This is a genomic window from Streptomyces albireticuli (assembly GCF_002192455.1).
Lineage (GTDB): Bacteria > Actinomycetota > Actinomycetes > Streptomycetales > Streptomycetaceae > Streptomyces > Streptomyces albireticuli_B.
The window spans coordinates 1-56,319 of the sequence record NZ_CP021744.1 but is presented as its reverse complement, the minus strand read 5'-3'; the positions used below and the strand labels follow the sequence as shown (position 1 = coordinate 56,319).

Sequence of the window (56,319 nt, the reverse complement as noted above, 5' to 3'; positions counted from 1 at the left end):
CCCGGGACGTGGGGTACGTCCGGGGCGGCTCCCTCAGGCCAAGGGCCGGGCCCCTCAGGCGAGGGGCCCGGCCCTTTTTCCGTCCGGTGGCCGGTCAGACGCGGTCGGCCGCGATCAGGACGTACTGGAAGGAGCCGTCCTTGTACGAGTTGATGAACGCCTCCTCGATGCCGGTGACCAGCGAAGACGTGGCCCGCAGCTCCCAGTAGGGCAGGGCCGCGGGCGTCAGGTCGATGACGGCCTGCGGTACGAGACGGTTGTCGGCCATGGCGCGCAGGTACTCCCGGCGGGAGTGGATGTTGCACTCGAAGTGCGCGTTGATCTGGGAGATCCGCTTGGAGGGCTGGCCGTAACGCGGGTTCCAGCAACCGGTGATGGTCACGTAGCGGCCGCCGACCGCGAGGATGCGGGAGTGCTCGGCGAAGAGGTCGTGCAGGTCGACGTACATGCTCGACTCGTTGTTCCACGAGGCCGCGGCCTGCCCGGTCTCGAAGGGCGTGCTGAGCATGTTGCACACGCGGGCGTGGACGTGGTCCTCGATGCCCAGTTCGCCGGCGCGCCGGTTGGCGAAGTCGGCCTGCTTGGCCGACAGGGTGACGCCCTCGACGTGGCAGCCGAAGCGCTGGTGAGCCATGACCATCGAACCGCCGCGGCCGCAGCCGGCGTCCACGAGGGTGTCCTCGCGCTGGATCGCGCCGAGGTGGTCCAGGAGGAGCTCGGCCTGCGCCGACTCCAGGCGGTGGAGCTCGGCGATCAGTTTCTTCTCGTACTCGCTGTCCTCGCTGTCCCCGAGGGCGGCCCGGTCGATGTCGCCGATGCCGTAGTGGTGGTGGTAGAGGCCGTCGACATCGCCGAGCCGCAGGTTCACGGGCCTGGCCTCGTGGTCCCAGTAACGGGCGATGTCCCCCTGATAGGGCGTCGCCGGGGCGGGGATGAACACGGGGGCGGCGGGAGCGACGTGGTTGGTGCTGGTCACGGATACGTACCGTCCTTACCAGAAATCGGGCAGGCTGTAGCGATAGGTGTTGGTCTGGTGCCAGTAGTGGTTGCCGTCGACCCACACGGCCACTCCCCGCAGGAAGCGCAGCACGCTCGGGACGGGGCAGGCCGCGGCCAGCGCGGCGGCCTCGGCTTCGAAGTCGCGCATGAGGCTGTTGTGGACCTCGACCGCCTTCAGGTAGGCATCCCGCTCGGAGAGGCCCTCCCGTTCGGCGATCACCACGGGCAGGTTCAAGTGACGGCCGGGACTGGCGAGTTCCTTGGTGTAGGAGTACAGGTCGTTGACGATGGTGGTGGCGTTCCCGGCGAGCGCGATGACCCGCTGCATGTCGGGCTGAGCGTGCAGGTCGGCGGGGAGTTCGTAGCCGCCGACGGTGTCGGTGATGGTGGGGCAGGGGCGGAAGTTGTTGAACTGCCGCATCGCCAGGTACTCCCACACCTCGGGCATGTACTCCGTCTGGGCCCAGGCCGCCTCGGCGAGGTACCCCATGTGCAGACGGGCCATGTCGTGCCGGAACCGGTCGGCCTGGGACGGGCTGGACTGACGGAGCAGGTACTCCATGGCGGAGCGGTAGGCACGCCGCGGCGCGTCCGCGTGGAGCGACTGCGCCCACTGCGGCTGGTACTCCTGCGTGGTGTGGAGGGCGTCGAGGGCGGTGTGCGCCAGCAGCAGGCGTCCGCCGAGGCCGATGGGCGAGCCGCCGTGGTCCTCGCAGTAGCAGTCGTCGACCGCGTTCTCGGCGACCATCAGCCGGGTGGCGAGCATCAGGTGGTCGACGGTGGGAGCGTCCGGGTGGCAGGCCACCATGTAGCGCCCGACGGAGAAGCCGTCGAACTGGTCCTCCCACTCCTCGGGGTACAGCTCGACCTCGTCCAGCGCCCAGGCCTTGATCCGGCGGCTGACCTCCTCCACCCGTACGGGGTCGGGCTCGGCGACCGGGTGGTGGTAGAGGCCCGGGATCGGATTGCCCGCCTTTGGCGTCTCTGCCGCCTCCGGCGCCTCGGGCACGGGCGGCGCGGGCTCCTCGCGCCGGGCCAGGTGCAGGCCCGCCGTGCCCAGACCGCTGGGCCCGCGCAGGATCCGTTCCAGCACAGGGCTAGGCCGCCCCACCGCCGCGGTGCTCTCCCGTACCTGCTCGGAGGCCGGTACGTCACCCGGGCCGTCCTCGGGCGCGGCCACGGCCTCCGCGCCGGGGGCGGCGAGGAAGGGCAGGACGGTCAGGGAAGGCGGGCCGGGCGGCCGGGCGCCGTCGGCGGCCGGCAGGCTCGACGGCGGAGGGGAAGGCCTGGGATCGGGCATCCGTAGCTCCTTGACTCCTCGGTGACGCGGGGTGATCCCGGGCACGCCCGGTCGGGCGGGCGCGGCCGGGCTGTCATGGCCGTCGCGCAGGTCCTCGGGGCGGACTCACCGTGGCGGCAGGGCGGCCGCGGACGGCCGGCGCCCCCGGGCCGGGCGGCCCGGGCGGCTCCAGCCGCGCGTTCGGACCGGTGCCAACGCTCACAGGTGTGCTCTCCTTCGTAGGGGCGGCGATCGGCGTAAGTACGCGTCACTGGCGAAAGAGGATAAAAGCGGGTGAATGCCCGGCAATCCGTCCAGATCCTGGCTGGGGAACAGTAACGGCCCTACGCCCAGCAGCCCCTGAAAAACCATAAATATTACCCCGATGCAGTGACCTTGCCCCGCCCGGCGTTTGCCCGGGCGACCCACGGCATTCGCACCTGTTCGAAAGCGCGCCCTACGGGTGAACCGGGCTGGCCCCGGGAACGCCCGGCAGCTGTTCTCCAGGATCAACGGACGGTATGCCTCCCTGCCCCGGTGCGACAGAGGCCAGGGGACGGCCGGGAGACGGAGCAGCTCCTGTCGCCGCCTGGGGGTTCATCCCGCGCTGACCGTGCCGTGCAACGGCCGGCCCCGAGCACCCCGGGCATCGGTAGAACGACCGATGCGCCGGAAAGATCTTGGAACCTACCTTGGCCGCATGCGCTCACCCAACACACCCAAGCCGATCAAGACCGGCGACACCCTCGAGATCACACGCACCCTGGCCCGCGCCTTCGCGGACGACCCGATGATGCTGTGGCTCTTCCCCGACGAGGAAGGGCGCGCGGACCGTCTCGCCCAGTGGTTCGACGTCATGCTCACGCACAAGTACGCCCCCCTCGGCCACTGCGAACGCACCGACGCCGCAGCCGCCTTCTGGACACCGCCCGGCACCGTCGAGCAGCACCCCGACGAGGAGACGCTGGCCCGCATCAACGGGCTGCTGGGCGAGAACATGGCCCGGCTGGGAGAAATGCTGGAACTGGTCGGCAAGGAAACCCCCCAGGAACCCCACTGGTACCTCGCGGTGCTCGGCGCCGACCCGGCGGCCCAGGGCAACGGCCATGGCGCCGCCCTCCTCCTCTCGGGCCTGGCCAAGGCGGACGCGGCCGGACTGCCCACCCACCTCGAATCGTCGAAGGAGACCAACATCGGCTTCTACGAGCGGTTCGGGTTCACCGTGCGCGGCGAGATCCACGTCCCCGGGGGCGGCCCGACCCTGTGGTCGATGTGGCGGGAGGCACGCTGACCACGTGATGCCGCACCTCGCGCCGGCGGCCCCCGCCACCTCGGCCGGGAGGCTCCAGCCCCTCTCCCCGGCCGGTCACCGGCGAGCCCCTTGTTCGCCCCAGTGATCAACGTCGTCGTGCTCGTCCATGTACCTTTCGGACCGCGCGGGCCGCTCGTGCGGCCCTGCCACGCGCTCCGCTGCCCCGAAACGGACCGCCCTACCGGTCACCGGGGCGCGCTCACCGGCCACGCTGGACACCAACGTGGACAGGGAGTGTCCTAGATGCCCGTTCCCCTTGCCCTGTCACCGGTTTGGGCGGCACCCTCGGCCCAGGACATAGCCCGGCACAAAAACCCTTGGCGCCCGGTACACCCGCCCTCCTAGAGTGAGCGGCGTCCAGGTGCGAAGACGGGACCTACTTCGACTCTCAATCGGGAGGCCGCGGGTTCGAATCCCGCCACCGGCACACAGGCCGGTGTAGCTCAGGGGACAGAGCACCTTGTCGGTTCCGTCGCTGTGAACTCTGGACACATAAGCTTCACGCACCTCCCGGTGCGCGGGCCACGGCTACTTCGATGTGTTCGAATCCATGCCGTGGCCACTTTGAACTCGGGAGGCGCGGCACCGGGGCGTCCGGTGCGCAGGTGACGGTTACTTCCTGGAACGGCCGGTCGCGGGTTCGAATCCCGTCCCAGCTACGGCTGGTGTAGCTCAGTCAGGCAGAGCAGCTGTCTGTACCGTCGCCGACCCTTGTGATCTCGGACGCCCCTGTGCCGTGCTTCCCCGGACGAATTCGGGGGAATTCACCATGGCACGCTTCAACACCCGGGCCCCCAAGGCGGCCGGGCCCGTCTCGCCCGTGACCACGGCCGGGCGCACCCGCACCCACCTCGGCGGCAAGGGGCACACGCGCGACGACCGCTCCGAGCTGTTCCTGCTCGCGGTCGCCAACTTCGTCTCCCAGCAGACCTACCACGAGAGCGGCACCGGCCGTGACGACCGGTTCGCGGCGCTCGTGCGCAAGCTCGCCGTCGAGGATCCGGCCTGGACCGCCGGCCTCCTGGCGTGGCTGCGCGGCGACGGCCGGATGCGCACCGCCTCCCTCGTCGGCGCCGCCGAATACGTCAAGGCCCGCCTCGACGCCGGCACCACCGAAGGCCCCGCCAACCGCCAGGTCGTCGACTCCGTACTGCGCCGCGCGGACGAGCCCGGCGAGATGCTGGCCTACTGGACCTCCGCCTACGGCCGGAACGTACCCAAGCCCGTCAAGCGCGGCATCGCCGACGCCGTCAAGCGCCTGTACACCGGCCGCAACCTCCTGAAGTACGACACCACCTCCAAGGGCTACCGCTTCGGCGACGTCCTCAACCTCGTCCACCTCACCCCCGACCCGGACAAGCCGTGGCAGGGACCGCTGTTCCAGTACGCCCTGGACCGCCGCCACAACCCGGACACCGCCACCCCGCCCGCCGCCGACCGCACCCTCACCGCGCACCGCGCGCTGATGACCATGCCCGTGGCGGAGCGGCGGGCCGTGGTCACCGGCGCCGGCGGCGCCGAGCGGCTCGCCGCGGCGGGCATGACCTGGGAGGCGCTGGCCGGGTGGCTGCAAGGCCCGATGGACGCGGCGGCCTGGGAAGCCGTCATCCCCTCCATGGGCACCATGGCCCTGGTCCGCAACCTGCGGAACTTCGACGAGGCCGGAGTGTCCGACCAGGCGGCCCAGCAGGTGGCCGCCCGGATCGCCGACCCCGAGGAGGTCGCCCGCTCCCGGCAGTTCCCCTTCCGCTACCTGGCCGCCTACCAGCACGCCCCCTCGCTGCGCTGGGCCTACCCGCTGGAGCGGGCCCTGGCCCACTCGCTGGAGAACGTGCCCCGCCTGCCCGGCCGGACCCTGGTCCTGGTCGACCGCTCGGGCTCCATGTGGTCACCGCTGTCCGACCGTTCCCAGCTCAACCGCGCGGACGCCGCCGCCATCTTCGGCACGGCCGTCGCGATGCGCGCCGCCGACGCCGACCTCGTCGAGTTCGGCACCACCAGCGCCCCCGTGACCTACCGCGCGGGCGAGTCCGTCCTGAAGGTGCTCGAGCGGTTCGGGAGCCTCGGCGGCACCGACACCACCGAGGCGGTACGCCGGCACTACCGCGGCCACGACCGGGTCCTGATCGTCACCGACGAACAGGCCTCCTACCACCGCGCGGGCGACCCGACCGAGCAGGTCCCGGCCCGCATCCCGGTCTACACCTGGAACCTGGCCGGCTACCGCCCCGGCCACGGCCCGTCGGGATCCGCCGACCGGCACACCTTCGGCGGCCTCACCGACGCGGCGTTCCGCATGGTGCCGCTGCTGGAAAGCGGCCGGGACGCCCACTGGCCCTGGGAGGACTGAGCGTGGGAACCGGCGGCCCCCGCGATCCGGCTACAGCGGGCGGTACAGACCCTCCGGCCACAGCCGGGCGGCACAGACCTCACCACGACCCCCGCGACCTGGTTTCCCCCCTGCGCCGGATGCCGGGCCGCGGCGGCGAAAGGCGTCTGGCGGACCGGCGCGCTCGAACGGAGGCGGGCCCGGTCCGTCGCGGCGGTGCCGTGCCCCACGCCCTCGCCGCGCACCCGTCGTGACGGGTACGCCCGCTCACCGGGCCGGGGCTTTGCCCGGCTGGTCGTGGGTCGAGCAGTGGATGCCGCCGCCACCGGCGGCGATGGTGTCGATGGTCACCGGCACGACGTCACGGCCGGGGAAGTGTTCCTTGAGGATCCCGCGGGCCCGGTCGTCGGCGCGTTTGTCGCCGAACTCCGGCATGAACACGGCGTCGTTGGCCACGTAGAAGTTGGCGTACGTGGAGACGAAGTCGTCCCCGGTGCCGGTGATCCGGCCGGGGTCGGGCTGCGGCAGGTCGATGACCTCCAGGCGTTTCCCGCGGGCGTCGGTGGCCTTGGCCAGGACGGACCTGGCCTGGTCGGCGGAGCGTGACCAGACGTCGGCGGGGGAGCCGGGGAACGCCTTGTCCAGCAGCACCACACCGGGTGCGGTGAACCGTACGAGGCTGTCGACGTGCGCGTCGGTGATGTCCTGGCCGCGCACTCCGGCGAGCCAGATCACCTTCTTGACGCCCAGGGCCCGCTTGAGCTCGGTCTCGACCGTCTCCCGGCTCTTGCCGGGGTTGCGGTTGTCGTTGACGACCGAGCTCTCGGTGACCAGCAGGGTGCCCTGGCCGTCGGTCTCGAAGCTGCCGCCCTCGGCGACGAGCGGGGCGGTGCTGCGCGGGATCTTGTACTTCGGCAGCAGGGCGCGCCCGACCGCGGCGTCGCTGTCGTGTTTCTTCTGCTTGTTTCCCCAGCCGTTGAAGTTGAAGTCGACGCCCACGACCTGGCCGGACTCCTCGACGAAGACGGGGACGGTGTCGCGGGCCCACAGGTCGTCCACCGGGAGCGGGATCACCTCCACCTGGGAGCCGCAGGCCCGCTGGGCGGCGTCCTGCTGGCCGGGCCGGGCGAGCATCACGACGTGCTCGTACTCCGCGACGGCCCGGGCCACCCGTGCGATGTCCTCCCGCACATAGCCCAGGTCCAGGCTCCAGACCCGCCGCAGGGCGGGCCAGGACATGAAAGTACGCGCGTGGCTCTCCCACTCGGCCGGGAACCGGCGGCCGGCACCCGGCGGGGAGGCCGGGCGGGCGGAAGCGGCGGGGCCGGACCGCGGCGGGTCCTGCGACCGGCAGGCCGCCAGGGCCCCGGCGGCGAGCGCGCCGGCACCGGCGAAGGCGCGCAGGGCGGTACGGCGGGACAGGAAGTGGGGGGACAAGGCGACTCCAGTGCCGAGGCGAACAGTGAAGGTTCCGTGCCGCGTGGCCGCTCGGCCGCGGCTCGCGCAGGGCGACAGCCCCGTTACCGAGAGCGGCGGAGAGGGGGTCCGCCGGCGCTCCCGGCATTTCCTGACTGAAATTTCAGTCAGGAATGGAAGGTAACATGAGGTGCGAGCAGTGGCGTGGCCCGTGAAACCGAACCCCCGGAAGTGAGTGCATGTCCCGTCGTCGTACCGTCATCCTGGAGGCCGCCGCCCGAGCCGTCGCCCAGCGCGGCATCAGGGGCCTGCGCGTGGAGGAACTCGCCGAGGACGCCGGCGTGTCGACCTCGCTGATCTACTACCACTTCCAGGACCGGGCCGGCCTGCTCACGCACACCCTGGAGTTCATCAGCACCCGCGCCGAGCAGTACACCGAACCCGCCACGGACCCCGAGACCGACCCCCGCGGCCACCTCGAGGAGATGCTGCTGCTGGAACTCCAGGACACCCCGGTCGTCATCGAGAACAGCACCGCCTGGGGCGAGCTCCGCGCCACCGCCGTCTTCCAGCCCGAACTCCGCGAACACCTGCACACCGCCACCGCGCGCTGGACCGACTACGCGGCCGACCTCATCGACCGCGCCCAGCGGCACGGCAGCGTCCCGCCCGGGACCTCCGCGGAAGACGCGGCCGACCGCCTCACCGCCCTCGTCGAGGGCCTCAGCAAACGCTGGCTCAGCGGCACCCTCCCCCTGGACCGCGCCCGGGAACTCCTGCGCGGCGCCCTCACCGCCGAACTCGGACCCCGCCCGTGAACCGGCCGTAGCCCCTCGGCCGACCGGCTCCGGCAGCCCGCCCTCCCGCTGGCCGGTATCGCCGCCAACTCCCCTTACGCCGCAGGTGGTTGAGAGAGGAAGGTGTCCACAGCGGCGGCGAACTCATCGGGAGCGTCGCGCTGCACGACGTGCCCGGCCGGAAGTTCGACCAGCTGCGCCTGACCGGCCCGGCGGGCGACCATTTCCCGGGCATGGTCCTGCGCCAGCACAACGCTGTCCGTTCCCCGGACCAGCAGCGTCGGACAGGTCACCGACTCCCAGTCGCTCCAGTGGTCACCCGTGAGGGCCTTGTGGGACAGCACCGTGTGAGCGATGTCGAACGAGAACCCCCAGCCGTCGTCGAACCGGCGGAAGGAACACTCGAGATAGGGCGCCGTCGGGCCGATGGCCGCGACCAGTTCCTGACGGGACCGCGCACGGCGAGGCAACCGCGCGGCCAGCGACCAGTCGGCGTCCACCACGGCGCCGACGTCCTCGACGACCAGAGCGGTGACCCGGCCCGCGTGCCGGGCGGCGTACTGATAGGCGTTCACACCGCCCAGGGAATGACCGAGAACCGCCACCGGACCAAGTCCCAGATGGTGATGGAAAGCCGCGATGTCAGCGACGTAATCGGCCCGGTGATAGCTCTGGGCGCGGTCGGACTCACCATGCCCACGCTGGTCCAGAGCGATCACTCGCCACCGCGGCGCCAGCGCCTCGGCCAGCGGAGCGAACACCGACGCCTCGTTGTAATGCCCGTGAAACGCCAGCACCGGAAGCCCCGGACCGCCGAAGTCCAGGAACGACAACCGCCGCTGATCAACTGTGAAGAACTCACGCATAACGCGCATGCTAGCTCCGGCACGCAGACGCCGACCGGCCCTGCGGCCACTGGGCACGGTACGGGCCGGCAGGGCGGCTCGCCTGCGGGGCGGGCCGGGCGAGGACGGCCGTCGCGCCGAGGGCGAGCGAGGCGCCGGCGGTGCCCAGCACCACTCGCCCCGGAAAAGGAGGCGTGCTGTCTGCGGCAGAGGTGACACCATGCGGTGGCATGGCAGATGACAGCACCGGTACGTTTCAGGCGGGCCAAACGGGACTCATCGTCAGGATCCCGGAGGCGGAGCCGGCCGTCCGCGGGTGGCGTGAACGCCACGCCCCCTCCGCCCGGGCCGGGGTTCCCGCACATGTCACCGTGCTCTTCCCGTTCCTCGACGAGAGCCGGACAGATCCGCGCGTCCGCTCCGCCCTCGCAGAGGTGCTGGGAAGTCACCGGGCCTTTGACCTGCGGTTCGAGAGATGCGGACGGCTCCCGGGGGTGCTGTATCTCGTACCCGACCCCGACACGCGGTTGCGGCATCTCACGGAAGCGATCGCTGATCGTTGGCCTGAGGCCCCGCCATACGGTGGCCGGTTCGCCGAGATCGTTCCTCACCTGACCATCGCTCAAGGCCAGGAAGACGCCGTCCTGGAGAAGATCGAGGCCGACCTCGCCGACAAGCTCCCCTTCGTCTCCCGCGTCTCGTCGGTGGAGCTCATGGTGTACGACGGCACGACGTGGCATGAACGGGCGTCGTTCGCGCTCGGAGCATGAACAGGGGCACACCGGACCCGCGACCGGCGTGGACGCCGTCCCCGCCGGCGACGTCTACCGGCTGGACGGCAACGAGAACCTCACCCGCCGGCACGACGGCCCCGGCCTCCTGGAATGCGGCCCCGACGACTGCCTCGTGGCAGGCATGCCACGGCCCGGCACCGTACTCCGGCCCGGCGCCGTCCCCGCCTGGCTCGCGGCGCCCCGGCCACTCACCACCGCCGACGGCAAGAATCTCACCCCCTACGGCCGCCGTCTGGCCGACGCCGTACGACGCCTCCCCCGCGCCACCCCGGTCGCGACCCCGTAGCGGCCCGCCACACCACCGCACGTACCGCCAGGGATGAGCGCGCACGGTACGGCGCAACGCCGGGTGCGGTGCCTCATGCGACCGGCCGGCGGGTCGCAAGGGGCGAGGAGGAGTTCGCCGGTCTCCAGCCCGGGGAACCGCTTGCCGACGCTGCGATCATTGCCGCATGGCCGACGCGCGACTTCCCGCAGGGTGGACCCTTCAGCAGATCCGTGACGTGTCCGGTGACCGGGAGGCCGTCCCGCTTCACACCGGCCGGACCGTCAGGTGGTACGACTCCCCAGAGGCTGCCGGCGAGGTGATACGCCCCGCGATCGTCCTGGGGTTCCACACCTTGTGCCTGGTGCAGTCCGCCGACGACACGGACTGGTACATGGGCAGCCTCAACGATGACGGCAGCATCATCTGCTGGTCGAACTACGGCGAAAACCTATTCGAGGCGTTGCGTGGTTTGTGATGCCCGGCCGCGGGCGACCCGGTCCGCCCCGGACCTGGACGACGAGGACGGGAAGTACGGCCTGTCAGTGGCACAGGGAACACACCCGGCAGGCCGGCCTCATGCCACCGCACCGGCAGTACGGAGCGCCGCAGCCGATCACCGAGGCCGGCCACCGCCACGACCGCGCGGGGGAGACCACCGCCTACGGGAGAAGACGCACGCCCGGTTCCTCCGCCGCGCTCAGCCCTGATGGGACGGTGCCTGGGGCGCCGTCCCATCAGGTGCGGGGCACGAGCCAACGTGGTCCCGCGGGGCCCTGTCCGGTTGTGGTTGGAGCCAGTAGCGAGCCAGGGGCGCGCGCCTTTTGGGGAGGCGCTGGGCGGATCGTCGCAGGAGGGACACGGCGCCAGCAAGCGGGAGTGTGCCAAGGTCGGGTGAAAGCCGGGCCGGAGCGAACCGGAATTTCCCCCACCGGTGGCTGCCGGCGCCGGAACGACTGGTCGGCACGGATCCGCGGGCAAGACCGCCCCCTGGCTTTGGCCAACGCTTCAGGGGCACTTGCCAATTCACGGGCTTGCGGCATCAGGTGACAACCCTGAATCAACGAGGCCGACGCGGTGTGGGCAGGGCCGGAACACTGGCACGATCTGGTCCACCGCGACGGGCGGAGCCAACCGCCCGCGGTACCCCGGTTGGAGCCAGTTGAGTCAGGGCATCCCGCTGCCCTCGAAGAAAGATGCGGGGTGCCCGCGAGCAAGGAGCGGACCGTGTTAACCACACCTCTGCCGGTGACGCACGACAGCACCACCACCCCCAGGGCGATGGGCGCGGCGGACGCCGCCGTCGTCACCGCGATCACCCTCTCGGCCACCCTCCTGGCCGTCACGGGCATGACGGTCACCGACGTACTGATGCTGACCGGCGGCATCGCCGTGATCGCGGTAGCGGCCGTCAGGCTCACCACCGCGGCCCGCCTGGCCCCCCGCGCCCTCCAGCGCGCCGGCAAGGCCCTGCTGGCGCCACCCTCCACCGAGCAGCGGTGAGCGGCGGCACCACGGTGCCGCGCAAGGGACGGCCCATGAAACCCCTGCCCGACCACCGGCTCGGCCGACTGGCCGGCGCGCTGCGCCAAGCACGGCTGCGCAAAGGGATGAGCCGCGAACAGGCCGCAGCGCTCATCCACGTGTCCGTCTCCACCATCCAGCGCGCCGAGGCGGGCCGGACCCGCCCCACCTGGCCGGTGACCCACGCCCTCACCGACGCCCTGGGGGCGGACCTCACCGAGGCGGAGATCCTGTGGAAGAGGGCAGGCGGCCCCCCACGCGGCACCACGCCCACGCAGGCACCGAGGCTGAGCCTCGTACGGAACGCGGCGGACCTGGCGGCCGTCCTGGTACGCGCCTACGAGGAGGACGGGCGGCCCTCGCTGCGGACGATGGAGAAGCGGGCACAGCGAACCGCCTCCCAGTTCGGCCGCATGGGCCGGATGACGGCCTGGCGCGTCATCCACCGCACCTACCTGCCGCGGTCGGCCGGGCAGTTGCAGGCGTTCCTCACCGCCTGCAAGATCCCACCGCACGACTTCTGGCAATGGACACTCGCCTTCGCACGGGTCCAGGCCCACGAGGAGTCGGTGAAGAGGAACAGACCCCGCTCCGGCACCTCCACCCCGACCCCGGAGCGCCTCCGGCTCACCGCGGAAGCGGCCAAGGCGGACATGCGGCGCGCCGGCCTCATCCCCCTGGACCCCTACCCCGGAGCGCAGAACCCCTGGGCCGCCGAGTGCGCGAAGTGCGGCTCGCTCAGCCGCTTCCGCTTCAGCGCGGTACGCAAAGGCCGTGGCTGCCGCGTCTGCGCGACAGGACAGGAGGCCGCCTAGCCCGGACCCTGCCCCGGCAGCCGCTGTCGTTGTTCCGGAGACCGGCCGGCGCTCGGAGACCGGCAGAGGCCCGGGCGAAGAGGACGTGCACGACTGCCGGCAGAGCAACAGCGTGCGGAGGGCGTATGGGGAGCGTACGGGTGAGGGTGTGACACACCACGCATCAGTGCGCCGGCTGCCGGACGTTCGCCCGATCACCATACGGACAGACACCTTCCGGATCTCTGGCGCGGGTGACGCCCCGACCGCCCGGGATCAGGCGCCCGCCGCGGTGACGCACTTCCACAGGGAAGGCCCAGCCATGAACCGGTTCCACCGCGCCTTAGGGCGTGTCCGACAAGGCGTACAGCTCCCGCCGCAAACCCCGCTGTCTGCGGCGTCGGCAGATCAAGCACACTGTCCCGGAGCCGGAGAATCAGCGGGCCGACCGACGACGCCGTGGAAGCGAGGGCGGTCGGCCCACCGGGTTCGACAAGTCGGTCTGCAAGCGCCGGAATGAAGTAGAGCGACTGATCAGTAAGCTGAAAACGAACCGGGCTGTGGCGACACGCTTCGATAAGCGGGCTTACGTTTTCCACGGCACCGTGACGGTCGCTTCCCTCCGCCTCCGGCTACGTCGGTAACCTGCGGTTCAGCCGTTCATGAAACGGGACTCGGTGCGACGGGGAGGCCGCGGAGAAGCGTACGTCCGCGAGAGTGGGCAGCGGTGGTTCAGCGGCACAGGGCCGATGCCACGGTCTTCTGGAGGTGTTCCACGGCTTCGTTGGTCGTGATCTCCAGGGTCATCGTGACGCTCGCGGCGCGGCCGTCGTCGGTGGCCGCGGTCCAAGTCCCGTAGCCGGGGATGGTGCCGCTGTGGGCCCAGGCGACGCGCTTGCGGCCTTGGTCGTCGTTGCACGGCAGCGGCATCGTGATGATTCCCAGCCCGGCGTTGTGGTCCGGGTCGTTCTCCCTCATCCGCACGGTGGTGCGCATCGCGTCGAGCTGGGGCTTGTCGAGGAGACGGCCGCCCAGCAGCGCGGAAAAGAAGGCGTTCAGGTCGGAGTTGGTGGAGACCATCGCGCCTGCCGCCCAGGACGCGGAGGGGTCGATCTCGGTGACATCGCGTACAGCGCCGGGCTGGTCCTGGCGGTAGCCCTGGGGGTGGCGCTCCCGGATGGTCGTCTCACCGGGGGCGGGGAAATACGTATGGCGCAGCCCGACGCGCTGGATGACGCGCCTGGTGACCTCCTCGGCGAAGGGCCGTCCGGTGACCTTCTCCACGATCAGCCCGGCCAGCAGGTAGTTCGTGCTGCTGTATCTCCACTTCCCCTTCGCTCCCGGTGTGAAGGCGGCTTCGTGCCGGAGGGCGATGTCCAGGGCGGTGCGGGGTGAGACGTAGCGGCGTTCCAGGATGTCGCTGGTGACGTCCTCTTCGTAGTCGGGAAGTCCGCTGGTGTGCTGAAGGAGCTGACGCACCGTGATCTGGTGTCCGTCGATCCCCTTCCCGCGCACGAGCCCCGGCAGGTGCTTTTCCACCTTGTCGTCCAGGCCGATCTTGCCTTCGCCGACCAGTTGCAGCACGACCACCGCAGTGAACGTCTTGCTCACGCTACCGATCCGCACCTGGCCGTCCCGGGGCACCTTCGCGTGCGTGTCACGGTCCCCTTCCCCCTCGGTATAGGAGCGGACGCGCCCGGCACCATCCCGCACGCTCGCCAGCGCGCCTGGCGCGCCGTCGGAGTGCACCAGTGTCTCCAGTCCCTGTCGCACAGGGTCTGGACCCGCGGCGGTTGCGGGTACCGCCACCCCGGCGGTGACGGCGGTGGCCAAGGCAAGGGCGGTGAGCGCGAGGCGTTTACGCACGGAGGTTCCTCCAGAACATCATCGACGGACCTTGGAAACAAGATCAACTCTGCTGTGCGCGGCCACCGTTGCCTATCAGTAATCCCCCTGACCGAACCCCTGGTTCACCCCTGAGAGACCGCCCGCCCGCAACCGGCACCACATGAGGACCCCATATCGATTCACGACTCACCGGACACGCCCTAGCCGTCCAGGGGCGGCTCAGCACGAGGCGCCGGGTGGGAGAGCCCGGGGCCTCCTCGTGAATTCCCACCCACGCCTTCGAACCGTGGGGTCGATGTGTCAGATGCCTCGGCGGCGTCGGACGACGGCGCACGCCGAGAGGCTCCTGATCCGGGAGCGAGACCGACCGGACTTCACCGTCATCGCCGCCGGCACCTGCCACCAGGCCCACCCCGCACAGGCCGCCCGAGAGACCGCAACGCTGCCGAGCCGCACCTCGCCCCAGTACCGCGGAACCGCGGCATGCAGTATCCGCGCCCCACCGAATGCGCCCGCGTGCGCACCCCCGCGCTTCCACCGGGCGCGATCCGGCGCTTGTCAACGCGGTCGTTGTTCGCTGGAATGCGCCTGACGGGGACGCCGCACACCGACTACCGCGACGTGAGAGGTGTGAGATACCGCGTGATTCACATGACCGAGACCCTGGCCGTCCACACCGTCGAAGGGTTCCTCACCCCCGACGAGAGGCACTCGCTGATCAAGGTGCTGGACGAGCACCTCGAAGCGACCGGCTGGGTCCCCGAGCGGCCCAGCGCCGCCCTCGTACCACCGGACACCGCCCAGGAGATCCTGGAAGCCGGTTTCCGACGGGCCCTTCCGGGCATCCGCCGGGTCTTCCCGTCCGTGGCCGCCTGCACCCCCTGGAACTACCACGACCTGGCACCGGGGGACCGGATCGATCCGCATCTCCACGGCGTGCCCGACCCCGGCGCGCGGCCCCAGCGCGTCGCCCGGGTGGCCTTCCACCTCCAGGAGGCCGCACGCGGCGGCGAGTTCTTCGTCGACACGTGCTCTTCCGACGCCCTGTGGACCGACCGCGCCGCAGGCCCGGGCAGCGCGTTCGCCCCCGGCACGCGCTTCGCGCGCGACATCCCGGACGACGGCGGCACGCACAACGCGTGGCTCGGCGCCGTCCCCCGCACCCGCTGGACCAGCGCCCCGCCCGCCGGGACCGCCGTCGTCTACGGCGCGCAGCTCGTACACGGTGTCCTTCCGGTCGCCGAGGGGCGGCTGCGCAAGCTGATCACCAACCTCCTCGACGGCTGAGCCCCGAGGCGGCGAGGGCGACCGGGCCGCCCTGGTCGCCCTTTGCCCCGGTCACCCGCTGACCGTGCCGGGGACGCGCCCTGCCCGGTCGGCCCCCGGCCGCCCGCGGGGCCGGCGCTTCGGCCGCATGCCCGGACCGCAAGGCGCGGCGGCGCGGCCGGCTCCTGGAGCACGGGCACCACGTCAGCGCGAAGAGGGAAGGGAGATCAGTGACATGAAGACGAGAGGAATCCCCGTCGTCGTCCTCGCCCTGCTCGGAGCACTGGGCCCGGCCGTGCCCGCCACGGCGACGGCGTCCGTGGCACACCGTACGGCCGCCGCGGCGGGGGTGTCCGCCGGGGCGGCCGAGGCCCGGGGCGCGGCTCTGGCCGGCTGCTCCGGCGCCGGCGGGGGCAAGTACAACTGCCGGGTGTGGAAGACCGCTCCGTCCTACGAGTGCACGACCACCGACCAGACCGACTCCTGTACCGGCCGGCCCGTCGGGCGCCTCAACGCCGGCACCAACTACTTCTTCTGCCAGATCTGGGGCGGCTACTACTCCGACGGCCGCTACTACAACCACTACTGGGGGCTGACCGACGACGACAGCGGTCACCGCCGCGTCTGGGTCTCCGTCGTCTATCTCAGCGGCGGAGACAACGACAGCCCCGTCCCCGGCCTGCCCCGGTGCCCCTGAACCGCCCCTCTAGCGGGCCGCCGTCAGCACAGCTTCTGGCTGCCGCCGTCGATCAGGGTGTCCTTCACCCATCCCTGGCGGTCGGTGCCCTTGATCCTCACGTGCGACCAGGTCCCGTCGTCCTGGGTGCGGGTGTAACAGTGGAAGTAGACGGTGGCCCCCTTGTCGATCTGCCCGAGGGCGGCACAGCTCGTATGCGGGCCGACGCGGTACCGCACGCCGCTTTTCGTGACCTTCTCCTTGTCCGCGTCCTTGTTGGACCACGAGTGCGAACAGCTCAGGAGCTCGGCGGTCGGAGCGGCCTGGGTGCCGGTGGCGGGCGTGGCCGTGGCGGAGGGAGCGAGCAGAAGCCCGCCGCCGAGCAGAGCCGCCGCGGCCGTGATTGCTACCGGTCTGGCTATGTTCATGGTGTATTCCTCTCCGTTTGGTGGACCCACGCATGATGTCCGGGCGATAGGTGCGGTGGGAACCTAAATGGACGATGAAAGGTTGTACGCCTTCGTCGGTACTCATCCGCACGGTTTGCGCACGAACCCCGGCGGACCGGCAGGCCACCCGGCGTCGGCTACGGCGTTGTACGCACGGACGGCGACCGACCGGTGCGAAGCCGGGATCATCCGGAGTCATCACGATCATGACGAAACCGCGGCCGCCAGGCTGGCAGGCCACGTTCTGACCGAAACAGGGGCTTACTCACCCGTACCCTCCGGATAGCCGCCGTCCCGGACGACACCGACGCCCGACCCACCGAGCCGAAGCGCGAACAGCAGCCACCCGGCCAGCCCACCGCCGCCCCTCCTCGCCCCCGACCACCAGCCGGCCCTGCTGCGCCCCCGCCCGGGGGCAGGCATGCACGGCAGGCTCGCCCCCTCGCGACCGCGGCATCGGCCAAGCCGTCACCGGCGGCACGGCCACGGCCCCGAGGAGCCGGGACGCCGGTGTCACCGGTGGACGATGAGGCGGACGGCCCACAAGAGTGAGCGGTAGGGAGACGGCAAGGGGTACACGGTTCGGTATGAGCATCGGATCCTGGGCCCTGATCTGCGGCGCGACCCTTTTGCTGGTGGCGGCCGCCGCGGCCGCCGTACTCGTGGCGGTCCGGCTCGTCCGGGCCCGGCGGCTGCTGCGCCAGGTGGGCGTGCCCGAGACGAACAAGCTGGTCTTCTGGGGAGCCCTGCTCTACCTCGTCTCCCCGGTCGACCTCATCCCCGACCCTGTCTACCTGGACGACATCGGCGTCCTGCTCCTGGCCCTGCGCTCACTCCGGGGCGCCGCCCGTCGTGCCGCGGTGACGAGCGGGTCCACGCCACCGCGGTGAGGCTGCCCGAACCGGCAAAAGCCGCGGCACACCCGATCACCTCGTCACCAGCTGGGGCGCGCCAGCCGGGGCAGGGTCACTCCCGCGACGGACGTGCCGGCCACACGGTCGGCCAGGGAGCGGCGAGAGGGGGTGACCACCGGAAGGGCGTTGAGCAGGAAGAGGGCCACGGCCGCGGCCCAGCACACGACGGACAGGAAGAACAGCCCCTCCACGAGCAGGCAGCAGGCCACGGCGTACAGGGCCACGTCGGCTGACGTGGTGACAGCGGCCCGCAGTGCCGCGCGGCGCGGGGTACGGGGCGTGACGCGCAGCCCCGTCAGCGCCTTCCCGAGAGTCCGTCCGGCGAAGGAGAGACAGGCCCACTGGTACAGGAACGTGACGACCGCCAGCAGCACAAAAGCCTGCTGGACATAGCCCACGGCCTTTCTCCACAGCGACTCCCCGAGCCCCTGCGCGGCTACGGTCACGTCACCCTGGGACGTCAGGAACTGCCAGCTGCCCCCGGCGGCCAGCTCGGGCACGTCGGTGAGGAGACCGGAGATCCGCTGGAAGGTGAACACCGCGAGCAGCGCCGCTGCCGCGACCACCAGAGCGAAATCGATGAACCAGGCTATGACACGCCGCGACTTCGGCACAGTTTCCCCCATTGACCCGCGAACTGAATCGACCGGTCACAATAACAGCAGGAGCCCCGGGAGCCGCCGTGCCGTACCGGACATCTCCGCTCGGCCAACTCCCCTTGTGCGTACGGCTGCTGGCTCGTATCCGCACCGGAATCCGGCACCACTGAGCACCGCTGAGCGCGCCGCGCGCACGAAAGCGGAGCCCCGGGAACGGACCGGACCGGGACTCCGGAAACCGTGCTCACTTCTTGGGGGATCAATTCAGCAGCACACTGCCCGGGCACTGAACGGAAGAGGGTCAGTGCCGGCTCGCCCGCTGCGGCGAGCTGTCGGTGCCGCACTGCACCGTCAGGTCGTCCACGCGCACCGTCTTGGCCGCCCCGTACGAGCCGATGACGGCTTCGGCGAACACGTTCGTGTATCCCCACGGGGACCACGTGGCGGTCGAGACGGCTTGGTACCGGCCGTTGGCCGTGAGCCAGGTCGTGGCATCGGCCAGCTTGTTGCCGCGGGCGTCCCAGATCCGCAGGGCGAACTCCAGGTCCTGGAAGGGCCTGGCGTGGACCCGGGCGGAGCAGACGGAGTTCGCCGACGTGCCGTTGATCGCCGCCCATGTGCCTTCGCGTGCCCAGCCCTGGCTGGCGTAGAGCCAGCCGTTGTTCTGTCCGCTGTTGGCGGTTCCGAGGCCGAGCTCGAATCCGGTGTTGCCGTCGCCGCCCGTCTGGCGGTCCCAGAAGTCGAGCTGGCGGCCCTCGAAGCCATTCGTGTGCACCACCGTGCCGGCATGCGCGGGAGCCGAAACCGCCAGGGCCGTCGCCGGTGCCAGGGCCGGCACGAACCATCTGGATAAGCGCCGGGCACGCCAACCGGTGCCGCGTCTGTTCATCGCTGCCTCCAAAGGACGCTTGAACGGCTCAGCGTCGCGCCGGTCAACCGGCGCCGTGCCAATGCCCAACACAGGGGATGGCGGAGCACGATCCCGAGTGCTAGCGCTGTGACCGCACAGGTCCGAGGGGCGGGTGGTCAGGCTGCGGGCCGTAGCGATCTGCCGCCCCGCCCGGTTGCCTTTCTCGCTGCGACCGCCGCGCACCCCGAGGCGGCGGACCGGTGGGCCCGGCTGATGCCCCATCCCCGGCGGGGCGGAGCACGTCCTCAAGGACACCGACACCGACGCCAGGCTGTACACGAACAGCAGCTGCACCTCCACCAGCAGGTTCCTTGGCTCCCGGCAATCGGCCGACTACGCGGCTCCGTTCCCGACCTTCGTCAAGTTCGGCTAGGGGGGTGTCCGACGGGTCGGTGCGGCATGCGGTTGCTGGTGCTATTCGGGGCGCTCGCTGGCAGCTGGGGGTGCGGGGCTGTCAGCGGGGTTGTGGGGGCGCTGCGGGGGGATGGTGTGGCTTTGCTGTTCCAGCAGGGTCGCCTTGGCTTCCATGGGGCCTGCCATGTAGGCGAGGAGGCAGGCGGAGGCGATGAAAGCCATGTGGATGATCGTCCCCCACAGTAGTTCCTGGCGGGAGGTGTGGTGGATGTTGACGAACATCTGTAGCAGGTGGATGGACGAGATGCCCACGATCGCCATGGCGAGTTTGACCTTGAGCACGTTCGAGTTGACGTGCGAGAGCCATTCCGGCTGGTCCTTGTGGCCCTGGAGTCCGATACGGGAGACGAAGGTCTCGTAACCACCGATGATCACCATGATCAGCAGGTTGGCGATCATGACGACGTCGACCAGTTTCAGGACGCCGAGCATCACCATGTTCTCGTCCGAAGCTCCAGTGACCACACCGTGGATGAGGGTGCGGAGCTCGCCGAAGAATTCCCACACGTAGACGGCCTGGGCAGCCACGAGCCCGAAGTACAAGGGGGCCTGGAGCCAGCGGGTGGCGAACAGGGCGTAACCCAGTGACGGTATGGAGCCGTTCGCCGGAGAAGGGGCTGCCTCGTACGTGCCGCGCGTGCGCAATCGCTGCTCCGTCTCGTCGGCAGGCGGTCGCCTATCAGCTCACCACTGCCCCAGCGGTCGGCGGTTACGTGCGGCCGGCGCAGACTTCCCTCGTATAGGGGACCACGGTCTGTCCGGCAGGTCATGAGCGGAGCCAGAGGCGCAGGGCAGCGACGGTCACGGTGCCGTGGAAGATGTACGCCCTCTTGTCGAATCGGGTGGCGACCGCGCGGAAGCCCTTGAGGATGTTGATCGTTCGCTCGACTTCGTTGCGGCGCTTGTAGATCGTCTTGTCGAAGCCGGTGGGCCTGCCGCCCGCGCTGCCGCGGCGCCGGCGGTGGGCCCGCTGGTCCTTGCGTTCGGGGATGGTGGGCTTGATCTGCCGACGCCGCAGGTACCGGCGATTCCGGCGGGACGAGCACGCTTTGTCGCCGCCCAGGTGATCGGGGCGCGAGCGTGGCCACGGACGACAGCAGCCACGGACGACGGCGTCGGTCCGGACGGCAGCTCCGCAGCGGACCGCGACCTCGCCATACCGATCCCCGGCGGCCGGCCCGGCACGCAGGCCCAGCACACCTCCACCGGCACCGGATGATCACAATATGCCGAACACGCCGCCGCCCGCGGAACGGCTGCTTGACTGTTTCGATGGCCATTGAACTGACGCTGTTGTGCCGGGTTTCCTACCGCGACCAGGAAGTCACCGCACCCAGGCTGCGCGGCCTGCTCGCCCTCCTGGCGGGCGAGCCGCGCACGGGACGCAGCACGACGTCCCTGGTGGACGGCCTCTGGACGGACAAGAAGCCGCAGCACCCCGCCAAGGCACTGCAAACGTTGGTCGCGCGTGCCCGCGGCCTCCTCGGCGCCGACCTGATAACCGGCACCACGACCGGCTACCGCCTCGCGCTGGGCGAGGAGCAGGTCGACACCTCCGCCGTCCTGCTCCACGCCGCGGCAAGCGGCGAACGGCTACGGGCCGGGGACCTGACGGAAGCCCTCACGGAGGCCGAGGCGGGCCTGGCACTGTGGAGCACCGACGGCATCCGGTGCGAGCAGGACACCCCCGGCGACCCGGTGTCCGCGCTGCGCGCGGAACGGGCCCCGGCGTACCGGTCGCTCGTACGGACCCGCGCCCTGGCCCTGGCACGCCTCGGCCACCGGGCCGAGGCGACCGAACCCCTCACCGACCTGGCACGGGAGCTACCCCGCGACGAGGAAGTGCTCCTCGAACTGGTGCGCTGCCAAGCGGCCACCGCCGGACCCGCCGCCGCCCTGACCGCATACGACCGCTACCGCCGCACACTGCGCGAAGAACTCGGCGCCGACCCAGGACCCGCCCTACGGGCCCTGCACCAGGAACTGCTGCGGGAAACGGCCCCCACGGTACGCCGCGGCGTACCCAACGACCCCAACCCCCTGCTCGGCCGCGACACCGACACCGCCGCCGTGACACAACTGCTGCGGACCTCCCGGGTCACCTCGATCACCGGACCCGGGGGACTGGGCAAGACCCGCCTCGCACACGCCGTGAGCCGCGAGGCGGAGCAACGGGTGGTGCACCTGGTCGGACTCGCCGGCATCACCAGCGACGCGGACGTGGCCGGCGAGGTCGCCTCCGCCCTCGGAGCCGGCGAACCGCCGCGCCCCCGGACACTCCCGTCCACCGTCCCCGCCGACCTGCTCACCGGCATCGTGGGCGCGCTCGGACCCGGCCCCGCGCTGCTGGTCCTCGACAACTGCGAGCACGTGATCCGCGGCGTCGCGCACCTGGTGCAGGCCCTGGTATCGAGGACCAGCGACCTGCGGGTACTCACCACCAGCAGGGCTCCCTTGGGCATCTCCGCCGAATCGGTGTACCCGCTGCCGGAACTGGACCTGCCGACAACCGTCGAACTGTTCCGGCAGCGCGCCCGCTCCGCCCGCCCCGGCGCCGCACTGCCCACCGGGCCGGTGACCGAACTGTGCCGCCGCCTGGACGGGCTGCCGCTCGCCGCGGAACTGGCGGCGGCACGGATAAGAGTCATGACGGCCGAGGAGATCAGCCACCGGCTCGCGGACCGGTTCGCCCTGCTGCGGAGCACCGCACGCGACGCCCCGCACCGCCACCGCACCCTGCACGCCGTCGTCGACTGGAGCTGGAACCTCCTGGACCCGGCCGCCCAGGCAGCCCTGCGCGCCCTGTCGGTCTACCCCAACGGCTTCACGGCGGACGCCGCCCGGCACCTGCTCGATGACGGCGAACACCCCGACGGCCCCTCCCACGACACCGAAGTCCTGGAGGTACTCACCGACCTGGCCGACCAGTCCCTGCTCAAAGTGGTGGACACACCCTCCGGCGCACGGTTCGCGATGCTGGAGACCATCCGGGAATTCTGCACAGCCCAGCGGACGCGCTCCGGCGAGGACGACCACGTCACCCACCAGTACCTGGCCTGGGCACGCGACTTCGGCACGCGGCATCACGACGCGCTCTTCGGCACCGACCCCTTCGGCGCCTGGGAACGGATCAGAGCCGAACAGGACAACCTCGTCCAGGCCCTGCGGCTCGGCCTCACCCAGGAGGACGGCGCCACCGTCGCGGCCACCACCGCCGTGCTCGCGACCCTGTGGACCACCGAGGCCAACTACACCCGCCTCGTCCCGCTCGCCCAGGACACCGGCCCCCTGCTCTCCCACTTCCGGCCCCGGCCCGACCTCACCGAGGTCACCCGGACCGCCGCGGCCATGTGCGCCACGAGCCTGTTCCTCGGATTCGCCCCCGGAGCGGCACGCACCCTCGCCGCCCTGCGCAAACTGCCCCCGGCCCCGCCGCACACCCTCGTCGGAGCCGTCTCGACCGTCCTGTGCGCCATACCCGAACTCCTGCGCCCCGACCACTCGGTGCTGCACACCCTGTGCGACCGGGACGAGCCACTGCTCGCCGGCGCGGCCAACTGCGCGGCCAGCCTCGTCTGGGAGAACGCCCACGACCCCGACCGCGCACTGTCGGCGGCCCAGCGGATGCTCGACGCCTTCGAAGGACTGCGCATCCCGTGGATCCAGGTCCTGGCTCCCGCCCGGACGGCCAGACTGTGCCTCCGGGCCGAGCAGGGACACCAAGCACTGCACCACCTGCGGTCGGCACTACAGGTCCTTGACGAGCTCGGCGTCCACGGCGACCCGATCGGGATCCGCTGGAGCATGGCACTCGCCCACCTGCACACCGGTGACCTCGACGAGGCCGAGCACTGGGTGGCCCAGGCGATACTGACCCAGCCCCAGGACACACCGGACATCCACTCGCCCGGCCTCGGCGTACGCGCCGAGATCGCACTCGCGCGCGGCGACACCGAAACCGGGCTGCGCCTGTGGCGCCGGGCCGCCGAAGGAGTACGGGCCGGCGCCGCCCCGGTCCTCGACCTCGACCTTGACCTCGAACTGGACCTGGAGCCCTGGGCCCTGGAGGTCCAGGCCGCCGCCGTGACCGCACACGCGCGATACGGCCGCCCCGACCTCGTCGAGGACCTCACCACCACCCTCCGGAACAGGCTCCCGGCCCTTCTGTCACCCCGCACCACCGCGCCGCCCCGGCCGGACAGGGACCTCACGGACCTTCCGCTGTGCGGCGCGCTGCTGCTCGCCCTCGGCATGGCCGACCTCCACCACGGCCCGCGCACCGGCGACGCGCACCGCACCAGGTCGGGAACGCGGCTGGTCGCCCTGGCCGGACGCCTCCGCCACCTGCGCGTCTTCCAGCCGACCATGTCCACCACGCTGTCCCGGCAGGCAGCCGAACACACCGACAGGGCCGCCTACACCGAGGCGGTATCGGCGTACGCCGCCCTGGACGACGACGCACTGCGGGCCGCCGCGCTGACTGTCCTGCGCGAGCGGGACCGCCTCTGAAGCCGCCCTGAAGCCGCTCTGAAACCCACTGACGGCACGCTCTCGTCGGGTTCGCATCGCCGGTCTTCACCGCCCTGACCCATGACCGTATGTCAGGGCGGTGAAAGCAGCCTGGCGCAGAAAACACGGGAAGGCCCTGAAGGGCCAAGATCTGGGGGAGTCCATGAAGGTACGCAACGTAACCGGCGCCATCGGTGCGGCAATCTTCAGCCTGGCGCTCGGAGTGACATTCGCCTCTCCGGCCGCGGCGGCCGACTACGAAAGGGACTCGGCCACGTTCACGACAGTCGACCCCCGCTACACCAGCGACGGGTGGTGGTGGCAGGGCTCCGGCACGATGGGACACAACGGCGGGCTCGGCGCCTTCCAGTCCAAGGGCGACAAGTTCTGGGTCATGGACGGACTGGAAGACGGGCATTCCGTCGCGATGGTATGGGCGAACTACCGAAACGGGAAGGAATACCGCTCGGGGATCTGCGTGAACAGCCACGGCGCCGGTACCTGGTCCTACTGCGACAAGAATTTCTACGAGGACAGCACGCTCTGGGTGAAGACATGCACCTACGAGAGCAAGAAGAAGAAGCTCGTGGACTGCAACCTGCTCGGCAGCGAATTCAGGGTGAGCAACGGCAAGGTCGTCTGAGGGACGGTGAGGCAGCCTCTCCTGGCGGCTGCCTCACCGCCGTAGCAGCCGGGCTCCGGCCCGGTGTCCGGGGGCACGGGGGCACGGGGGCACGGGAGCACGGGAGCACGGGGGCCGGCGGGACCGCCGGGGCCGCCCTGCGGGTCGCGCTCGCGCCCCGGCGCCCGGCCGGCCTGGCCGAGCCCTCGCCACGCCGCCCGCGCATCTGGAGAAGGGCCGGGCGGCGTGCCGGAGGAGCGGCGGCCACGCCGGCGGTGGTGACGTCCAGGACCACGAGGGCCTGGCCGCTGGGGCGCCTCCCGCAGGGTGCCCGGAGTGGCGTCATAGGGCGGAGATGAGTTCCCGGTTGAACTGGGTTACGGTAAAAAAATGACGCAAACCGGTCAGAGGGTTACGTCTCGGCGTGAGCGTGAGCGAATGCCATTCCCGCTCGTAACGGCTGCTTTCTGGTCTGCCTTTGACAGGTTCGTCGTCACCCCGATGCTTTTCGCCATCGCCGCAAGTTTTCACGCCCGGCTCTCCGAGGCCGTCGCCGTGGCCAGCGGCTATTTCCTCGCCTACGGCTGCCTGCAGCCCGTCTGGGGAATGCTCTCGGACCGGTTCGGCCGGGTGTGCGTCCTGCGGGCCGCGCTGGTGGGCTCGGCCATCGGCGGAGCCGTGTCCGTCATGGCCCCCTCGCCGGCAGTCCTGCTGGTAGCGCGCTGCGTCACGGGCGCCTGTTACGGCGGTGTGAACCCCACGGTGGTCACCTACGTCGGCGATACGGTCGCCCCCGCTGCCGTCAAGCAGGTGCTGTCACCGTTCTACGCGGCGGGAGGCGCCGGCACCGCCGCCGGAATCGCGCTCGGCGGCGTCCTCGCGGGCCTGGCCGACTGGCGGCTCGCCTTCGCCCTGCCCATGGCCGCCGCGGCCGTGCTGTTTCTCCTGCTGCTCCGGCTGCCCGAATCCGGTCACGCCCCGTCCGCGAACCCCGCACGCCAGATCGCGACGGTACTGCGCTCCCGCTGGGCTCTGCTGGTGATCGCCGTAGGCTTCCTGATGGGCTGCGTCATCGTCGGCTGTGTGACCTTTCTGCCCTCCATGCTCCAGCGACATGGCAGTTCGGCATCTGTGGCGGGCCTGATCACAGCCGTCTTCGGTCTCGCGGGCCTGGCCTGGGCCCCCGTGTACAACGGCCTCTCCCGCCGCCCTGTGCCCCGCTGGATCCTGATCGCGTTCGGCGGCGTCTTCGCCACCGCTTCCCTGCTCATCGCCGCGACCGGCCCTCACCTTGTCACCGTCGTGATCGCGGCCGTCCTGCTCGGCGGCGGCTGGATCTTCAACAACGTCTCCCTCGCTTCCTGGGCGACAGCGGTCGTACCGGAAGCCCGGGGAACAGCGGTGGCGTTGTACGCCACCGGCATGTTCGTCGGCGGAGGCGTGACACCCATCCTCGCCGCCGGTCCGGCCGAGCGCGGCGACTACCCCATGATCTTTCTGACGGGCGCGTGCGTCGCGGCATTGACGATCACGGTGGCCGGCGCGGGCGACCGGCGGTTCAGCACGCCTGAGGCGCAGACGACGGCACGGGACGGCGCCGAGCCACCGGACTAGGGCGCGCGCCCGGCGGGCCAGCCGCCCGTTCCGCCGGGCAGGCCTCAGGCCCGGCTCCCCGGGGCGCTGTTCGTCGGCCTCGACGCCCCTTCCACCCGTCGAGCTGAACCACCTGCTGTCGGCGCTCCTACAGCCGGACGCGCCAGGTGCGCAGTGCGTTGTAGTACGGCAGGTGGTACGCGAGGTAACCGCTGAGGACCGGGTGCCCTTCCACGTCCACGTACTCGTCCTTCTCCGGGGCGCGGAAGCCGCTGCTGGCGTCCACATCGTGGTGCCACTCCCGCGAGGGCTGCCACTCACCGCGCGACTCCGGCCGCCACGCCAGAGCCTTGGGCCTGAAGTCGATGCCCACCCGGAGACAGAAGGCCCGAATGATTCCTTCCGGGTCGGCCATGAGGTCGTGGGCGTCGATGACCAGAGGCGGCTCACCGGTCTGCCGCCGTACCGCCTCGAACAGCTCGTACTCCGTCTCGAAGCCTATCCGGCGCAGTTTCACCCCGGGATCGATCGCGTAATACGAGGCGATCGTCTCGCGCGGATGCCGGATCAGGAACACGTGCCGGGCATCCCGGGCCAGGAAGCCCGCGTCGGCCAGAACCCCGGGGTAGCGCTCGTCCATGGTGTTCTTGAAGAAGACGGGGCCGCGCCCGGCGAGACCGCGCAGCGCGTCGAGTACTCCCCGCTCCTCCGTGGCCCGCACGCCGCCCACTTCGGAGAATCCGAATTCGGTCAGATAAGCAAAGGGTTCGTGCACGGTGGTGAAGTCACCGCGCTCGATCATCATGCGGAAGAAAGCAGTGGACCGGCAACGCGGCGCACTCCACAGCGCCAGTATTCCCGCGGACTGTTCGGAACCGGGCATGAGGTACCCCCTCGCTGAATCAGCACGGCCGGCCGCGACACCAGGCCGCGCCGAACCCCCGGAAACCCCCGACCTAACCCACCAAAGGGTGGCCGGCAGAACCCGGTCCAAGGGCCCGCCGGGGGGGCGCGGGTAGGTCGGGAACGGCGAGGCGTGGCCACGGAGCCACCGGCGGCCGCCTGGCCCACCCCTGAACACGACGACGGTCTGCACCGACCCCAACGGGCCCGCACAGACCGTCGTCACGCAGGCCCGGATTCACCAGCAGCATCCGGATACCGGGCAGGGCATCCTTTCTCGCGCTACTGGCCTCGGCGGAGTACTCGGGCCGTGGTTACTGCGGCTTGAAGGAGCGAATCTGGTAGCTCCCCTGGAGGTTTCCCTCCCCACCGTTCGGGGTGGAGCCCACCCGCGCCTTGTAGTTGGTCTGCGTGTAGTACTGCACGCGGTGACCGGAGTTGTTCCGCACGGAACGGACGTTCCATCCTTTTTGAATGAACCCGCAGTCGTCCGCGGTGTTGGCCTTCTTGCTCACGGACCACTCACACTTCTCCCCGCCGCCGTTCCAGTCGGAGAAGATGCAGAAATTTCCAGGCGAGCATGGATAGCCCAGTGCGGAGGACTCTCCGCCGGGGGCGGCGACCGCGCTGGGCGCGATGAGAGCGGTGCTGAGAGCGATCACCGACGCCACGGCGAACGGAATGGCACGACGCATAGAACCTTCCCCTTTCCGACACGAACTCCGGGAAATTCCAGAATCCGACCTCAGGCAGCCTGTCATCAGACATGTCAGCGCGGGAGGGCATTTCCTGCCATCTGAAGGACACCGCCGAAATATCGCGCCCCCGGATGATCTCCCGGTGCAGCCCTCAACCCTCGGGCACTTCAGGCCGGCTCAGGATCAACGAAGACGGAATTTCCGCTTTCACTTGATGTCTGCCCAACGCGCCGCGGATTGGTTCCCACCTTGTGAGGGGTGGGGCGGCTGTACGCCAGGCCGGTCGTGAGGACACGCCCCACCGCCGTGACGGGTAGCCGGCCGCCGGTTCCTCGAAACGGGTGAAGCTCCCGGACCGGGCCGCGAGGGAGGCGAAGCGTGGCCTCCTCCGGATCCGGGCCGCTGGGACGCCGCGCCCACCCTGCACGGCACCGTCATGTGGCCGTTGCCGCCCGGCTGCTGACGCTGTGTGCCACACACCCTGTTCTCCCAGATGGACGAGGCGCGCTGTGCGGCTGTGAGGTGTGAGGGAGGCCGTCGGCCCTTCGGCCTGCTGACGAGCGGTCGGGCCGGCGGTGAGGAGAGCCGCGGGATCGGAGTGCCCAGGGCAGTCGTAGGGCCTCGACGAGCGGGACGGGGCCCGCGACCTTGGTGGCCCACAGGTCGAGTCCGTGCAGAGGGCCCAGGACCGCTCCTGGGCCCAGAGGCCGGACGGACTCCAGCAGCCTTCCTCGGGGTGGTCGTACAGAGCCTTGACGTCCGCGAGCGTGCCGGCCCGGACGCGCGGGCTGCCGAAGCCCTCGGCGTCCGGCCTCGACGGGGTGCGGTAGACCAGGCAGTGGGTGTTCGCACCCTGCGGGCCGTGCTCGGACGGCGCCGGGATGCCGACCGGCCGGCCGCCGGGCTCGACCGAGGGGGAGAAGGTGTGGCAGGGCAGCCGCCCCTCGGGTACCAGGGGATCAATCTGATGCTCTCGAGCTGGATCACCGATACTCCGCCTTCCTTTAGCGGAATACGAATAGGGACGGTTGAGTTACGGACGGTGTCCTGAGGAAGCTCGCTCCAGCTCTTCAGACCCACGTCAACGAGCTGCGCTCGCCGCCAGTTATCGGGTAGTCAGAAACCATCCTGCCAAGTCGTTTTCTCGACGATCGCTGGCCCGGAAGAGCATGGTCGTGACAAGCCAAAGGCGCGACAATGGTTGCTATGGCTGACGAATACTGCGAAGTCATGTGTCTCCCAACCTCCCAGTGCGACCCCTGTCGAATGATGCGTTCCAACCTTCCCCGAAGGGTGTACGTCACCAAGGGAGGGAGCGTTTACCACCGGACACCGAACTGCGAGGGGCTTCGGGACGGACAGCGGTACGCGCGGTGGAAGGGACACGACACACATGACGCCGAGTCCGTCCCACGCACCGACGTCCAGGCCCGACTCGGAGCCTGTGAGGTCTGCCGCCCCGATCTCCCACCACCCCAATCCCCCTCAAGGGGAGACTCTCTTTTCCGCTGACCTGGGCCCTGTTGACCGGGGGGACGCCGGCCACCCTTACCGATAAAACCGTCGATGCCGTGCAGGCCGCGCACAGGGCCGACCTTGCCCAGTGGGCGCCCCCGGCTCATGCCGGGCCCCACCCTGGCGCCCGGCACCGGGGCCGGCGGCCGGCCAAGGCGACGACTGATGATCGGAGTACCAGGCCGGCCGAAGGTCCCGGTCCGGCAAGGGGATTGCCGGACGGGACCTTCCGTTCGCTGGTCCCGATCCGACGCTCTCTACAGGGCAGTCCCGGATCGGTTGGTGAACCGCTTAGAAGGGGCCCTTGCTGTCTTTGTCAGCCTTGATGCACGCCGCGAGCTGCTTTTTCATCGCCGCGGCCTCGGCGAACTTCTTCTTGGCGATTTCGGGGTTGCCGAGTCGCTTGTTCTTGTTGGCCAGGTCGGTGAGGTCCTTGATCTTCTTGCGCAACTCCGTCTTGTTGCAGGTGATCGCGGCCCGGGCCGTCACCGCTGCGGCGTCGCCGGAGGTCGCGGCGTGCGCAGGAACGGCCGTGAACAGGAGGCCTCCGGCCAGTGCCGCGGAGGCGGCGAGCGCGGATATACGTCGGCTCATGTCTACCACTCCAGATCTCGGATCACACAGACCCGTAGGGATACGGAATAACAGCGGATAACTGTATATGAAGCGATTCAAGCACCCACATCCCAGGGTCCGTTCGCCCCGAACATCCCGGCCCTGAACAGCATTGCGGGCCCGGCCGCTCACGCCTCATCGCCGTGGACACCCAGGGCCTACCGGGGATGAACCTGGCCGCCCGAGACCCACTAGGCGGAACCGGTGGTGCTGGGCGGCAGGGCCTGCTGGTAGAGCGCCACCAGCACACCGTGCACGGGCTGGTCCTCCGCGTGCTCCTCGGCCTCGTCGACCAGCCGGGTGAGGGTCTCGCCGAGTTCTCTGGCCTTCGCGGGGCTGAGGCGCAGGTGGCGCAGTGTCAGGTGGGTCTCGGCGGGGGAGCGGTCCAGCTCCTGGGCGACCGCGGCGAGCATCGCGGCGGTGCCTGCCGCCTGGGGTTCGGCGACGACCATGCGGCGGGCCGTGCGCTGGTAGTACTGCTCGGTGCCGCCGCGTACCTGGCGGGTCTCGGCGACGTGGACCAGCCCGGCGTCGCGGAGCACTTTGAGGTGGTGGGCCACGTTGCCCTTCTTCGCGTCGAGCTGCGCCGCGAGCTGCCTGATGGTGGCGGGCCGGTGGCCCAGGGCGAAGAGCAACCGCTGGCGCAACGGGTGGGCGAGCGCCGCGAACTGCTCAGGCGCCCCGATCTCCAGAACATCCTCAGGCGGTGGCAGGTGGGAAGGCTGATCACGCATACCGAAAGTGTCTAAACTCTTTGACGCTTTCGCAAGGGCAGTGTTCTACTCCCTGCCATGACGACCCTGACGAACCTTGCGCCCGCCCCTGTCATCGACGAGACGGCCCGGCTGCTGACCGAGCACTACGTTTTCCCCGAGACAGCCGAGCAGCTCGCCGGCCTGCTGCGACGACGCCTGGCCGAGGGCGCCTACGACGTCGACGACGCCGAGGAGCTCGCCCAGCTGGTCACCGCGGACCTCCAGTCCGTCAACGGCGACCGGCACCTGAGACTGAAGCACCACGCCGACCCGGTCCCCCCGAAGCAGGGGGCGGCCACCCGGGACGCCATGCGCCGGGAATTCGACACCTCGCTGGGCGGCGCGCCCCGGGCGCAGTTGCTCGACGGAGGGGTCGCCGTGGTGGAGCTGGCACCGATGCTCTTTCCGCTGGAGTGGGCCGCCGAACCGCTGAGCGCCGCGCTCACCCTGGCCTCCCGCGCCCAGGCGCTGATCGTGGACCTTCGCGCCAACCGGGGCGGCGACCCGGACACGGTCGCCTTCGTCTGCGGCTACCTCCTCGACGAGCGCACCCACCTCAACACCATGTACTGGCGCGGCGGCGAGCGCGGCGAGCAGTCCTGGAGCCTGCCGCACGTTCCCGGCGCGCGCTTCGGCGGCAGCAAGCCGTTGTACGTGCTGTCCAGCAACAGCACCTTCTCTGCCGCCGAGGAGCTGGCGTACGACCTCCAGCAGCTCGGCCGTGCCCTGGTCGTCGGCGAGCGCACCCGAGGCGGCGCCCATCCGTGCGACGGCTGGACCGTGCACCCGCACCTGGAAGTCACCGTCCCCGTCGGCCGCGCCGTCAACCCCGTCTCCGGCACGAACTGGGAGGGCACCGGTGTGCAGCCGGACATCCCTTGCGCCGCTGCCGACTCCCTCGACCGCGCTCACGCGCTGGCCCTCGCCCGACTGGCAGGCTGACCGGTCCAGCTCATGGTCGGCTACGCCATTCTCGGCCCCGCGGCGAAGCCCTCCCGCTCCTCCGGCGTCGCCGCCGACGGCTGGGCGGAGATCAGCGCGGCGCTGGGCGCCGGCGACGACACCGCGGCCCGCCACCACCGCGCCCCGGGGATCAGCCGTGACACTCCGGCACCCGCCTGCCGAGCGTCGTGCCGGGAGCCGGCGTGCGCGAACACGTGGACACCCATGCCCGGGACAACGGTGCCCTGCCCTTTGCGGGACACCCGGACCGGAGCGGGGAATCGAGTGGTCGGTGCCGCGGAGGACCGCAGCTCCGCCAGGGGACGGGACCAGGTGAGAGCTGTCCGTAAACGATCTATTGCCTGGAGTGGCGGGCTTGGCAGAGTCGGGGCCTGTGCCTCGGCCCTTCCAGGTCGGGGGTGTCTCGTCCCTAGGGAGTTGTCGTGGCGCCTGAGCCCTTGTCACAGAGTGAGCGTGTAGAGCGGCTGCGTGTGCGGTTGCAGGGAGGCGCGGCCACGGAGCGGGGGCGGCGGCTGGCGGCGGCGCCGCGGGATTCGGCCTTGCTGTTCGGGGCACTGCTGCGAGGTGCCGCCCGGCTGGATGCGGGCATGGAGCTGACCGACCTGGAAGCGCGGCTGCTGGCGCCGCTGGGGCACATGTTCAGTGAGGAGGAACTCCGCGAGGTGGGGCGGGTGTTCACAGAGGAGTCCTCGGTGCGCCACGCGCCCCAGGTCTTTCCCCAGACGCTGGTGGCGCGTCCGCTGGCCGAGGGGTATTCCACCGCGGACCTGGTGAAGGACCTCCCGCAGATGGAGGACGTCTCCGCACAGCCGAACATCAATGTGGTCGACATCGGCGCCGGCGAGGGGGAGGAGAATCTGGGTGGTGAGGAGTTCGGCCGGGCGGTGGAAGCGGCCGGGTACGGGATCACACTGGTGACGTCCTCGGCGCCGGCCGGGCAGCAGCCCAGCGGGGCCCTGCACGCCCGGATCCTGATGGACAAGTTCCACTGTGTGGACGCCACCAACGGAGAACCCGGCCGCGACGAGATCTACTGGGCGATGAGCTCCGGCGCCGACGGCGGGGACAAGCACGCCCAGCGGACCGGGGAGTACGGCGCCACCAGCACCGGCGACTGGCACACCTTCCGTGCCCACGAACGCACCCTGTTCGACGGCGCCGTCACCACCTCCGTGGGCTGCCACATCGCCTGCTGGGAAGCCGACGACAGCACCAGCGGCTTCTACAACGAGATGGACCGCAAGCTGCGCATCATCTCCGAGGAACTGTGGCAGTTCGCCGCCTTCATCGAGCCCTTCCCGCCCGGCCAGTTCGAGAGCACGGCCGAATGGATCAAGCTCGGCGCCCTCATCGCAGGGCTCATCGCGGACCTCATCGCCTGGCTGCGCAACGACGACGACTTCATCCAGGAACACACCCTCGTCTTCGACCGAACGGCCCTCACCTTGCTGGCCACGCGGCCGGACAAGACCCGCACCCTCGACTTCGTCGGCGACGGCGGCATCTTCCGCCTGTACCTGAAGTGGGGCGGCGCCACCCCCGGCCACACCATCAACATCTTCTCCGGCGGCAAGGGCGTATGGACGCCCCCGGTCCCGGCATGGCCCGGCAGCGCAACCCCGTCCGCGCCCGCCCTGGCCATGCACGACGCCAAGATGTACTGCGCGGTGCGCGGCTTCAACGACCGGATCTTCATCAGCCGCCGCGACAACGCCTCCTGGACACGCTTCACGGAGGTTTCCTGGGGGCAGGCCACGGGATACGCCCCGGCCCTGTGCTCCTTCGACGGAAAGCTCTACCTCGCCCACACCGGCAAGGACGGCTACGCCTACGTCAGCGCTTCCACCGGCGGCACCACCTGGTCCCAGCCCGTACGCGTGGCAGCCGCAGGCACCACCGGCCCCGCCCTGACCGTCCGCAGCAACGCACTGCACTACGCCTTCAGCCGCGGCTCTCAGATGCTCATCACCTTCTCCGGCGACGGCACCGCCTGGCATCCGCCTGCTGCCGTGACCGGCCTCGGTGCGCTCGCCACCGGCCACGCGCCGGCCCTGGCCACCCTCGACAACAAGCTCTACCTGGCCTACCGCGATAGCGGCGGCAGGGTGGGCGTCACCATGAACGACGCCACACGCTGGAACACCCCGGCCTACCTGCGCGGCAGAACCCTCGACGCACCCGCCCTGGCCGTCCGCGGCAACCAGCTGCTCTGCGCCATCCGCGGCTGCGACAGCAACATCTATTACGCCCACTTCGACGGCACCAGCTGGACCGACTACTACCAGGCCCCCACCGTGGTGAGCCTCTCAGGCCCCGCCATCACCGCCCCCAACCCCGACGACCTCTACTTCGCCTACCGCTCCGCCACCCTCTAGCCAGGGCATGCCCGGTGGGCCGCTGCACGGCACCGACCCCGTACGGGGTCGGTGCCGGCCTTCCGGCCCGGCCACTGCCGGTGGCGACGCCGTGCGCGTCTCACTCCCGCCGGGCGCTCGCCGCGCCCGGCGTCGCGCGGCCCCTGATGCCCAGGGTCTCCAGGTAGTCGGCGACACTCGGCAGCCCGACGCAGCACCACGCCGAGGCGTACACGATCCGGCTGACCAGACCGGACACCGCGTGGCCCACGCCGGTGACGGTCGTCCCGCCCCCGCTGGCCCCCACCAGGACCACCGTCCCGTACCCCGCGCCCCGGCGGACCTCCTCCACTGCGGCCCCCACGCCATGGACAACGACGACGACCCGCCGAGCCCCCAGCCCCGGTCGGGATGGCCGCTCTCCACTGGCAGGCTGTCAGGCTGCCGCCTGGCTGATGGCAGCCTGTCCGGAATACAGGCTCCGCGACAGGCCGGAAGCCCCGCAAAAGCCCGCCGTATCCCTCTACCGTGGGGCGGGAGACCCGGGGAGGCAGACGTGGACATCGCGCAGGCAAAACACCGCTCGCCCATCGGAGACGCCGGGCACCAGCCCAACCGACCCGTCCCCCCGGCCCCCACCCCTACCACCCCCGGAGAAGAAGTAACCACCGCCGTGAAGACCTTCCCGGCCGCGCCCGCCGCTCACATCGACCGGCTGCTGACCGACGTCACCGACCTCCTCGACCGGCAACTGCCGCCCGGGTACGCGCGTGCGCTGCGCGCGGTCCCACGGCACCTGTTCCTGCCCGACCGGCTGTGGCTGCGCGACGGCGAAGGCGGCTACCGGCCCTGCGACCGTCCGGCGAACCCGGACGAGTGGCTCACCGCGGCCTACACCGACACCCCGCTGGTCACCCGGTTCACCGACGGACTGCCCTCCTCGTCGGCCTCCATGCCCTCCATGGTGCTGCGCACCCTGCTGCTGGCCGGCATCGGCGACACCACGGGCGGGGCCGGGCCGCGACGGCCGGCGCGCCGCGGAACGCCAGGGTCGGCACTGCCGTGAGCGGAACCCGCCTCACCAGGAAAACCTCCACCGCGCCGTCCCGCCCGGGCGCGAGGGCTGTGACGGAGCACTCCCGCGGCTTCGTGGAGCACACCGCATGGTGGTGAGACGGCAGCCGGAAGAGGGCCGGCGGCTGCAAGGTCCTGGGCCGTGACGATGGTTCAGGTATGACCGGCGGTTCTAACCTTTCGCTAGGAACAGCCGCCTCCGCCGGAGTCACCTCCACCGCCCGAGTGGCCCCCGCAGTCGGAGCCGCCGCCCCCGTCGGAGCCGCCCCCGTCGTGCCCGAAGAGGGCGTCGAAGCCCCCCATACCCTTCTTGGCCTTCTTGCCCTTCTTCGAGTCTTTCCCGGTGTCCTTGGCCTTCTTCTTCCACAGTCCCATCTCTGCCTCCCTTGCCAGGGTCGCCCCGAGGCCCGGCGCACTCGTCCGTCCGCGCAGGGCGTACTGAAGCGCACCAAGGACGCCTGTGAGGGCACACCGCAAGCCCTCGTTCCGCACTGTGGCAGCAACGGCAGCGGCTCTCGCCGTCCCGCAGCCCTGGCCGAACCCTTCCGCCACCTACGCGTCTTCCCGCCGGCCATGTCCTCCGCGCTGTCCCGGCAGACGGCCGAACAAGCCGACAAGGCCGCGCACGACGAGGAGGTACCGGCGTACGCGGCCCTGGACCGGAACGCACTGCGGGCCGCCGCGCAGACGGCGTCGCGAGAGCGGAACCGGCCCTGAAGCCGCGCTGAAGCCGCTCTGAATCTCGCTGACGGCACGCTCTGCGCAGACGTCGCGAGATGTCTCGATCTCACGTGGACAGGTCCCAGGACTACCGACGAGCGGGAGGCGCACCACATGCCACCCGCCCCTTGAACAACATCGCAGGAGGGCGAATCAGATGAACGCCAGGAGATGGGCCTTAGCGGTTTCCGCGCTCACCGCCGCTGTCGCGGTCGGTGTCCCCCCGGCCATCGCACAGGCCGAGAGCCGGCACATAGGCGATCGGTGCACCAGCGACAACTACACGACGTGTGCCGGGTCGGCGTCCTTCATCAAGGAGGGCGACCACATGCTGATCTGGGACAACAAGGCTGACGGGCACTCGGTCGTCGTCACGGGGGAGCGGTCCGACGGGCTGCCGCTGGAGTTGTGGAACCACTCCGGCTCCGAAGGCGACGGGAAGGTCGACCACAACCTGAACCTTCCCGAGAGCGGGTGGATCCGCTACAAGGTCTGCCTGGGGGAGTACGGCTCCAAGAAGGTCATCAAGGACACCTGCTCCGCGAGCAAGCTGGAGAACGCCACCTGACGAGGTGAGGGTGGCCCATAGGGGGAAGCCGTGACCGCCGCGCCGATCGCTCGCTGAGGGCGGCATTGCCGAGGGCCCGCACCCCGGACGGGGGTGCGGGCCCCTGGTGTCTGGTCAGGTGGTGCTGGGCCGCGGGTGGGTCAGCGGGTGATGGGTTGGCGCCAGGCGTAGGGCGGCAGGGCGCCAGTGGCCCCGGTACAGCATCATCCGCTTCCATGTCACGGCGGACGGGGCGCGTTTGCCGTCGGCGCTGCCGCGTGCGGCCGACGCGATCGAGAGGTGGACGGGTTGGCTGGTGAGAACACGGCCGGCCGGGAGCGGCTACGGCTTGGGCTGGCCCAGACCGTCGCTCCGGTGGAGCCACAGGGTCGCGCCCGGATCCACGTAGGGAGCCCGGTTCCGGGTGGTGTCGTGTGCGCACCGCAGGCTGACGGTCGTCGGGCCCGCACTGGAGAAGGCGCCCTGGACAGCGATCGTGGCCGCGTACACCCCGCTGCCCGCGCCTGTGGAGGCGTTGCCGATCATGCTGGTCGCTCCGCCGACGGCGGTCTCGCCCGCGTAGAGGGTGCAGCGGGTGTAGTCGCTCGGTTCCCAGCTGACCAGCGTCGCGTTGGAGGACAGCACCCATGAACCGGCGGGCACCGTCTCCGAGATCACGGTCGTGGGCACCCCGCCCGAGGCGCTGAGAAGCACCCCGGCCGAGGTCTGTCTGACCACGTCCTGCGAGGTCGTGAGGTGCCGCTCGGCCACAACGGATGTGCCGCCCGAGCCCGCCGACGCGGACGAGGCCGTCAGGAGGCAGCCGGCCAGGAGGCCGCCGATGCCCAGCACTGTCATCACCCGGGAAGACTTCTTCATCGTTCCTGTTCCCTTCGCTCGGAACGGGCGCGTGTCGTGCGTACCTTGCACGCCACAGGATCCTGGAGCGGGGAGTGGAGGGACAGGACGAGTCCGGCCGATCGCCGGAGGAGGACCGCGGCCGGGAACCGGTCAGGCGCCACGGCCTGTTCCGCCGGCGAACCTGACCAGGCAAGCCGAAAGCGACCAGCCGTTCCCCGCACTCCTGCCGTTCGCCGAGGACCTTGTCCGCGCCTGGACCTCGGCGGCCTGGCCGCGGTCCGGCCTGTGTGAGGCACCCCCCGGTCGCCTCGCCGGCGTCCTCGGCGGCCGTCGTGCTGGAGAGGAGGACCCTCCCTCCTGGTCCCTGGAACGGTGATGCGCTGGGGACCAGGTCGTGAAGGTGGGTTCTTGCAGGCAGCCGGCGCCGACCGTGTCGCCAGGACCACGCCACAGTCCCTGGCCCGGCACCCGGGCCGGCATGCTGCCGTGCAACTGGTCGAGCCCTCGGTTCCCCGGGTAGCGCCGCCACACGTTGAGAGCTGCTGCTGTTCGGTTGCTGCTCGCCAGCCGATGCTGCCGGGCCGCGGGCGACGGTTCAGGTTCGCGTCGTGAGTCGCGCAACCGCCGCGTCATATCGCGCCTGGAGTCCCGTATCCGCCGATACCCGCAGCAGCACGCCGAGCGCCCGAACCACGCCGTCCTCGTAGCCGGACGACTCCGCCTCCCGGGCCGCCAGGTCGAGCTGCCGGATGCCCTCGGCCTCGTCCCCGAGCCCCAGCAGCGCCTCTCCCCTCACCATGAGCAGCAGTATCCGGGGCACGTCGGCCGTGCCCGATCGATCGTCGAAGGCGAGGGCCTCGGTCGCCGTGTCGAGGGCCGGGCGCCATTTCCCGGCGTCGACCCGGTGCCGGGCGAGATGCTGCATGGCCAGTCTCTCGGTGGTCCGGTCGCCGGCCTTGCGCGCCAGCTCCACAGCTCGCTCGCATCCCTGCGCAGCCTCGTCCGGGCCGCCGAGCGCCGCTCGGGCCATGGCCAGGACGATCAGCGCGTTCGCCTCGGAGACCAGGTCGCCCGCCCGGGAGGCGAGCGCGGAGGCGGCCTCCAGGTGAGTGAGCGCCTCCGTGATGCGTCCTTCCTCGATCAGCACCCAGCCGAGCACGTTCAGTATCCGCGACTCGCCGTGCTGGTCGGCGTCGGCCCGTGCCGCCTCGAGCGCGGTCTCCAGCAGCGGGGCCCAGCCGTCCCGCACGCGCCATACGATCAGCGGCCACAGCGTCAGGACGATCCGCCAGGTCCTGCTGTGCAGCCCGGCGGCGCGCGCCGCGGCCGCCGCCAGCGTGAGGTCGTCCCTCTCGGCCGCGTACCAGGCCACGGCGGCGGACCGGTCGCCGAACTCCCGTACGACGGCGGGCGGCTGGAAATCCGCCGGCATAGGGAAGCACTCCTCGTTGCCGGGCTCGGCCGCCGCCACAGCCGCGAGGGCGGTGGCGATGTAGTGGTCGAGCACGCGCTTGAGCGCATCAGGCCCGGAGTCCAGGCCACGCGCGTAGAGCCGTACGAGGTCGTGCAGCGTCCAGCGGCCGGGCGCCGTCTCCGTGACGAGGTGCGCGACGGCCAGCCGCTCCAGGGCCCTCTCGGCGGTTGCCGGGTCCGTGTCCGCCAGGGCCGCCGCCGCGTACCGGTCGACGTGCGTGCCGGGGTGGCGGCCGAGATGAGCGAACTGACAGGCGACATGCCAGGGGAGCTGTTGCAGCGTCAGGCGCAGCGCCGCTCGCACGCCGGTGTCCTCCACGTCCAGCAGGCTCAGCCGGCGCGTCTCGTCGGACAGCTCGGCGGTCATCGCGCCCAGCGACCAGCCGCGGCGTTGCGCCAGCCTGGCGGCGGCCACCCGGAGCGCGAGCGGCAGCCCGTCGCACAGCTCCGCCAGCCGTCGCGCGGCCACCGGCTCCGCACGCACCCGTTCCTCGCCGAGCACCCCGGCCAGGAGCGCAGTGCCGTCCTCCGGGGTGAGTACGTCCACGGGAACGGGCCGGGCGGCGTCGGTGACGATCAGCCCCGGCAGCCGGTGCCTGCTGGTGACGACGGTGACGCAGCGGGGACCGCCCGGCAGGAGCGGCCTGACCTGCTCGGAGTCACGCGCGTTGTCCAGTACGACGAGGAGCCGGCGGTCGGCGGCGAGCGACCGGAACAGCGCGGCCGCGCCGTTCGCCGACTCCGGAATCCGGCGCTGCGCGACACCGAGCGCCAGCAGGAACTCGCGCAGCACTTCGACGGGGGCCGGCTCGCCCGTATCGCCGAAGCCGCGCAGGTCGGCGTAGAGCCGCCCGTCGGGGAAACCGGCACGGCCGTGGTGCGCCCACTGCAGCACGAGGGCTGTCTTCCCGACCCCGGCAGGCCCGGTGACCAGACAGACAGGCCCCTCGCCCGCGGCAGCCCGGGACAGGGCGGCGAGCTCCCGCGCCCGCCCGTGGAAGCCACGTGGCACGCGCGGGAGCAGGTCGGCCGCGCCGCAGTGGAAGGCGGCCGGGGTTACGGGAGGGAGAGGCGCGGCGTCCACCGTGGCTGCACGGGACGGGGCCGCTGCCTCCGTCGCCGCGTCGTCGGCCTCCTCGCGCAGGGCCATCACGTAGGCGTCCGCCAGCTCGCGGCCCGGGCCGATCCCCAGTTCGTCGGCGAGCAGACGCCGGGTGCGGTGGAACCAGTCGACCGCGTCCGACCGGCGGCCCGCCCTGTGAAGCGCCGTCACGAGGGCGGCGGACAGCGATTCACGCAGCGGGTGGGCAACCGCCTCGGCGCGCAGGACAGCGGCGGCCCGGGCATGCTCGCCCAACTGCACGTAGCCCGCCGCCAGCTGCTCCACCGAGGCCAGCCGGAGCTCCTCCAGCGCCTGCGCGGCGGCCTGGAGCGGTGGGCTCGGACAGACGCCGGCCAGCGCGGGCCCCTGCCACAGCGACAGGGCCTCCTGGTACATCGCCACAGCCTCGGCCGGGCCGCGCTGATCACGGGCCCGAGCCACCAGATCCTCGAAGCGGTGCGCGTCCAGCAGGGCCTTCGGCATGCGCAGGACATACGCCGTGCCCTGAGTGATCAACTCGACCCCGAATGCCCCGGCGTCAGCACTGATCAGCAAGGTCCGCAGCCGCGACACATGCCCCTGAATGACACCGCGGGCGCGCGCCGGCGGCTCCTGTTCCCACAGAGCGGCCATCAGCTGATCGACCATCACCGGGTAATTGGGGCGCAACAGCAGGGCGGCCAGCAGACTGCGCCGTTTGACGGGACCGAGCGGCAGATCGCCGGCCTCGGGGACGACTGACACCGCTCCGAGCAACCGGAATTCCATCTGCCCAATGCCTCCCAGCAAAAGAATTCAGGATAACGGCATGGCTCCCGGCCTCGAGAACCTGCCGACCAGCGGATGGCAACAGCACAGGTCCGAGGTCCGGCCGCGCACGGCGTCGAACCTTCACAGGGGCCCGGACAGCCTGTCCAGGGCTCCAGACCGGCCGGCGGCAAGCGGGGGGCCGAGTGCGACCGCGCGGCAGCTGGCGGAATTCAGCACGCCCAGCGTCTGGCGCCATGGGAACGAGACCGCCGTGCCCCGCCTGCCGATGCGCCGCTCCTGCGGATAGTCGGGAAGCCGGAGCCGCCGATGACCGGACGGGCGGTCGAGGCCCAGGGACCACCCCTTACCAGGCGCCCAAGCCAGGGCGCACGCGGACTGTGGAGCCACCGGTACCTGATCTGCCGGTTCCCGCCGTAGCCGAACGGGCGCGGGGCGGGGCGCTCACCGGACTCGCCGGTCTGCCCTGCCCCACGCCCGTCGCCGGCGTGCGCCGAACGGCTCAGACGCGGTGGACGGTGTGCAGGGAGTCCGCGTAGATCCCCGGGCTCTCCAGGGTGGACGCACCCGAGACGTCCGCCATGGTCGGGCCGTCGGCGCTCTTCCGGCTGGAGAGGAAACGCCGCTTCCCCGCCTGGTCGGGGCCGAGGTAGACGGCCACGTGGTCGACGGCGTACGCGTCCGGATCCACGGGGTCCCCCTCCCTGTCGTTGACGTCGAAGAGGAGCAGGTCGCCCGGCTGCAACTGCCCCAGGTCCGGCGCGGAACCGCCGCCTTCCGCCCGCTGGGCGACGCGGACCCCGGGCGCGAAGTCCACCATCGCCCCGGACTTGCGGGGCAGCGCCTTCTTCGCCGGGTCCTTCCCGGCGACCATGCCCACGCCCATGTGGAAGCCGTAGACCATCCGCACGTATCCCGAGCAGTCCAGGTGCCCGCGCTGGCCCTCCTCCGGCCGCTTCGTGGCGTCCGGGAAGGTCCACGGCCGTTCCATGTAGTCGTGGAAATCCGCGCCGACGGGAAGCAGCCCCTGACTGTCGGGCTTTCCGTACCCCGCCTCGCCCAGCACGTCCGCACCCGCCACCCGCGCATCCCCGCCCCGCACACGCGGGGCACCGGGCAGGAACATCGCCGCGTACGAGAAGACGTCCGGGGCCATCGAACCGGCCCAGCCGCGCACGGTGGCCTCGACGGCCGGTGTCCACTCACCGTCGAACGGCGCGTCCAGGAGCCGTACCCAGTCGCGATGAGTGACCGAGGGCGGCGTCTCCCAGGTGGCCGAGGTCACCTCGAAACGGGTGACGGTCAACGTGACGGGAAGGTTCGCACAGCCGGGGGAGGCGAAGCCGCGGACACCCACCCGCCCGCTGCGCAACCCGGCATCGGAGTCCTCGATCTCGGCGGTGGGCCGCGCCGGTTCCACGCCGGCCGTCGGCCACGCCGTGACCTGCGCCTTCGCCCCCTTGCGGCGCACCCGGACCCGCCACGCGTCACCGGCCCGCACACCCGCGGCGAGCGGACCGGCCTCGGCGAGCACCGCCGTCCTGCCGTCCGTCACCTTCTCGACGCGCAGATCGACCTCCCCCTTCGTGGTGAAGGAGAGCCGGGCCCGGTAGTGGGTGCCGCCGCCCCGGTAGCCGAAGAGCAGCGCGAACGAACAGGCGTTGCCCGTGGGCACCTTGTCGAAGGCGGCCTCGCAGGTGACGTCGGCGTCGGATATCCCGTCGTCGGTCAGGGTGGCGTAGCGGCCCGCCTCCGTGTCCTTGAGGAGCATGGTCGCCGCGCCCTTGCGGACGGCGAAGTCGGCGTCGCCGGGCGTCCCGCCGTACACGCTCCAGGTGCCGCCGGCCGGCGAGTTGCCCCAGCCGGGCTTCAGTCGCCGGCCGGGTTCGAGCGCCGGGTCGGGGACCAGCCGGACGAAGGCGTCGGTGAACGGCTGTTTGTTCTCGGTGAAGGTCCGTTCCGGCCCGGACACGAGTACCGTGCGCGCGCCCTTGGTCAGCACGGCGACCCGCTGCTGCCCGTGCAGGACCTCGGTGCGGACGGGTGTGCCCGGCAGCACCGTCGTGCTCAGTTCGCCGAGGGAGGCACGGGCGAAGGCCGCCGTGTCGTACGGCGTCCCGGTGAAGGTCATCGAGGAGCGCGGGCCGGTCGTGGTGGCGACCGCCGGTACGGGCGTGGCGGGCGTGGTGGGTGTGTGGGTGACGCGGGCCGGGGAAGTGGTCGCGGCGGCCGGGGCAACCGCGGCCGAGACGGTGAGGGCGCCGAGGGCGCCGAGGAGAGCGCGGCGGGAAGTATCGGTCACGCGTCACATCATCCACACCAACTCCCGGAGCGACCGCGTCCGGTGCCACGACCCCCGAACCGCCGGCGTCGCGTCAGGGAGCCCGTCGCATCCGCCTTCGCAGCGGGCCACGACGACCCAAGCGCGGTGGGGAACACAGAGGACATCCGGTCCCGGGGAACATCGGTACAGCGGTTATCGGTGAAAACAATTCGGTGAAAACAATCACGGTCCGGACGGTGCGAGTGCGCTGACCCGGCTCTCGTACCCGCGGCGGGCCTTGCGCTGGGCCGGGACCACCGGTCGCCAGAGGGAACAACCCGGCGCGCGCGGCCCCCAGCGCGATACCGCCTGGACGCGCCGGCCGACTCGGCTCGGCCTACCGGCCGTCCCAGTGCCCTCACTGCCCATCCCCACTGCCGCCTCATTGCCGAGCCGCTCGCCCGTACCGGGATCAAGAGCCGGATGCGCCCACCGTGACGGGAATCGAGCAGGAACGGGACAGGGAGGGCTGGTCAGCGCCGCCGCACCTCGCAGTTGAGCGGCGGGTTGCCGCCGACGCGGCAGACGTCGACGCCGGCGCCGCCGTCGACCACACCCTGGTTGTCGGGCACGACGATCACGTCGTTGCCGTCGAAGCCCTCGACCGATCCCTTGTTCACCACTCCGGAGTGGAAGGTGACGCGGTCGTCGCCCCGGGCCCCGCGGACCAGGGTGCTTTGCGCCGTGGTGGCGTTGTCGAGGTCGATCTGGTCACTGTCCTGACCGCCGCGGACCTTTCCTTCCGCCGTGCCGCTGATCGTGATCCGGTCGCGGCCGAACTGCCCGTCGAGGTCCCCCTCGGGGAACAGGTGGGAGCCCCGGTTCGTCGTGACGGCGTCCGCGCCGTCACCGGCGTTGAGCCGCCCGCGGATGTCGCCGCTGAAGGTGATGGTGTCGTTCCCCGCCAGGGCGTTGATGACATGCCCCGTGTCCAGGAAGGAGCAGATGACGGTGTCGTTGCCGGGAGTGCCGTTGATGACCGGGCCCGGCTGCGGGACGCCGTTGACCGTGCAGGACGAGGCCGCCTGCGCGGGGACGGCGAGGGCGCCCGGAGCCGTCGCGGGGAGGAGCAGGAGAGCCGCCGCGGCGGCCAGCCGGGCGGTGCGGCGGCGCGCGCTGCGGGCCGGGGTGTGCTGCGCTGCGTTCATGAACGCGTTCCCATCGCGAGAAGGGGAGCAGGTTCCATCACGGAACCGGACAATCCCCTTTCTGCCTAGGCCCTGATGCACCAATACCGGGCTTGACTACATGAAACGCCCCGGAAATCACTCGGCCGGGCTAACGTCGGGCCGGCCGCCTGCGTCATGCCGAGTTTTCGTAGTGCGTTCAGCTGTTCTTGGGTCCGGTTGCAGGGGTCGGTCGATGGCGGTTGCGGTCAGCCGCACTGGAGAGCAACTGACAGATGGTCAGAAGCGGGCGAAGCGCGCCAAATGCCGTCGCGGCAGAGTGACGGGGACGGACCCGTGTGAGGCCCGGGGCGGACAGGGGCCTCGCATGATGGGTCTTGCTGAGCGAATCCGTGACGGTTGATGCCGGTGAGGCGTCGAAGCCGCCTCACTCCGCGTATACACCCGGGCTGTGTGGCACTTTTTGTCCACAAGGATGCGTCTTGTTTGCGAAAAATACCCACAAGTCAGCTGATTTATGGTCGGTGTCCGCTTCCGGGCGTGAGGTGCCTGGACGCAAGCGACCTAAGGGGCACGGCTATGTCGCAGACGAAGTTCGACAAGCAGGTGGAGGAGACCGCCGAGGCGCTCGCGTTCGCTGTCGGCCGGTTCCTGGCCGGCCGCGACATGGACGGCATCAGGCGGACCGACGCGACGTTCTTCCGCGCCGGGCGTTGGGTTCTGCCGAAGGTGGAAGGCCGCGTGCCCGCTCGTCGTACCGGGCCGGGTGGCAGCGCCTGGCTTCCGCATCAGCTGCCTGGGCGCGGCAGGGGACGGCAGCTACCCCCTCGGCTGACACCCGGACACCACCGTGCGGACCGCCCGGGATCTGTGGGAGCGCCAGGACGCCACCCTGGCTGCCCTGGAGACCGGCGGGATCGGCGCGGCTTCCGTGGCGTCCGCGGGCGGTCTCGCGTACGGGATCCTCACCCGCGCGCGCCGCGAGCTGATGCGAGAGTGGGTGGAGCCCCTCCACCAGACGCTCGTCGGCCCGCTGGGTATCGCGGAGCAGCAGGCCCCCCGCCGCTACCTCCACGTCCCGCGCAACTTCTCCGACGACGACGCGGCCATACGCGTCGACCTGCCGGTGCACCTGCGCTTCTCCCGCGACATGGTCGCCGACCTCATCACCCAGAAACTCGCCCTGGAAGGCGTCACGTTCTCCTGGCACCCGGCCGGAGCCAGGCCGTACGTGCTCGTGAAGAAGACCCGCCGCCCGCCGGTGAAGGCCCTCTTCAAGAACCCCACGGTGCGCGAGCTGGTGGCCAACGCTCCGGAGTCCGCACCCGTCATCGGGATCGGCGCCGGCGGCCGGGCCGTCTCCGTCGACCTGGACGCCGAGTCCCCGCACATCCTGGTCAACGCCTCCGCCGGCGGCGGCAAGTCGGTGACCCTGCGCTGTATCACCTGCCAGATACTCCACCACGGCGCGCAGGCGTACGTCCTGGACACCAAGCGGATCTCTCACCCGTGGGCACGCGGCTGAACTGCGGCACCCTTCGAAGAGAATGGCCTCAGCAGCATTTGGGCCAGTCCCAGGGCTGCCAGTTCGTCCCAAGGTCGGGGCGCTTCTTACCCACGGTGGCGCCGTTGCTGTTCAGGAGAGCGATGTACGTTGCGAATTCGCCCTGCCACTGCGCATCCGTCACGTTGATCTTGCTCGCGGCGCGGCCATTACCGAGAGGATCGGGCATGCCCATGGACACCCATCCGGTCCACTGCTTGCTGACGGTCCAGCGCGTCCACACCGCATAGTCGAGGCCGACGAGGAACTGTTCCTTCTCGCCGTTCGGAAGCTTGTGGTCCGTCACGCCGTAATCACATATGTACTTGCCGCCGCCCCCCGCGGTGCAGGTGTCGGCTGCCTGGGCCGGCGTGACGGCGACGGCCAGTCCTGCCACGGTGGCGAGGGCGACAACGACGGCCTTGAATCTCTTCAACCTGAGCATCCCGTTCTCTGAATATGACCTATGCGAGACAGGGCTCCAGGCCCGGGCTCTGACACCCCGTTAACCTACCGGCTGCCGGCTAACGGCTCGCTAACGGAGCGCTGACGTCGCCCTGACGCCCCGCTGAGTTCGCTGGCAGCGGCTCGCTCCGATAGCCGGCCCCGCCCCGAGGGGCAGCGCGCACCCGGGCCGCGTGACGCCGGCGTCGGCCGCCAGCGGTGTCCGCGCGCTCTACGGCCCGGCGGGCCGTGCCGCCCGAGCCGGGAGGAGCGTCGGCCGGCTCGGGCAGGGCCCGCGGGCTACGGCCGTACGGCGTACACGTACCGGCTGAAGGGAGCCCTGGGGTCGGAGCCGCCCTCGTCGTTCGCGTACTCGCCGAGCGTCCAGAGCGCGCCGGAGCCGGAACCGTCGTACGTGAGGTCCTCGACGCCGATGTTCAGGCTGGATCTGTGCCGGGGGCCCGCCGCCCAGTTCTGCTTCCACCTGCGCAGCTCACCGGGCCTCCTGGAGGAGTGACTGGTGGTCAGGTAGTACGTGGAGCCGACCTTGACCGCGCCCTGCGTGTGCGTGCCCCGCGGTACGGCGTGCGCCCACTCGGCCCCGGTCCGCAGGGCGCCGGCCGCCGTGAAGGGCCAGCGGACCAGCCGCGGGCTGCCGCTCCTGTCGTACTCGCTGACGAGGAGCCCGGGGCCGCTGGCCGTCCGGTCCACGGAGACCTGCGAGATGACGAGCTTGGGTGCGCGGCCGCTCCAGTCGTAGGCGTGGGTCTGCGGCAGGACGTACTCGTACCCGTGCGCGTGGAACGTCCTCCCGTCCGGCTGACGCCCGATGCCCCCTCCCTTGGTGACCTTGAAGAACTGCCGCAGGTCGAAGACCCTGATCCCCGGGAAGGTGGGCCTTCCGGCGCGGTACATGCTGTCGGCGAGGTAAAGGTGATGGCCGTACCAGGCGATGCCGCCCGCGTGCAGGTCCGGCGCGGCGATGTTGTCCCGCAGCTCGCCCTGATCGTCCCGCTGCGAGTACGGCTCCACCAGCAGGACGTGGCGGTACGTGATCTCCCCGGACGTACTCCAGTTGACGACGGAGAGCCGAGCACCCTGGTTGCCCGTGTTGTCGTACCAGGAGACGAGCAGCGTCTTCGCGGGACTCCTTCCGTCCGCGTCGTAGTCCTGGGTGATGCCCTGGGGCCGCCACTTCCTGCCGGTGAAGTCGGCGGAGTCCCACCTGAACGCGTGCCCGGGGACGCGCCGCTCGGGCTCCACGTCGGGGCGCGTGGGCCGGCTGGGGTGGCTCGACGATCTCGGCCACCGGGTGACGCGGTCGGCCTTCTTGTCGGCTCTCGCCGCCACCGTGGAGAGCGGCAGGGGCTCCCCGAGGTAGGGCCTGAGGCGCCCTAGGGCCCCGTCGTACGGGTAACGCGGGGCGAAGGACGGGGCGTTGCGCCGGTTGAGAGTGAAGCGGGAGGCCGGAAGCCCCACCGCCTCGGCGGTGGAGGGCACGAGCAGTCCCCCGGCCGCGGCGACCAAGGGGGCTGCGGCCATGCCCCTCAGCAACGTTCTCCGTGTGGTGTCCATGACGAGGCACCGTAGGTGTGGAACTCGCGCCTCAGCACCCCTCGTCACGCACGACACGGCATCCCTCCGCTCCCGCCGCCATCCGCGCGGCGAGGAGCACGTACGCGGGGAAGGTCACGTGCTGTTGACGGGCCGCCACTTCCTGTGGCTTCCCGGTCGCACCGGGAGCGGCCGCGCCCATGGTCAGCCCTCCGCCTGGAAGGTCTGGCCGGTGGGCGACTGCCCACCCTGGGAGAAAGACGCGGACGGTGCGCCATCGCAAGAAGAAGGACCGGTCTCGCCTTCGGGATCAGCTCCCCGAGCGAGTCGGCGCGGTGCTGGGTGTCAGTGAGGACACCGCGGCACGGCCGCTATCGGGGCTGCCCCCGGCTGTGGCCGGCGGGGTCTGGAGGTGGCCCTGGGCGAGGCCTGCCGCGGCCGCCCTCTGCGGGCACCGGCCGGGTAGGGCTGACCGGCTGACTGGGCTGGTGAGCTTCCCGAACCCCGCCCCCTGGCCCGCCCTGGGGCGTGGTCGTCTCTGCACGGGCAGGGATACGCCGCCGCACGAAGGAGGCAAGGGCCACGTTCGGCTGCCCCACACTGTAACCGCGGCGAAGGAGACCGAGGGGGAACCTCGCGGCCCGCTGCCGAGGAAGGCCAGTCGCGGCAACGCACCACAACTCGTGCTGCCACTGCTCAAAGGGAAATAGGGAGGCGAGACAGTCATGGCGACGTGGGGACTGATCCTGGAGACAACGGTCGGCTTGGGGGAGCGCAAACACACCGAGGCCTACGTGATAGCGCAGGTGGAAGGTGAGCGTGAGATGGCTCTGGCGGAGCTGGAGAGGCGAGCGCGTGCCTACACGCCGGAGCACCCCAGGAGCCCCAAGCGTCGCCGCCTCTTCCGCGACGGTGATGGATTTCTGCTGATTGTTGACGGTGCGTGGCAGTCCCACGCCACCCGCTTCTCCGCTGCCGAACTCATGGACGACACCGACCGCCCTGCACCAGCGGAACGGGTTGGCGACGAGCCGCTCGCCACGACGCCGGAGTTTCCGCCCCCGCCTCCGCCGTCGGTGGAGCGCGACGAGGACGGTGTGCCGGTGAGACCGGCATGGCTGGGACGTACCGACCTGCCGTGACCTGACCTGACAGGGGCCCCCGGGGAGGAAGCAGCGGGGCGGCTCGGGATATCTGGGGCCATTTGGCTGATGCTCGCTGGTGGTTTCCTGGGTGATCATGGTGGGAGCCGGACGCAGCCCCAGGTCGCCCGGCCGCTTCAGCGCGTCGTGGAGTACCGGACGATGAACGTGCGCCGCTGGGACCGCATCGTCGGCTCCTGGGCGGCCGGCGACCACCAGGGCCTCGACGCCGCGTGGACTACCGATGTCCTGCCGGACCTGGGAAGCCAGTGGGGTCAGTACGAGTACGTCACCAACATCGGCTTCGCCGCGTAGAAGCCCCCTCGGCAGAAGGGTGGTCTCCGGTGCCCGTTGTGATGGCGTACGGTGGGGATCACCGGCGCGGGGTGGAGCAGCTCGGTAGCTCGCTGGGCTCATAACCCAGAGGTCGCAGGTTCAAATCCTGTCCCCGCTACTGCTGAAGAGGGCCCGGATCCATATGGATCCGGGCCCTCCTCATGTGACTGGGCTTCGGGCTGGCCGGCCGCTCGCGTTCACCTCTCGTGAGGGAGCATCAAGGTCATGACGGGCTCGCCCGTATCGCCGGGTTCCGTGATGGCGAAGAGCCGGTCGGCACCGGTCGGTGCCTCACCGGAGGGACGGCTTCCTGGTGATCGCCGCGGCCGTCCTGCTGACCTCGTTCCCGGTGGTCATCTGGTACCGCAAACCGGCGTTCGAATAGAAAAACCCCTGGTCAACCGGTCTTGTATCCGGTCCTGGCCTCGGTCCCGGCCCCCACCCCCCAACCGGCGCCCTCGCGGGGCACGTGAGAATGGAGGGATGGATACCTCCCGGCTTCCCGCGGACGCGCGGCAGCGGCGTAGTGCCGAGATACGCGAGTTCCTGCGGTCGCGGAGGGCTCGGCTGACGCCCGAGGACGTGGGCATGCCCGCCGGGCGTGGGCGGCGGGCGCCGGGGTTGCGCAGGGAGGAGGTCGCGGTCCTGGCCGGTGTAGGGGTGTCCTGGTACACGTGGCTGGAGCAGGGCCGGGAGATCAACGTGTCCGCCGATGTCCTCGACGCCGTCGTACGAGTGCTGCGGCTCGGACCCGCGGAGCGTGAGCACCTGTATCTGCTGGCCGGGCTCAATCCCCCGCAGTGGCGCCCAGCGGAGCGGGAGGTCTCGCCCGGGCTGCGGCGGGTGATCGACGGCTGGCTGCCGCGCCCGGCGTACGTCATCGACCGGCACTGGAACCTGGTCGCCGTCAACAGCGCCGCCCGTCTGGCGTTCGGGTACGGCGAGGGCGACCACAACTGCCTGGTCAGCTTCTTCACCAACGCCGACTTCCGTGCGTCGATCTGCCGCTGGGACGACGCGGCCCGTGACATCGTCGGCCAGTTCCGTGCCGATGCCGCCCGCTACCCGGACGATCCGGAGTTCGGCCGACTCGCGGCCGACATGTGTGCCGTGAGCCCCGCCTTCGCCGAGATCTGGGCGGAACACCCCGTCGGTGGCGCGACCCAGGGCCTCAAGGCCCTGCACCACAGCGAGGTGGGCGAGCTGGTCTTCGAGTACACCGCGCTTCCCGTGTCCGACCTGCCCGGCCACCGACTGCTGCTCTACACGCCCGCGCCGGACACCGAGACCGCGTCCAGGGTGTCCGCGCTGTCGTCGGCGAGACAAGGACCGGTCCCCGGCTGAGCCGAAGGTGGTGGTGACAGACCCAGGTTCGTCCCGCACTCCCCCCGGCGCGGGAGCCGCCGGAGGATCTGAGGCATGAACCGACTCACCAACAAGACCGCCCTGATCACCGGTGGCACCAGCGGCATCGGGTTCGCCACCGCACGCAGACTGCTCGACGAGGGCGCGTACGTCGTCATCACCGGACGCGACCGCACGCGCCTCGACGCTGCCGTCACCCGTCTCGCCGCCGCCCCCGAGCGAGTGCTGGCGGTGGCGTCGGACGTGTCGGTCACCGCGGATCTCGACACGCTGATGCGCCGGGTGGAGACCTGGCGCGGCGGCCTCGACGCGGTGTTCGCCAACGCCGGAGTAGGCATCTTCAAACCGAGCGCGGAGGTGACCGAGGAGGACTTCGACGTCACCGTCGCCGCCAACCTCAAGGGCCTCTTCTTCACCGTCCAGAAAGCACTGCCGCTGCTGCGCGACGGAGCCGCCGTCGTGGTCAACGCCTCCTGGACGCTGCACCGCGGCCTGCCCACCGCATCGGTGTACTCCGCCAGCAAGGCCGCCGTACACAATCTGGCCCGCACGCTGGGCTCCGATCTCGCACCGCGTGGAATCAGGGTCAACTCCGTGAGCCCCGGCTACATCGATACGGAGATGTACCGCGAGGCCAACCCGGATCCTGGCGCCGAGGCCCGCAACGCGGCGGAGGTGCCTCTCGGCTCGCTGGGACACCCCGATGACATCGCGGCCGGTGTCGCGTTCCTGGTGTCCGACGATGCCGCCTACATCACCGGCCAGGACCTCGTCATCGACGGTGGCCTGCTGGGCTGCGTGCCCGTCGCCCGATGAGCACGGCGACGACACCCGCCAGGCGCGGTCCCGGACGGATCATGACGCCGGCTGCGATCCTGCTCGCCCTGTTGATCCTGCCGACGTCGGTGACCGGGTCGGGAGTGGCTCTGCCACACATCGGCCGGGACACGGACGCGTCACTGGCCGCGCTGCAGTGGGTGGTGCACGGCTACAACCTGACGTTCGCCAGTTTCATGCTGGCCTGTGGTTCGCTGGCCGACCGGTTCGGCCGCCGCCGGATGTTCGGTGCGGGGGCGGTGCTGTTCACGGTGTCGTCGCTGGCGAGCGCGCTGGCGAGCGACGTGCTCGTGCTCGACGTGATGCGGGCCCTCGCCGGCGTCGGCGCCGCCGCCCTGCTGACCAGCAGCAGCTCCATCCTCGCCGCGGCCTTCCAAGGAGCGGCGCGGACCCGGGCGTTCGCCGCCATCGGCATCGTGACGGGCGCCGGTCTCGCCCTGGGGGCGATGGCGGCGGGCACGCTCACGGACGCCTTCGGCTGGCGGTCGTTCTTCGCCCTGCACGCCGCGCTGATGCTGCTCGTCCTGCTCGCCGTCCCGTTGATCGACGAGTCGCGCGGCGCGTCCTCCGCCCGGGTGGACTGGGCCGGTACGGCTACGTTCGTCGGTGCTCTGTTCCTGCTGATGCTCGGCACGGTCGAGGGGCCGCACTGGGGTTGGGGCAGTACCGAGGTGCTGGGCCTGCTCGCCGGGTCGGCGGTACTGATGGGCGCGTTCGTCATGGTGGAGCGGCGCGTGCGGCATCCCATGCTCGACCTGAAGCTGCTCCGCAACGCCAGGTTCATGGCGTTGTGCCTGATCCCGGTGGTGGTCACCTTCTCGTTCGTGGTGCTGCTGCCGCTGCTGCCGAACTACCTGGTGGTGGCGAACGGCTCCTCCAGCCGAGCGGCCGGGACCACCATGCTGGTGATGACCCTGCCGATTCTGGTCACTCCGCTGCTGGTCGGAAGGCTGATGGCCTGGGGGCTGACCACGCGGGGGGTGTTCGGCCTCAGCCTGGTGTGCCTGACCGCCGGGACCGGATGGCTGGCTGTCGTACTCCGGCCCGACGTGGGCCTCAGCGCGCTGGCCGGTCCGCTGGTCACCCTCGGGGTCGGCCTCGGCCTCAACTTCGGCCTGGTAGACGGTGCGGTGCTGACCGTGGTGGCACCTTCGGCCACCGGGACGGCGGCCGGCTTCCTCAACACGCTCCGGCTCGGCAGCGAGGCCGTGGTCATCGCGGCCGTCGGCTCCGCGCTGGTCAACCTGGCCCGGGGACGGATGGGCGAGGGCCTCAGCCGTTTTCCCGCCTACGGCGACGGCGCGGACGAACTGGCGAACCGGGTGAACGCGGGAGATCTCACCGGGCCGCTGACCTCCGTACCGTCGGAAAGCCGCCCGGAGTTCAGCGACTTCGTCGCCCAGGGCCTCACGGACGCCTGGCAGACGGTGCTGTGGGTGAGCGCGGCGATCTGCGCGGCCCTGTCCGTGGCGATCTACGCCATGCTGGGCGGCTCGGAGCCGGACAAGGGGCAGGGGACGGAACCGGCATCCGCGCCGACCGCCGCCGCGGATGCCGTACCCCGGTGAACGTCGAGCAGAAGAGAGAGGGGGGGCGGGCGGCGGCTGGTTCCGCCGTCCCACTCCGCCCCAGCTTGTTCTTTTTCCTCCGGCGTCGAACGGCGGCCCGAACGGGGTCACTCACCTGGGAATTCTCGGGACGCGGGGGACAGCTCTTCGATTCCTCCAGGACCAGCTCCCGGGCCACCAGCTCGTCGTAGCGCTTGCGCGTGACGCTCCCGATCTTCGCGTTCGCGGGCATGCGACCCACCCCCACGAGGCGCGGGGTCGGCTCTCGCGGCGTGGCGGACCGCCGGCATCGGTCCATGAAGGGCCTCCGCCGTGGCCGCCCACAGCGCGACGAGCGGCACGATCGTCCTCATGAATGGCTTCCCTCCCCCCCATGTCACGGCCGGTCAACTGGCGTGCCGTCACTTTATGGCTGGGGGGAAGCGGCAGGCTCAGGGCGTCCTGGACCCACCCTGGGCCGGTGCCCTCGCCCGGCTCGGCACGCCCGAGCGGTATCGGCGCCGAGTACGGGCAGGAGGGCGGCTGCCGGGAGTGAGGTTCCTGTCCGGGCATCAGTGGGGGAAGCGTAGGCGCCGGTGGTCTCTTGCGCGTGGCTTCGGCTTACCGCCCTGCCGGTGTGCAGCCGGGGACAGACTGTCCCCCAAGAGCCGACGGGCGATGAAAGGGGCTGTGATGTCCGGTCTTGCGTATGAGGATCTGGAAGAGACCGCCAGGCTGAAGGCGATCATGTGTGTGACCGGACCGAACGCGCTCGGATACACAGGGACAGCCACCCGGGCGTGCTCGGTGTTGCCGGACAAGGGACCGGACATGTTGCGGGTCGACGTCCACCAGCCCGGAGACCGGTCGTCCACCGTCCAGGACCTGTACAACGCGCTGAAACTCGAAGGCGTCCACGGCCCACGGCCCCGGCGTCTGGCGGACGCTGAGGACCTGATCGTCTCCGAACTCGCCCACACCCCACGCCTGGTCGTGGTGCTCGGCGCCCACGAACTACAGACCGTGGCACTGAAGATGATCTAAGCGATGTGGGCGCACCTGGTACCCGGCCACTTCGGACTGGTGCTGACCGGCCTGAGCGGAAAACTGGAGAAGATCCTGGACCGCCCGGCACTGGCAAGCCTGAAATCCTGCGTGTACCTGCGCCACCGCGTCCAGCCCGAACCCGCATGAGTGCCCTGGGGCGCCCCGGTGGTCATCAGGTGTCGATCAGTACCATCAGCGTCATCACGTCCTCGCCACGGTCACCGGGCCCGACTTCAGCGATCAGACGGTCCTCGAAGCCCCGGGCCTCGGGCTCGGGATAGACGACCACCTGATACTCCTCCGCAGGGGCCTGAGAAAGCTCGGCAGCGACCATCGGCAAGATCTGTGCGAGCCTCTCCCGGTCGTTCATCCGAAAGCCCCTAACCTCCGCCCCGCCCGCCTCTTTACGCGCCGGACAGCCGTTCTTCCACCCACCGCTGGGCCGCCGCGAGGTCGGCCGCCGTCCCGGCAGGGACGAAGGAGAACCCGTCCCACTCCTCCAGAGCCCTCGGCTCGCCGGGGCGGAGGTGGCCGGCGCCACCGTGGAGCGGGCGGTGGCGGCGGTAGATGTCCAGCGGCGGGCGGCGCCGTTTGTCGTACGGCGCGAGCCGGTCGTCGGCGTCGAGGCGGGGGACGGCGCGGGAGGGCTGGTTCGGCGGCCCGGGCCGGGAGTGCTTGCCCATGGAGGCGATGCTCTCAGGCCGCGACCGCCGTCGGGCGGGAACCCGCGAGATCCGCCCCCCGGGTGCGGACCTCCTCCACCGCGGTGGTGACGTACGGGTGGGCGGCGGCCGGCAAGGTGTTCAGTCGGGAGGCGACGAGGGTGGAGTCGAGGCGGGCAGCATCGTCGAGGGCCTGCCGGGCCGCGGCGGCGCCCTGCTCCGGCTCGCCCTCGTCGAACAGGGCGGCGGCCAGCCCGACGCGGTCCATGACCTTGACCCGGTCGAAGCCGGGCCTGCGCAGGGCGAGGGCGTCAGTGAAGTGGCGACTCACGGGCCTGCGGCCGGGCCCGTCCGGGAGAGGCCGCAGGTGCCAGCACGCTCGGTGGCGTCGAAGTACGCCACCCACTGCGGCACCTCTCCCAGGCCGTCCGCGACCAGGTCGTCGGCGGGGCCGAGGTGTTCCACGGAGCTCAATCAGAGTGCACGGACGGCGGGCCGAGATATCCGTCCCTTCGCCCCCTTCCCGCGCGGGAAGATAAAGCCGTCCGCTTCCGTCGTCTGCCGAGGTTCCGCCCATGTCGCCCACCTCTGAGCCCGCGGTCGCGACCCCCGCTTCCCGGCCTGCCCTTCCTCGTCGTGTGCTGCGCCCGGATCAGCAGCAGGCGGTCGCTAAGGCGGTACGTCATCTGGCTCGCCCGCACACCCGTGGGCATATCGTGTCGGCCTGCGGTACCGGGAAAACCTTGATCGCACTGCGTACCGCGGAGGCCCTGGACGCCTGTCATCTGCTGATCGCGGTACCGTCTCTGGACTTGATCGCCCAGTGGGCCCGGAGTGCCCGTGCGGATGGCCGTACCGAGGCGTTGATGGCGGTTTCCTCGTTGAACGCCGCCAAGCATCCGGTTCTTGCGGGTGCCGGGGTGCACAGCACCAACAGCCCGGGGTTCCTGGCGTCGTGGCTGGCCCGCAACGAACAGGCGACGGTGTTCGTGACGCTGGATTCCCTCCCGAAGGTCGAGCAGGCGGCTCACACCTCTCATCCGGCACCTGTGTTCGATCTGCTGGTCGTGGACGAGGCGCACCGCACTGCCGGCAGCTGGGCCAAGGAGTGGACGGCCCTGCACGACAACGCCCGGATTCCGGCCGACCGCCGTCTCTACCTCACCGCCACCCCTTACGAGTGGGAGCCGCCGCGTCTGACGGAGCCGCCGACCACCCGCCCGGCCTTGAGGCGCACCGCAGCCACGGCCCCGGAATGGGACACCCCGTCCCTGATCGCGTCGATGACGGACACCAAGACCTTCGGCCCCCGCCTCCACACCTACTCCCACGCGGACGCGATCGAGGCGGGCGTCCTCGCGGACTACCAGCTGATCGTGCCCACGGTCACCGACACAGTGCTGCGCACCGCTCTCACTGATATGGACGCTCACACCGGGTTTGCCCCGACCGCGCGCCGTACGGCGGCGCTGCACCTGGCCGTCCTCAAGGCCATGACTGAGCACGACCTCCACCACGTGATCGTCTACTTCCAGCAGATCGCCGACGCCTCTGACTTCGCCTGCCAGTTCGCTCACACCCTGCGCACCCTCCCCACCGACCAACGCCCCGGCTGGGCCGACACCCTGGTCGTGCAGTCGATCAACGGCACCCACACCCCCGGCCAACGCACCGACATCCTCAACGACTTCAAAGACGCCCCTCGCGCGATCCTCACCAACGCACAGGTCCTGAGTGAAGGCGTCGACCTGCCCGCCGTAGACGGCATTGTCTTCGCAGACCGCACCGCGAGCGTGCGCCGCATTGTCCAGGCTCTCGGCCGCGCCCTGCGCAAACCACCCACCCTCCAGCACAAGACCGCCAGCCTGGTCATCCCGCCTACACCCGCCC

General features: G+C 70.8%; 53 protein-coding genes, 1 tRNA gene and 3 pseudogenes. 30 read left to right on the top strand and 27 right to left on the bottom strand.

Features of this window, described 5'->3' with window-relative positions:
• Window positions 1-94: 94 nt before the first annotated feature.
• Both SMD11_RS00265 and SMD11_RS00260 read right to left on the bottom strand, forming a co-directional pair.
• Window positions 95-976 (bottom strand): geranyl diphosphate 2-C-methyltransferase, encoded by an 882-nt coding sequence (locus SMD11_RS00265; protein WP_087924459.1) that lies wholly within the window; start codon window positions 974-976, stop codon window positions 95-97.
• 15 nt (window positions 977-991) lie between these two features.
• The gene (locus SMD11_RS00260) at window positions 992-2,299 is read right to left on the bottom strand and encodes a family 2 encapsulin nanocompartment cargo protein terpene cyclase (protein WP_087924458.1); all 1,308 of its coding nucleotides are present in this window, start codon (window positions 2,297-2,299) and stop codon (window positions 992-994) included.
• Between the two features lie 679 nt (window positions 2,300-2,978).
• Between SMD11_RS00260 and SMD11_RS00255 the strand changes: the two genes are divergently transcribed.
• Together SMD11_RS00255 and SMD11_RS00250 are read left to right on the top strand one after the other, a co-directional pair.
• A complete protein-coding gene (locus tag SMD11_RS00255) occupies window positions 2,979-3,569 on the top strand; it encodes a GNAT family N-acetyltransferase (protein ID WP_087924457.1) in 591 nt (196 codons plus the stop codon).
• A gap of 790 nt (window positions 3,570-4,359) precedes the next feature.
• The gene (locus tag SMD11_RS00250; protein WP_087924456.1) at window positions 4,360-5,940 is read left to right on the top strand and encodes a TROVE domain-containing protein; all 1,581 of its coding nucleotides are present in this window, start codon (window positions 4,360-4,362) and stop codon (window positions 5,938-5,940) included.
• A 246-nt stretch (window positions 5,941-6,186) separates the two neighbouring features.
• Here SMD11_RS00250 and SMD11_RS00245 read toward each other — a convergent pair whose 3' ends face one another.
• Entirely contained in the window at window positions 6,187-7,356 is a 1,170-nt protein-coding gene (locus SMD11_RS00245) for an agmatine deiminase family protein (protein WP_234365814.1), read from the bottom strand.
• Window positions 7,357-7,574: 218 nt separating this feature from the next.
• Here SMD11_RS00245 and SMD11_RS00240 point away from each other — a divergent pair, with 218 nt between their 5' ends.
• Window positions 7,575-8,153, top strand: a complete 579-nt coding sequence (locus SMD11_RS00240; protein ID WP_087924455.1) for a TetR/AcrR family transcriptional regulator — start codon at window positions 7,575-7,577, stop codon at window positions 8,151-8,153.
• A 74-nt stretch (window positions 8,154-8,227) separates the two neighbouring features.
• On the opposite strand, the gene SMD11_RS00235 is transcribed toward SMD11_RS00240, so the two are convergent.
• Entirely contained in the window at window positions 8,228-8,998 is a 771-nt protein-coding gene (locus SMD11_RS00235; RefSeq protein WP_324614669.1) for an alpha/beta hydrolase, read from the bottom strand.
• A gap of 173 nt (window positions 8,999-9,171) precedes the next feature.
• Between SMD11_RS00235 and SMD11_RS00230 the strand changes: the two genes are divergently transcribed.
• From SMD11_RS00230 to SMD11_RS00210, 6 genes and pseudogenes are all read left to right on the top strand, one after another.
• On the top strand, window positions 9,172-9,747 hold the full coding sequence (locus SMD11_RS00230) for a 2'-5' RNA ligase family protein (protein ID WP_324614668.1): 576 nt from the start codon (window positions 9,172-9,174) through the stop codon (window positions 9,745-9,747).
• A gap of 28 nt (window positions 9,748-9,775) precedes the next feature.
• Complete coding sequence (locus SMD11_RS00225) at window positions 9,776-10,057, top strand: hypothetical protein (protein ID WP_087924452.1); 282 nt, start codon at window positions 9,776-9,778, stop codon at window positions 10,055-10,057.
• Between the two features lie 166 nt (window positions 10,058-10,223).
• A complete protein-coding gene (locus SMD11_RS00220) occupies window positions 10,224-10,514 on the top strand; it encodes a hypothetical protein (protein ID WP_087924451.1) in 291 nt (96 codons plus the stop codon).
• 749 nt (window positions 10,515-11,263) lie between these two features.
• Window positions 11,264-11,539, top strand: coding sequence for a hypothetical protein (locus SMD11_RS35180; protein WP_159395150.1), 276 nt, complete (start codon window positions 11,264-11,266; stop codon window positions 11,537-11,539).
• A 35-nt stretch (window positions 11,540-11,574) separates the two neighbouring features.
• Window positions 11,575-12,375 carry a helix-turn-helix domain-containing protein gene (locus tag SMD11_RS00215; protein ID WP_159395149.1) on the top strand — a complete coding sequence of 267 codons (801 nt, stop codon included), beginning with the start codon at window positions 11,575-11,577 and terminating at the stop codon, window positions 12,373-12,375.
• A gap of 335 nt (window positions 12,376-12,710) precedes the next feature.
• Window positions 12,711-12,998, top strand: a pseudogene (locus SMD11_RS00210) (IS5/IS1182 family transposase); the annotation flags it as partial.
• Window positions 12,999-13,086: 88 nt separating this feature from the next.
• Here the strand turns inward: SMD11_RS00210 and SMD11_RS00205 are convergent.
• Window positions 13,087-14,127 carry a serine hydrolase domain-containing protein gene (locus SMD11_RS00205; protein ID WP_418952397.1) on the bottom strand — a complete coding sequence of 347 codons (1,041 nt, stop codon included), beginning with the start codon at window positions 14,125-14,127 and terminating at the stop codon, window positions 13,087-13,089.
• A gap of 717 nt (window positions 14,128-14,844) precedes the next feature.
• Between SMD11_RS00205 and SMD11_RS00200 the strand changes: the two genes are divergently transcribed.
• Both SMD11_RS00200 and SMD11_RS00195 read left to right on the top strand, forming a co-directional pair.
• Window positions 14,845-15,489, top strand: coding sequence for a hypothetical protein (locus tag SMD11_RS00200; protein WP_159395148.1), 645 nt, complete (start codon window positions 14,845-14,847; stop codon window positions 15,487-15,489).
• A gap of 214 nt (window positions 15,490-15,703) precedes the next feature.
• Window positions 15,704-16,165, top strand: a complete 462-nt coding sequence (locus SMD11_RS00195; protein WP_087924446.1) for a hypothetical protein — start codon at window positions 15,704-15,706, stop codon at window positions 16,163-16,165.
• Between the two features lie 23 nt (window positions 16,166-16,188).
• Here SMD11_RS00195 and SMD11_RS00190 read toward each other — a convergent pair whose 3' ends face one another.
• The gene (locus tag SMD11_RS00190) at window positions 16,189-16,572 is read right to left on the bottom strand and encodes a hypothetical protein (RefSeq protein WP_087924445.1); all 384 of its coding nucleotides are present in this window, start codon (window positions 16,570-16,572) and stop codon (window positions 16,189-16,191) included.
• A 608-nt stretch (window positions 16,573-17,180) separates the two neighbouring features.
• On the opposite strand from SMD11_RS00190, the gene SMD11_RS00185 reads away from it, so the two are divergent.
• A complete protein-coding gene (locus tag SMD11_RS00185) occupies window positions 17,181-17,483 on the top strand; it encodes a YkvA family protein (protein ID WP_087924444.1) in 303 nt (100 codons plus the stop codon).
• Window positions 17,484-17,527: 44 nt separating this feature from the next.
• Here SMD11_RS00185 and SMD11_RS00180 read toward each other — a convergent pair whose 3' ends face one another.
• The 4 genes and pseudogenes from SMD11_RS00180 to SMD11_RS00165 form a co-directional block, all read right to left on the bottom strand.
• Entirely contained in the window at window positions 17,528-18,121 is a 594-nt protein-coding gene (locus SMD11_RS00180; protein ID WP_234365813.1) for an RDD family protein, read from the bottom strand.
• Window positions 18,122-18,407: 286 nt separating this feature from the next.
• Window positions 18,408-18,884 carry a hypothetical protein gene (locus SMD11_RS00175; protein ID WP_159395147.1) on the bottom strand — a complete coding sequence of 159 codons (477 nt, stop codon included), beginning with the start codon at window positions 18,882-18,884 and terminating at the stop codon, window positions 18,408-18,410.
• A gap of 546 nt (window positions 18,885-19,430) precedes the next feature.
• On the bottom strand, window positions 19,431-20,075 hold the full coding sequence (locus tag SMD11_RS00170; RefSeq protein ID WP_087924441.1) for a TIGR00645 family protein: 645 nt from the start codon (window positions 20,073-20,075) through the stop codon (window positions 19,431-19,433).
• Between the two features lie 121 nt (window positions 20,076-20,196).
• Window positions 20,197-20,514: pseudogene (locus tag SMD11_RS00165) on the bottom strand (IS5/IS1182 family transposase); the annotation flags it as partial.
• A 188-nt stretch (window positions 20,515-20,702) separates the two neighbouring features.
• On the opposite strand from SMD11_RS00165, the gene SMD11_RS00160 reads away from it, so the two are divergent.
• From SMD11_RS00160 to SMD11_RS00150, 3 genes are all read left to right on the top strand, one after another.
• The gene (locus SMD11_RS00160; RefSeq protein WP_087924440.1) at window positions 20,703-23,939 is read left to right on the top strand and encodes an ATP-binding protein; all 3,237 of its coding nucleotides are present in this window, start codon (window positions 20,703-20,705) and stop codon (window positions 23,937-23,939) included.
• A gap of 163 nt (window positions 23,940-24,102) precedes the next feature.
• Window positions 24,103-24,582, top strand: coding sequence for a hypothetical protein (locus SMD11_RS00155; RefSeq protein ID WP_087924439.1), 480 nt, complete (start codon window positions 24,103-24,105; stop codon window positions 24,580-24,582).
• Between the two features lie 369 nt (window positions 24,583-24,951).
• Window positions 24,952-26,175, top strand: coding sequence for an MFS transporter (locus SMD11_RS00150; protein WP_087924438.1), 1,224 nt, complete (start codon window positions 24,952-24,954; stop codon window positions 26,173-26,175).
• A gap of 127 nt (window positions 26,176-26,302) precedes the next feature.
• Here the strand turns inward: SMD11_RS00150 and SMD11_RS00145 are convergent, their stop codons facing one another.
• The 4 genes from SMD11_RS00145 to SMD11_RS00130 form a co-directional block, all read right to left on the bottom strand.
• Entirely contained in the window at window positions 26,303-27,037 is a 735-nt protein-coding gene (locus SMD11_RS00145) for a sulfotransferase family protein (RefSeq protein WP_087924437.1), read from the bottom strand.
• Window positions 27,038-27,371: 334 nt separating this feature from the next.
• Window positions 27,372-27,752 carry a peptidase inhibitor family I36 protein gene (locus SMD11_RS00140; protein WP_087924436.1) on the bottom strand — a complete coding sequence of 127 codons (381 nt, stop codon included), beginning with the start codon at window positions 27,750-27,752 and terminating at the stop codon, window positions 27,372-27,374.
• A 1,809-nt stretch (window positions 27,753-29,561) separates the two neighbouring features.
• Window positions 29,562-29,864 (bottom strand): hypothetical protein, encoded by a 303-nt coding sequence (locus SMD11_RS00135; protein ID WP_087924435.1) that lies wholly within the window; start codon window positions 29,862-29,864, stop codon window positions 29,562-29,564.
• A gap of 212 nt (window positions 29,865-30,076) precedes the next feature.
• Window positions 30,077-30,619, bottom strand: coding sequence for an ArsR/SmtB family transcription factor (locus SMD11_RS00130; RefSeq protein WP_087924434.1), 543 nt, complete (start codon window positions 30,617-30,619; stop codon window positions 30,077-30,079).
• 57 nt (window positions 30,620-30,676) lie between these two features.
• On the opposite strand from SMD11_RS00130, the gene SMD11_RS00125 reads away from it, so the two are divergent.
• A complete protein-coding gene (locus SMD11_RS00125; protein ID WP_087924433.1) occupies window positions 30,677-31,582 on the top strand; it encodes a S41 family peptidase in 906 nt (301 codons plus the stop codon).
• Between the two features lie 20 nt (window positions 31,583-31,602).
• On the opposite strand, the gene SMD11_RS00120 is transcribed toward SMD11_RS00125, so the two are convergent.
• Window positions 31,603-31,809: a hypothetical protein gene (locus SMD11_RS00120; protein ID WP_087924432.1), complete on the bottom strand. Its 207-nt coding sequence runs from the start codon at window positions 31,807-31,809 to the stop codon at window positions 31,603-31,605.
• A gap of 264 nt (window positions 31,810-32,073) precedes the next feature.
• Here SMD11_RS00120 and SMD11_RS00115 point away from each other — a divergent pair, with 264 nt between their 5' ends.
• Entirely contained in the window at window positions 32,074-33,978 is a 1,905-nt protein-coding gene (locus tag SMD11_RS00115) for a hypothetical protein (RefSeq protein WP_234365811.1), read from the top strand.
• A gap of 100 nt (window positions 33,979-34,078) precedes the next feature.
• On the opposite strand, the gene SMD11_RS00110 is transcribed toward SMD11_RS00115, so the two are convergent.
• Window positions 34,079-34,321, bottom strand: coding sequence for a hypothetical protein (locus tag SMD11_RS00110; protein ID WP_087924430.1), 243 nt, complete (start codon window positions 34,319-34,321; stop codon window positions 34,079-34,081).
• A gap of 309 nt (window positions 34,322-34,630) precedes the next feature.
• Here SMD11_RS00110 and SMD11_RS35755 point away from each other — a divergent pair, with 309 nt between their 5' ends.
• Window positions 34,631-35,023, top strand: coding sequence for a hypothetical protein (locus SMD11_RS35755; RefSeq protein WP_199843770.1), 393 nt, complete (start codon window positions 34,631-34,633; stop codon window positions 35,021-35,023).
• Between the two features lie 191 nt (window positions 35,024-35,214).
• On the opposite strand, the gene SMD11_RS00100 is transcribed toward SMD11_RS35755, so the two are convergent.
• Entirely contained in the window at window positions 35,215-35,406 is a 192-nt protein-coding gene (locus SMD11_RS00100; protein WP_087924429.1) for a hypothetical protein, read from the bottom strand.
• Between the two features lie 198 nt (window positions 35,407-35,604).
• Between SMD11_RS00100 and SMD11_RS35175 the strand changes: the two genes are divergently transcribed.
• Both SMD11_RS35175 and SMD11_RS00095 read left to right on the top strand, forming a co-directional pair.
• Window positions 35,605-35,748 (top strand): hypothetical protein, encoded by a 144-nt coding sequence (locus SMD11_RS35175; RefSeq protein WP_159395144.1) that lies wholly within the window; start codon window positions 35,605-35,607, stop codon window positions 35,746-35,748.
• A 160-nt stretch (window positions 35,749-35,908) separates the two neighbouring features.
• Entirely contained in the window at window positions 35,909-36,319 is a 411-nt protein-coding gene (locus SMD11_RS00095; RefSeq protein ID WP_087924428.1) for a hypothetical protein, read from the top strand.
• Between the two features lie 321 nt (window positions 36,320-36,640).
• Here the strand turns inward: SMD11_RS00095 and SMD11_RS00090 are convergent, their stop codons facing one another.
• From SMD11_RS00090 to SMD11_RS00075, 4 genes are all read right to left on the bottom strand, one after another.
• The gene (locus SMD11_RS00090) at window positions 36,641-37,177 is read right to left on the bottom strand and encodes a hypothetical protein (protein WP_087924427.1); all 537 of its coding nucleotides are present in this window, start codon (window positions 37,175-37,177) and stop codon (window positions 36,641-36,643) included.
• 577 nt (window positions 37,178-37,754) lie between these two features.
• Window positions 37,755-40,502 carry an AfsR/SARP family transcriptional regulator gene (locus tag SMD11_RS00085; RefSeq protein ID WP_087924426.1) on the bottom strand — a complete coding sequence of 916 codons (2,748 nt, stop codon included), beginning with the start codon at window positions 40,500-40,502 and terminating at the stop codon, window positions 37,755-37,757.
• A 502-nt stretch (window positions 40,503-41,004) separates the two neighbouring features.
• Complete coding sequence (locus SMD11_RS00080) at window positions 41,005-42,804, bottom strand: hypothetical protein (protein WP_087924425.1); 1,800 nt, start codon at window positions 42,802-42,804, stop codon at window positions 41,005-41,007.
• A 494-nt stretch (window positions 42,805-43,298) separates the two neighbouring features.
• Complete coding sequence (locus SMD11_RS00075) at window positions 43,299-43,973, bottom strand: hypothetical protein (protein ID WP_087924424.1); 675 nt, start codon at window positions 43,971-43,973, stop codon at window positions 43,299-43,301.
• A gap of 829 nt (window positions 43,974-44,802) precedes the next feature.
• Here SMD11_RS00075 and SMD11_RS00070 point away from each other — a divergent pair.
• The gene (locus SMD11_RS00070) at window positions 44,803-45,477 is read left to right on the top strand and encodes a hypothetical protein (protein ID WP_087924423.1); all 675 of its coding nucleotides are present in this window, start codon (window positions 44,803-44,805) and stop codon (window positions 45,475-45,477) included.
• Window positions 45,478-45,505: 28 nt separating this feature from the next.
• Here the strand turns inward: SMD11_RS00070 and SMD11_RS00065 are convergent, their stop codons facing one another.
• Both SMD11_RS00065 and SMD11_RS00060 read right to left on the bottom strand, forming a co-directional pair.
• Window positions 45,506-45,931, bottom strand: coding sequence for a hypothetical protein (locus SMD11_RS00065; protein WP_159395143.1), 426 nt, complete (start codon window positions 45,929-45,931; stop codon window positions 45,506-45,508).
• Between the two features lie 308 nt (window positions 45,932-46,239).
• Complete coding sequence (locus tag SMD11_RS00060) at window positions 46,240-47,514, bottom strand: hypothetical protein (RefSeq protein WP_234365810.1); 1,275 nt, start codon at window positions 47,512-47,514, stop codon at window positions 46,240-46,242.
• Window positions 47,515-48,218: 704 nt separating this feature from the next.
• Between SMD11_RS00060 and SMD11_RS00055 the strand changes: the two genes are divergently transcribed.
• The 8 genes and pseudogenes from SMD11_RS00055 (at window position 48,219) to SMD11_RS35165 (ending at window position 53,914) form a co-directional block, all read left to right on the top strand.
• Window positions 48,219-48,635 carry a hypothetical protein gene (locus tag SMD11_RS00055; RefSeq protein WP_087924420.1) on the top strand — a complete coding sequence of 139 codons (417 nt, stop codon included), beginning with the start codon at window positions 48,219-48,221 and terminating at the stop codon, window positions 48,633-48,635.
• Between the two features lie 114 nt (window positions 48,636-48,749).
• Window positions 48,750-48,950 (top strand): annotated as a pseudogene (locus tag SMD11_RS00050) (transcriptional regulator); the annotation flags it as partial.
• Between the two features lie 65 nt (window positions 48,951-49,015).
• Window positions 49,016-49,089 (top strand) — tRNA-Met (locus SMD11_RS00045).
• 470 nt (window positions 49,090-49,559) lie between these two features.
• Window positions 49,560-50,315 carry a helix-turn-helix transcriptional regulator gene (locus SMD11_RS00040; RefSeq protein ID WP_234365809.1) on the top strand — a complete coding sequence of 252 codons (756 nt, stop codon included), beginning with the start codon at window positions 49,560-49,562 and terminating at the stop codon, window positions 50,313-50,315.
• Between the two features lie 75 nt (window positions 50,316-50,390).
• Window positions 50,391-51,152: an SDR family NAD(P)-dependent oxidoreductase gene (locus tag SMD11_RS00035; RefSeq protein ID WP_087924418.1), complete on the top strand. Its 762-nt coding sequence runs from the start codon at window positions 50,391-50,393 to the stop codon at window positions 51,150-51,152.
• A 41-nt stretch (window positions 51,153-51,193) separates the two neighbouring features.
• Window positions 51,194-52,741, top strand: coding sequence for an MFS transporter (locus SMD11_RS00030; RefSeq protein WP_159395141.1), 1,548 nt, complete (start codon window positions 51,194-51,196; stop codon window positions 52,739-52,741).
• 810 nt (window positions 52,742-53,551) lie between these two features.
• Window positions 53,552-53,764, top strand: a complete 213-nt coding sequence (locus SMD11_RS35170) for a hypothetical protein (RefSeq protein WP_159395140.1) — start codon at window positions 53,552-53,554, stop codon at window positions 53,762-53,764.
• A 3-nt stretch (window positions 53,765-53,767) separates the two neighbouring features.
• Window positions 53,768-53,914: a hypothetical protein gene (locus SMD11_RS35165; protein ID WP_159395139.1), complete on the top strand. Its 147-nt coding sequence runs from the start codon at window positions 53,768-53,770 to the stop codon at window positions 53,912-53,914.
• Between the two features lie 25 nt (window positions 53,915-53,939).
• Here SMD11_RS35165 and SMD11_RS00020 read toward each other — a convergent pair whose 3' ends face one another.
• The 4 genes from SMD11_RS00020 to SMD11_RS35750 are packed head-to-tail and all read right to left on the bottom strand — an operon-like array spanning window position 53,940 to window position 54,903.
• The gene (locus SMD11_RS00020) at window positions 53,940-54,137 is read right to left on the bottom strand and encodes a hypothetical protein (RefSeq protein WP_087924415.1); all 198 of its coding nucleotides are present in this window, start codon (window positions 54,135-54,137) and stop codon (window positions 53,940-53,942) included.
• 34 nt (window positions 54,138-54,171) lie between these two features.
• The gene (locus SMD11_RS00015; protein ID WP_087924414.1) at window positions 54,172-54,450 is read right to left on the bottom strand and encodes a DUF6087 family protein; all 279 of its coding nucleotides are present in this window, start codon (window positions 54,448-54,450) and stop codon (window positions 54,172-54,174) included.
• Window positions 54,451-54,463: 13 nt separating this feature from the next.
• Window positions 54,464-54,760 carry a hypothetical protein gene (locus tag SMD11_RS00010; RefSeq protein WP_199843769.1) on the bottom strand — a complete coding sequence of 99 codons (297 nt, stop codon included), beginning with the start codon at window positions 54,758-54,760 and terminating at the stop codon, window positions 54,464-54,466.
• Window positions 54,757-54,903 (bottom strand): hypothetical protein, encoded by a 147-nt coding sequence (locus tag SMD11_RS35750; RefSeq protein WP_199843768.1) that lies wholly within the window; start codon window positions 54,901-54,903, stop codon window positions 54,757-54,759. The genes SMD11_RS00010 and SMD11_RS35750 overlap by 4 nt, the downstream gene beginning before the upstream one ends.
• A 101-nt stretch (window positions 54,904-55,004) precedes the next feature.
• Here SMD11_RS35750 and SMD11_RS00005 point away from each other — a divergent pair.
• Window positions 55,005-56,319, top strand: a 1,315-nt coding sequence (locus tag SMD11_RS00005) for a DEAD/DEAH box helicase family protein (RefSeq protein ID WP_159395138.1), incomplete at its 3' end; no start/stop codon positions are given.

Excerpts from the sequence above, each read along its gene's own strand:
- SMD11_RS00260 (WP_087924458.1), bottom strand. The coding sequence starts at position 2,299 with ATGCCCGATCCCAGGCCTTCCCCTCCGCCGTCGAGCCTGCCGGCCGCC.
- SMD11_RS00255 (WP_087924457.1), top strand. The coding sequence starts at position 2,979 with ATGCGCTCACCCAACACACCCAAGCCGATCAAGACCGGCGACACCCTC.
- SMD11_RS00250 (WP_087924456.1), top strand. The coding sequence starts at position 4,360 with ATGGCACGCTTCAACACCCGGGCCCCCAAGGCGGCCGGGCCCGTCTCG.
- SMD11_RS00240 (WP_087924455.1), top strand. The coding sequence starts at position 7,575 with ATGTCCCGTCGTCGTACCGTCATCCTGGAGGCCGCCGCCCGAGCCGTC.
- SMD11_RS00235 (WP_324614669.1), bottom strand. The coding sequence starts at position 8,998 with ATGCGTGAGTTCTTCACAGTTGATCAGCGGCGGTTGTCGTTCCTGGAC.
- SMD11_RS00220 (WP_087924451.1), top strand. The coding sequence starts at position 10,224 with ATGGCCGACGCGCGACTTCCCGCAGGGTGGACCCTTCAGCAGATCCGT.
- SMD11_RS00215 (WP_159395149.1), top strand. The coding sequence starts at position 11,575 with ATGAAACCCCTGCCCGACCACCGGCTCGGCCGACTGGCCGGCGCGCTG.
- SMD11_RS00195 (WP_087924446.1), top strand. The coding sequence starts at position 15,704 with ATGAAGACGAGAGGAATCCCCGTCGTCGTCCTCGCCCTGCTCGGAGCA.
- SMD11_RS00190 (WP_087924445.1), bottom strand. The coding sequence starts at position 16,572 with ATGAACATAGCCAGACCGGTAGCAATCACGGCCGCGGCGGCTCTGCTC.
- SMD11_RS00185 (WP_087924444.1), top strand. The coding sequence starts at position 17,181 with ATGAGCATCGGATCCTGGGCCCTGATCTGCGGCGCGACCCTTTTGCTG.
- SMD11_RS00160 (WP_087924440.1), top strand. The coding sequence starts at position 20,703 with ATGGCCATTGAACTGACGCTGTTGTGCCGGGTTTCCTACCGCGACCAG.
- SMD11_RS00155 (WP_087924439.1), top strand. The coding sequence starts at position 24,103 with ATGAAGGTACGCAACGTAACCGGCGCCATCGGTGCGGCAATCTTCAGC.
- SMD11_RS00150 (WP_087924438.1), top strand. The coding sequence starts at position 24,952 with ATGACGCAAACCGGTCAGAGGGTTACGTCTCGGCGTGAGCGTGAGCGA.
- SMD11_RS00145 (WP_087924437.1), bottom strand. The coding sequence starts at position 27,037 with ATGCCCGGTTCCGAACAGTCCGCGGGAATACTGGCGCTGTGGAGTGCG.
- SMD11_RS00140 (WP_087924436.1), bottom strand. The coding sequence starts at position 27,752 with ATGCGTCGTGCCATTCCGTTCGCCGTGGCGTCGGTGATCGCTCTCAGC.
- SMD11_RS00135 (WP_087924435.1), bottom strand. The coding sequence starts at position 29,864 with ATGAGCCGACGTATATCCGCGCTCGCCGCCTCCGCGGCACTGGCCGGA.
- SMD11_RS00130 (WP_087924434.1), bottom strand. The coding sequence starts at position 30,619 with ATGCGTGATCAGCCTTCCCACCTGCCACCGCCTGAGGATGTTCTGGAG.
- SMD11_RS00125 (WP_087924433.1), top strand. The coding sequence starts at position 30,677 with ATGACGACCCTGACGAACCTTGCGCCCGCCCCTGTCATCGACGAGACG.
- SMD11_RS00120 (WP_087924432.1), bottom strand. The coding sequence starts at position 31,809 with ATGGGTGTCCACGTGTTCGCGCACGCCGGCTCCCGGCACGACGCTCGG.
- SMD11_RS00100 (WP_087924429.1), bottom strand. The coding sequence starts at position 35,406 with ATGGGACTGTGGAAGAAGAAGGCCAAGGACACCGGGAAAGACTCGAAG.
- SMD11_RS35175 (WP_159395144.1), top strand. The coding sequence starts at position 35,605 with ATGTCCTCCGCGCTGTCCCGGCAGACGGCCGAACAAGCCGACAAGGCC.
- SMD11_RS00095 (WP_087924428.1), top strand. The coding sequence starts at position 35,909 with ATGAACGCCAGGAGATGGGCCTTAGCGGTTTCCGCGCTCACCGCCGCT.
- SMD11_RS00090 (WP_087924427.1), bottom strand. The coding sequence starts at position 37,177 with ATGAAGAAGTCTTCCCGGGTGATGACAGTGCTGGGCATCGGCGGCCTC.
- SMD11_RS00085 (WP_087924426.1), bottom strand. The coding sequence starts at position 40,502 with ATGGAATTCCGGTTGCTCGGAGCGGTGTCAGTCGTCCCCGAGGCCGGC.
- SMD11_RS00075 (WP_087924424.1), bottom strand. The coding sequence starts at position 43,973 with ATGAACGCAGCGCAGCACACCCCGGCCCGCAGCGCGCGCCGCCGCACC.
- SMD11_RS00060 (WP_234365810.1), bottom strand. The coding sequence starts at position 47,514 with ATGGACACCACACGGAGAACGTTGCTGAGGGGCATGGCCGCAGCCCCC.
- SMD11_RS00055 (WP_087924420.1), top strand. The coding sequence starts at position 48,219 with ATGGCGACGTGGGGACTGATCCTGGAGACAACGGTCGGCTTGGGGGAG.
- SMD11_RS00040 (WP_234365809.1), top strand. The coding sequence starts at position 49,560 with ATGCCCGCCGGGCGTGGGCGGCGGGCGCCGGGGTTGCGCAGGGAGGAG.
- SMD11_RS00035 (WP_087924418.1), top strand. The coding sequence starts at position 50,391 with ATGAACCGACTCACCAACAAGACCGCCCTGATCACCGGTGGCACCAGC.
- SMD11_RS00030 (WP_159395141.1), top strand. The coding sequence starts at position 51,194 with ATGACGCCGGCTGCGATCCTGCTCGCCCTGTTGATCCTGCCGACGTCG.
- SMD11_RS35170 (WP_159395140.1), top strand. The coding sequence starts at position 53,552 with ATGTTGCGGGTCGACGTCCACCAGCCCGGAGACCGGTCGTCCACCGTC.
- SMD11_RS35165 (WP_159395139.1), top strand. The coding sequence starts at position 53,768 with ATGTGGGCGCACCTGGTACCCGGCCACTTCGGACTGGTGCTGACCGGC.
- SMD11_RS00020 (WP_087924415.1), bottom strand. The coding sequence starts at position 54,137 with ATGAACGACCGGGAGAGGCTCGCACAGATCTTGCCGATGGTCGCTGCC.
- SMD11_RS00015 (WP_087924414.1), bottom strand. The coding sequence starts at position 54,450 with ATGGGCAAGCACTCCCGGCCCGGGCCGCCGAACCAGCCCTCCCGCGCC.